At 62.3% G+C, this 57,671-nt stretch carries 50 protein-coding genes (2 of these 50 cut by a window edge); 41 read left to right on the top strand and 9 right to left on the bottom strand.

Going from position 1 to position 57,671, the window contains the following annotated elements:
* The 13 genes from RSO67_RS15655 to RSO67_RS15595 form a co-directional block, all read left to right on the top strand.
* On the top strand, positions 1-860 hold the 3' portion of the coding sequence (locus tag RSO67_RS15655) for a hypothetical protein (RefSeq protein WP_315839617.1). 394 nt of this gene lie to the left of the window's left edge; the window shows 860 of its 1,254 coding nt (coding positions 395-1,254); its start codon lies beyond the left edge, outside the window; it ends in the stop codon at positions 858-860.
* 103 nt (positions 861-963) lie between these two features.
* Positions 964-1,674 (top strand): Crp/Fnr family transcriptional regulator, encoded by a 711-nt coding sequence (locus RSO67_RS15650; RefSeq protein ID WP_315839616.1) that lies wholly within the window; start codon positions 964-966, stop codon positions 1,672-1,674.
* Between the two features lie 134 nt (positions 1,675-1,808).
* Entirely contained in the window at positions 1,809-3,440 is a 1,632-nt protein-coding gene (gene ccoN / locus RSO67_RS15645; protein ID WP_315844266.1) for a cytochrome-c oxidase, cbb3-type subunit I, read from the top strand.
* Between the two features lie 9 nt (positions 3,441-3,449).
* Complete coding sequence (gene ccoO / locus RSO67_RS15640; protein WP_315839614.1) at positions 3,450-4,184, top strand: cytochrome-c oxidase, cbb3-type subunit II; 735 nt, start codon at positions 3,450-3,452, stop codon at positions 4,182-4,184.
* A 12-nt stretch (positions 4,185-4,196) separates the two neighbouring features.
* The gene (locus RSO67_RS15635) at positions 4,197-4,361 is read left to right on the top strand and encodes a cbb3-type cytochrome oxidase subunit 3 (RefSeq protein ID WP_068729582.1); all 165 of its coding nucleotides are present in this window, start codon (positions 4,197-4,199) and stop codon (positions 4,359-4,361) included.
* Positions 4,362-4,368: 7 nt separating this feature from the next.
* Positions 4,369-5,244 carry a cytochrome-c oxidase, cbb3-type subunit III gene (gene ccoP, locus RSO67_RS15630; RefSeq protein ID WP_315839610.1) on the top strand — a complete coding sequence of 292 codons (876 nt, stop codon included), beginning with the start codon at positions 4,369-4,371 and terminating at the stop codon, positions 5,242-5,244.
* A 98-nt stretch (positions 5,245-5,342) separates the two neighbouring features.
* A complete protein-coding gene (gene ccoG, locus RSO67_RS15625; protein WP_315839608.1) occupies positions 5,343-6,791 on the top strand; it encodes a cytochrome c oxidase accessory protein CcoG in 1,449 nt (482 codons plus the stop codon).
* An 11-nt stretch (positions 6,792-6,802) separates the two neighbouring features.
* Positions 6,803-7,303, top strand: coding sequence for a FixH family protein (locus RSO67_RS15620; RefSeq protein WP_315839606.1), 501 nt, complete (start codon positions 6,803-6,805; stop codon positions 7,301-7,303).
* Positions 7,304-7,311: 8 nt separating this feature from the next.
* Positions 7,312-7,482: a cbb3-type cytochrome oxidase assembly protein CcoS gene (ccoS, locus tag RSO67_RS15615; protein WP_315839604.1), complete on the top strand. Its 171-nt coding sequence runs from the start codon at positions 7,312-7,314 to the stop codon at positions 7,480-7,482.
* Between the two features lie 203 nt (positions 7,483-7,685).
* The gene (locus tag RSO67_RS15610) at positions 7,686-9,269 is read left to right on the top strand and encodes a GMC family oxidoreductase (protein WP_315839602.1); all 1,584 of its coding nucleotides are present in this window, start codon (positions 7,686-7,688) and stop codon (positions 9,267-9,269) included.
* 43 nt (positions 9,270-9,312) lie between these two features.
* Positions 9,313-10,476, top strand: a complete 1,164-nt coding sequence (locus RSO67_RS15605; RefSeq protein ID WP_315839600.1) for a M20 family metallopeptidase — start codon at positions 9,313-9,315, stop codon at positions 10,474-10,476.
* A gap of 81 nt (positions 10,477-10,557) precedes the next feature.
* A complete protein-coding gene (locus tag RSO67_RS15600; protein ID WP_315839598.1) occupies positions 10,558-12,273 on the top strand; it encodes an FAD-binding protein in 1,716 nt (571 codons plus the stop codon).
* Positions 12,270-12,605 carry a 2Fe-2S iron-sulfur cluster-binding protein gene (locus RSO67_RS15595; RefSeq protein WP_315839596.1) on the top strand — a complete coding sequence of 112 codons (336 nt, stop codon included), beginning with the start codon at positions 12,270-12,272 and terminating at the stop codon, positions 12,603-12,605. The genes RSO67_RS15600 and RSO67_RS15595 overlap by 4 nt, the downstream gene beginning before the upstream one ends.
* 78 nt (positions 12,606-12,683) lie before the next feature.
* Here RSO67_RS15595 and RSO67_RS15590 read toward each other — a convergent pair whose 3' ends face one another.
* Positions 12,684-13,178: a MarR family winged helix-turn-helix transcriptional regulator gene (locus RSO67_RS15590; RefSeq protein ID WP_315839594.1), complete on the bottom strand. Its 495-nt coding sequence runs from the start codon at positions 13,176-13,178 to the stop codon at positions 12,684-12,686.
* Positions 13,179-13,343: 165 nt separating this feature from the next.
* Between RSO67_RS15590 and RSO67_RS15585 the strand changes: the two genes are divergently transcribed.
* The 11 genes from RSO67_RS15585 (at position 13,344) to RSO67_RS15535 (ending at position 25,605) form a co-directional block, all read left to right on the top strand.
* Entirely contained in the window at positions 13,344-14,621 is a 1,278-nt protein-coding gene (locus RSO67_RS15585) for an amidohydrolase/deacetylase family metallohydrolase (RefSeq protein ID WP_315839592.1), read from the top strand.
* A gap of 51 nt (positions 14,622-14,672) precedes the next feature.
* Positions 14,673-17,054, top strand: coding sequence for a xanthine dehydrogenase family protein molybdopterin-binding subunit (locus RSO67_RS15580; protein WP_315839591.1), 2,382 nt, complete (start codon positions 14,673-14,675; stop codon positions 17,052-17,054).
* Positions 17,051-17,884, top strand: a complete 834-nt coding sequence (locus tag RSO67_RS15575) for an FAD binding domain-containing protein (RefSeq protein WP_315839589.1) — start codon at positions 17,051-17,053, stop codon at positions 17,882-17,884. The genes RSO67_RS15580 and RSO67_RS15575 overlap by 4 nt, the downstream gene beginning before the upstream one ends.
* A complete protein-coding gene (locus RSO67_RS15570; protein WP_315839587.1) occupies positions 17,881-19,083 on the top strand; it encodes a xanthine dehydrogenase family Fe-S subunit in 1,203 nt (400 codons plus the stop codon). Before RSO67_RS15575 ends, RSO67_RS15570 begins: the two co-directional genes overlap by 4 nt.
* Positions 19,084-19,161: 78 nt before the next feature.
* Positions 19,162-20,316 (top strand): ABC transporter substrate-binding protein, encoded by a 1,155-nt coding sequence (locus RSO67_RS15565; RefSeq protein ID WP_315839585.1) that lies wholly within the window; start codon positions 19,162-19,164, stop codon positions 20,314-20,316.
* 171 nt (positions 20,317-20,487) lie between these two features.
* Positions 20,488-21,360, top strand: coding sequence for a branched-chain amino acid ABC transporter permease (locus RSO67_RS15560; RefSeq protein ID WP_170849610.1), 873 nt, complete (start codon positions 20,488-20,490; stop codon positions 21,358-21,360).
* On the top strand, positions 21,357-22,403 hold the full coding sequence (locus RSO67_RS15555; RefSeq protein ID WP_315839581.1) for a branched-chain amino acid ABC transporter permease: 1,047 nt from the start codon (positions 21,357-21,359) through the stop codon (positions 22,401-22,403). Before RSO67_RS15560 ends, RSO67_RS15555 begins: the two co-directional genes overlap by 4 nt.
* Complete coding sequence (locus tag RSO67_RS15550; protein WP_315839579.1) at positions 22,403-23,203, top strand: ABC transporter ATP-binding protein; 801 nt, start codon at positions 22,403-22,405, stop codon at positions 23,201-23,203. The genes RSO67_RS15555 and RSO67_RS15550 overlap by 1 nt, the downstream gene beginning before the upstream one ends.
* On the top strand, positions 23,196-23,900 hold the full coding sequence (locus tag RSO67_RS15545) for an ABC transporter ATP-binding protein (protein ID WP_315839577.1): 705 nt from the start codon (positions 23,196-23,198) through the stop codon (positions 23,898-23,900). Before RSO67_RS15550 ends, RSO67_RS15545 begins: the two co-directional genes overlap by 8 nt.
* Positions 23,872-24,234, top strand: coding sequence for a Rieske (2Fe-2S) protein (locus tag RSO67_RS15540; protein WP_315839575.1), 363 nt, complete (start codon positions 23,872-23,874; stop codon positions 24,232-24,234). The genes RSO67_RS15545 and RSO67_RS15540 overlap by 29 nt, the downstream gene beginning before the upstream one ends.
* A 228-nt stretch (positions 24,235-24,462) precedes the next feature.
* Positions 24,463-25,605: an alpha/beta hydrolase family protein gene (locus RSO67_RS15535; protein WP_315839573.1), complete on the top strand. Its 1,143-nt coding sequence runs from the start codon at positions 24,463-24,465 to the stop codon at positions 25,603-25,605.
* Positions 25,606-25,650: 45 nt separating this feature from the next.
* On the opposite strand, the gene RSO67_RS15530 is transcribed toward RSO67_RS15535, so the two are convergent.
* Positions 25,651-26,124: a MarR family winged helix-turn-helix transcriptional regulator gene (locus RSO67_RS15530; RefSeq protein WP_315839571.1), complete on the bottom strand. Its 474-nt coding sequence runs from the start codon at positions 26,122-26,124 to the stop codon at positions 25,651-25,653.
* Positions 26,125-26,542: 418 nt separating this feature from the next.
* On the opposite strand from RSO67_RS15530, the gene RSO67_RS15525 reads away from it, so the two are divergent.
* The 9 genes from RSO67_RS15525 (at position 26,543) to RSO67_RS15485 (ending at position 38,353) form a co-directional block, all read left to right on the top strand.
* Entirely contained in the window at positions 26,543-28,075 is a 1,533-nt protein-coding gene (locus RSO67_RS15525) for a porin (RefSeq protein WP_315839569.1), read from the top strand.
* Positions 28,076-28,270: 195 nt separating this feature from the next.
* Positions 28,271-30,268 carry a tetratricopeptide repeat protein gene (locus tag RSO67_RS15520; RefSeq protein WP_315839567.1) on the top strand — a complete coding sequence of 666 codons (1,998 nt, stop codon included), beginning with the start codon at positions 28,271-28,273 and terminating at the stop codon, positions 30,266-30,268.
* Positions 30,269-30,740: 472 nt separating this feature from the next.
* Entirely contained in the window at positions 30,741-30,947 is a 207-nt protein-coding gene (locus RSO67_RS15515; protein WP_068729538.1) for a hypothetical protein, read from the top strand.
* Positions 30,948-31,223: 276 nt separating this feature from the next.
* On the top strand, positions 31,224-32,123 hold the full coding sequence (locus RSO67_RS15510) for a LysR family transcriptional regulator (RefSeq protein WP_315839562.1): 900 nt from the start codon (positions 31,224-31,226) through the stop codon (positions 32,121-32,123).
* Between the two features lie 177 nt (positions 32,124-32,300).
* A complete protein-coding gene (locus RSO67_RS15505) occupies positions 32,301-32,792 on the top strand; it encodes a formate dehydrogenase subunit gamma (RefSeq protein WP_068729534.1) in 492 nt (163 codons plus the stop codon).
* The gene (locus RSO67_RS15500) at positions 32,789-34,360 is read left to right on the top strand and encodes an NADH-quinone oxidoreductase subunit NuoF (protein ID WP_315839560.1); all 1,572 of its coding nucleotides are present in this window, start codon (positions 32,789-32,791) and stop codon (positions 34,358-34,360) included. Before RSO67_RS15505 ends, RSO67_RS15500 begins: the two co-directional genes overlap by 4 nt.
* Positions 34,361-34,371: 11 nt before the next feature.
* A complete protein-coding gene (fdhF, locus tag RSO67_RS15495; RefSeq protein WP_315839558.1) occupies positions 34,372-37,281 on the top strand; it encodes a formate dehydrogenase subunit alpha in 2,910 nt (969 codons plus the stop codon).
* A 15-nt stretch (positions 37,282-37,296) separates the two neighbouring features.
* Positions 37,297-38,154, top strand: coding sequence for a formate dehydrogenase accessory sulfurtransferase FdhD (fdhD, locus tag RSO67_RS15490; RefSeq protein WP_315839556.1), 858 nt, complete (start codon positions 37,297-37,299; stop codon positions 38,152-38,154).
* Positions 38,126-38,353: a formate dehydrogenase subunit delta gene (locus tag RSO67_RS15485; protein WP_068729526.1), complete on the top strand. Its 228-nt coding sequence runs from the start codon at positions 38,126-38,128 to the stop codon at positions 38,351-38,353. Before fdhD ends, RSO67_RS15485 begins: the two co-directional genes overlap by 29 nt.
* Positions 38,354-38,522: 169 nt before the next feature.
* Here the strand turns inward: RSO67_RS15485 and RSO67_RS15480 are convergent, their stop codons facing one another.
* The gene (locus RSO67_RS15480) at positions 38,523-38,795 is read right to left on the bottom strand and encodes a BolA family protein (protein ID WP_315839553.1); all 273 of its coding nucleotides are present in this window, start codon (positions 38,793-38,795) and stop codon (positions 38,523-38,525) included.
* Positions 38,796-38,931: 136 nt separating this feature from the next.
* Between RSO67_RS15480 and RSO67_RS15475 the strand changes: the two genes are divergently transcribed.
* Together RSO67_RS15475 and RSO67_RS15470 are read left to right on the top strand one after the other, a co-directional pair.
* The gene (locus tag RSO67_RS15475; protein WP_315839551.1) at positions 38,932-39,585 is read left to right on the top strand and encodes a J domain-containing protein; all 654 of its coding nucleotides are present in this window, start codon (positions 38,932-38,934) and stop codon (positions 39,583-39,585) included.
* Positions 39,586-39,984: 399 nt separating this feature from the next.
* Complete coding sequence (locus RSO67_RS15470) at positions 39,985-41,490, top strand: murein L,D-transpeptidase family protein (RefSeq protein WP_315839550.1); 1,506 nt, start codon at positions 39,985-39,987, stop codon at positions 41,488-41,490.
* Between the two features lie 203 nt (positions 41,491-41,693).
* Here RSO67_RS15470 and secA read toward each other — a convergent pair whose 3' ends face one another.
* A complete protein-coding gene (gene secA, locus RSO67_RS15465) occupies positions 41,694-44,540 on the bottom strand; it encodes a preprotein translocase subunit SecA (protein ID WP_315839548.1) in 2,847 nt (948 codons plus the stop codon).
* 368 nt (positions 44,541-44,908) lie between these two features.
* On the opposite strand from secA, the gene RSO67_RS15460 reads away from it, so the two are divergent.
* The gene (locus tag RSO67_RS15460; protein WP_315839546.1) at positions 44,909-45,847 is read left to right on the top strand and encodes a peptidylprolyl isomerase; all 939 of its coding nucleotides are present in this window, start codon (positions 44,909-44,911) and stop codon (positions 45,845-45,847) included.
* A gap of 146 nt (positions 45,848-45,993) precedes the next feature.
* On the opposite strand, the gene RSO67_RS15455 is transcribed toward RSO67_RS15460, so the two are convergent.
* Positions 45,994-46,800, bottom strand: a complete 807-nt coding sequence (locus tag RSO67_RS15455; RefSeq protein ID WP_315839544.1) for an SDR family oxidoreductase — start codon at positions 46,798-46,800, stop codon at positions 45,994-45,996.
* A gap of 122 nt (positions 46,801-46,922) precedes the next feature.
* On the opposite strand from RSO67_RS15455, the gene RSO67_RS15450 reads away from it, so the two are divergent.
* On the top strand, positions 46,923-47,867 hold the full coding sequence (locus tag RSO67_RS15450) for a GlxA family transcriptional regulator (RefSeq protein WP_315839542.1): 945 nt from the start codon (positions 46,923-46,925) through the stop codon (positions 47,865-47,867).
* Positions 47,868-48,152: 285 nt separating this feature from the next.
* Here the strand turns inward: RSO67_RS15450 and RSO67_RS15445 are convergent, their stop codons facing one another.
* Entirely contained in the window at positions 48,153-49,115 is a 963-nt protein-coding gene (locus RSO67_RS15445) for an acetyl-CoA carboxylase carboxyltransferase subunit alpha (protein ID WP_093757526.1), read from the bottom strand.
* A 139-nt stretch (positions 49,116-49,254) separates the two neighbouring features.
* Positions 49,255-49,905, bottom strand: a complete 651-nt coding sequence (locus RSO67_RS15440) for a DedA family protein (RefSeq protein ID WP_315839538.1) — start codon at positions 49,903-49,905, stop codon at positions 49,255-49,257.
* A gap of 299 nt (positions 49,906-50,204) precedes the next feature.
* Here RSO67_RS15440 and cobS point away from each other — a divergent pair, with 299 nt between their 5' ends.
* Genes cobS through RSO67_RS15420 form a run of 4 tightly spaced genes read left to right on the top strand, consistent with a single transcriptional unit; the run spans position 50,205 to position 54,642 of the window.
* The gene (gene cobS / locus RSO67_RS15435; protein ID WP_068729504.1) at positions 50,205-51,212 is read left to right on the top strand and encodes a cobaltochelatase subunit CobS; all 1,008 of its coding nucleotides are present in this window, start codon (positions 50,205-50,207) and stop codon (positions 51,210-51,212) included.
* A 4-nt stretch (positions 51,213-51,216) separates the two neighbouring features.
* A complete protein-coding gene (locus RSO67_RS15430) occupies positions 51,217-51,627 on the top strand; it encodes a GNAT family N-acetyltransferase (RefSeq protein WP_315839533.1) in 411 nt (136 codons plus the stop codon).
* 9 nt (positions 51,628-51,636) lie between these two features.
* Complete coding sequence (gene cobT / locus RSO67_RS15425) at positions 51,637-53,538, top strand: cobaltochelatase subunit CobT (protein ID WP_315839531.1); 1,902 nt, start codon at positions 51,637-51,639, stop codon at positions 53,536-53,538.
* Between the two features lie 51 nt (positions 53,539-53,589).
* Positions 53,590-54,642, top strand: a complete 1,053-nt coding sequence (locus tag RSO67_RS15420) for an esterase-like activity of phytase family protein (RefSeq protein WP_315839529.1) — start codon at positions 53,590-53,592, stop codon at positions 54,640-54,642.
* A gap of 4 nt (positions 54,643-54,646) precedes the next feature.
* On the opposite strand, the gene RSO67_RS15415 is transcribed toward RSO67_RS15420, so the two are convergent.
* Both RSO67_RS15415 and RSO67_RS15410 read right to left on the bottom strand, forming a co-directional pair.
* The gene (locus tag RSO67_RS15415) at positions 54,647-57,376 is read right to left on the bottom strand and encodes an EAL domain-containing protein (RefSeq protein ID WP_315839527.1); all 2,730 of its coding nucleotides are present in this window, start codon (positions 57,374-57,376) and stop codon (positions 54,647-54,649) included.
* Positions 57,377-57,501: 125 nt separating this feature from the next.
* Positions 57,502-57,671, bottom strand: the final stretch of a protein-coding gene (locus RSO67_RS15410) for a sensor domain-containing diguanylate cyclase (protein WP_315839525.1). The gene runs 1,321 nt beyond the window's last position; 170 of the gene's 1,491 nt are visible here — the last part of the coding sequence; the start codon falls outside the window, past its right edge — the gene reads right to left on this strand; its stop codon occupies positions 57,502-57,504.

Here is a 57,671-nt window from a genome sequence, read left to right as displayed (position 1 = left end):
AGCTTGGATTGCCGCAGCCCGAGACGCGGATCGTCGCCGGCGCTGATGCGCTGCGCGCCGCGGTCCGCTTTCCCTGCGTCATCAAGACGACGATCGGCACCGCCAGCCGCGGCGTCTGGGTGGTGCGTGACGACGCCGACCTCGCGCTGGCAATGAGAGAGCTTGAGGCCGGCAACGGCTTTGCCGGCGAGGTGCTTGTGCAGGCCCGGGTCGCGGGCGCGACCGAGAAGGCGCAGGGCGTGTTCTGCCGCGGTGAGTTGGTCGGCTTTCACGCCACTCGGCAGATCATGGAGGGCGCCGGCGGCGGCGATGCCATCAAGCGCGGCGTGCGACGCGACCGCGTGCGTGACGATCTCGCGGCCATTGGTAGGCATCTCGCCTGGCACGGCGCGCTGTCGATCGACTTCATCATGCCGGACGATGACAGCGGGCCATTCTATATCGACTGCAATCCGCGGCTGGTGGAGCCGATGGCCGCCTGGCTCGCCGGCATCGACCTGGTCGATCTATTGCTGCGTATCTCGCTGGGCGAGACGCCAGAGGTCGCACCGGCAACGCGCGAGGGCGTGGTCACGCATCAGGCCATACAGGTACTGCTCGGTAGTGCGCAACGCGGCGGCAGCAGGCGCGGCCTGCTGCGCATCTGCCGCGATATCTGGTGCCGAGGCGGCGACTATGTCGGCAGTACGGAAGAACTCACGCCGGTGCGCATGGATTGGCTCAGCGCCGTGCCGTTGGTCATGACCGCGGTGTTGCTGCTGGTATCGCCGGGGCTGTCGCATGTGCTGGCGAAACGCGGCTGGGGCCAGCATCTGCTTGACGCCAGAACGGTTGCGACGATCGAAAGCGAGGCGTTCTGACTTCGAGGGCCGCACGGATTGATGTGTATCAATGTGGGCCGCGCGGATCCGGCTATCCCAAGGTGCCCCGCACCCCTGCGAGGCCAAAGAAACCGGGAAGCGCATGACAAAGCTGATGGCTGCATCGTCGTTCGCGGCGCCTTGTGCGAATGCGGCCACACAGCCGGGCGGCTTCCTGTCTCACCTTGGCGCGGCCGATCTGCGCCAGTTGATGGCCTTGGGCGAGCGGGTGCCCTACACCTCGCAGGATGTCCTGTTCACGCAGGGCGCACCGGCCGGCAAGTGCTTCAGCGTGGTCGAAGGCGTGGTCTGTCTTTACCGGACCGAACTCGATAATCGCCGCCAGATCACCGGTTTCGCGCTGCCCGGTGATATCCTCGAGATCGCCACGCAGGGGCGTCATGACGTGTCCGCCGCTGCCATCGGGCCAGCACTGGTCTGGGAAATCCCGCGCGAGAAATTCTCGCAATTCGCCAGTCACCGGCCCTATGTGCTGAACGAGATCGTCGCGCTGATGGCGGCCGAGATCGCCGACGCACATGACAAGATGTTCTCACTGGGCCGCCGTGCAGCGGAAGAGAAGCTTATCGTGTTCCTGACGTACTGGCGCGACCGGCTGGTACGGCTCGGCCGCGATGTCGATCCGCTGCCGGTGCCGATGAGCCGACGCGATATCGCCGACCATCTCGGCCTCACCGTCGAGACCGTGTGCCGCACGCTGGCCAAGCTCGAACGCCGCGGCACGATCGAGATTCTCCCGGGCCGCATCCGGCTGCTGGATACCGAATCCGTCGCGGCTCCCGCTCTGGCCTGACGACGCGCGCAGCCAGCAAGCGAGCTTCCCCCGAACTTTGATTTCAATCAATTCACTGAGCGCAGCGCCGTGATTGATGGGTGCGTGCTCGGGAAAGAATCATCATGACGAACCAGACTGACAGCGTGAAGTGGATGACGATTGGCGAGGCCGGTCTGACCGTGATCCTCGCAGCCACCGTATTTCTTTCCATCATCGCAGCGGCAAAAGCGGAAGATACGGCCTACGCCTTCCACATGACGCTGGCCGGCTTCGCCAGCCTGGCTGCCATATTCGTCATCCTCAACCGTTACTTCGAGCGTGGCGCATTGCCGCCGCAGGAAATCGACGGGCGGCCGAATTACAATTTCGGGCCGATCAAGTTCGCCGCGGTGGCCTCCGTGTTCTGGGGCATTGCCGGCTTCACCGTGGGCCTGCTGATCGCCTTGCAGCTCGCATGGCCCGATCTGAACTTCAATCTGCCCTGGACCTCGTTCGGCCGGCTGCGGCCGCTGCATACCTCGGCGGTGGTGTTCGCCTTCGGCGGCAACGTGCTGATCGCGACGTCGTTCTATGTGGTGCAGAAGACCTGCCGTACCCGTCTCGCCGGCGATCTTGCGCCGTGGTTCGTGGTGCTCGGCTATAATTTCTTCATCGTCATTGCCGGCACCGGCTATCTGCTCGGCGTCACGCAATCGAAGGAATATGCCGAACCGGAATGGTATGCCGATCTCTGGCTGACCATCGTCTGGGTGACCTATCTGCTGGTGTTCCTGATGACGCTCGTGAAGCGCAAGGAGCCGCATATCTTCGTCGCCAACTGGTTCTATCTCGCCTTCATCATCACCATCGCGGTGCTGCATCTCGGCAATAACCCGGCGCTGCCCGTCTCGGTCTTCGGCTCCAAGTCCTATGTCGCCTGGGCCGGCGTGCAGGATGCCATGTTCCAGTGGTGGTACGGCCACAATGCGGTGGGCTTCTTCCTCACCGCCGGCTTCCTCGCCATCATGTATTACTTCATCCCGAAACGCGCGGAGCGGCCGGTCTATTCCTATCGGCTCTCGATCGTGCATTTCTGGGCGATCATCTTCCTCTATATCTGGGCCGGTCCGCATCACCTGCACTATTCGGCGCTGCCCGACTGGACGCAGACGCTCGGCATGACCTTCTCGATCATGCTGTGGATGCCCTCCTGGGGTGGCATGATCAACGGCCTGATGACGCTGTCCGGCGCGTGGGACAAGCTGCGCACCGATCCGGTGCTCCGCATGCTGGTGGTGTCGGTGGCGTTCTACGGCATGGCGACCTTCGAAGGTCCGCTGATGTCCATCAAGGTCGTCAATTCGCTCAGCCACTATACCGACTGGACCATCGGTCACGTGCATTCCGGCGCGCTGGGCTGGGTCGGCTTCGTCTCCTTCGGCGCACTCTATTGCCTGGTGCCGTGGCTGTGGAATCGCAAAGGGCTCTACAGCCTGAAGCTGGTGGAGTGGCATTTCTGGATCGCGACGCTCGGCATCGTTCTCTACATCTCGGCGATGTGGGTGTCGGGCATCCTGCAGGGTCTGATGTGGCGCGCCTACACGTCGCTCGGCTTCCTCGAATATTCCTTCATCGAAAGCGTCGAGGCGATGCACCCGTTCTACATCATCCGCGCCGCGGGCGGCGGTCTGTTCCTGATCGGCGCGCTGATCATGGCCTGGAATTTGTGGATGACCGTGCGCGTCGGCGAGGCGGAAGAGGGCGTGCTATCGAGCCCCGGCGCCACGCTGCAGCCGGCTGAGTGAGGATCAATCATGTCTTTCTGGAGCCGGCACCAAATCTTCGAGAAGAACTCGATCGTCCTGATCGTGGGTATCATTCTCGTCATCGCCATTGGTGGCATCGTCGAGATCGCGCCGTTGTTCTATCTCAAGAGCACCATCGAGACGGTCGAGGGCATGCGGCCTTACACGCCGCTCGAACTCGCGGGGCGCAACGTCTATGTCCGCGAGGGCTGCTATCTCTGCCACTCGCAGATGGTGCGGCCGCTGCGCGACGAGGTCGAGCGCTACGGGCACTATTCGCTCGCGGCGGAGAGCATGTATGACCATCCGTTCCAGTGGGGTTCGAAGCGCACCGGGCCTGATCTTGCCCGTGTCGGCGCCAAGTATTCCGACGAATGGCACGTCACGCATCTGAGCAATCCGCGCGCCATCGTGCCGCAATCGGTGATGCCGTCCTACAAGTTCCTGGCGGAGACGTTTGTGAACACCGAGAACGTCGCCGATCATCTGCGCACCAACCGCGCTGTGGGTGTGCCCTACAGCGACGACCAGATCGCCCATGCGGTGGCGGACCTGAAGACCCAGGCCGATCCCGACAATGGCGATACCGACGCGCTGCTCAAGCGCTATCCGAAATCGGTCGCACGTAACTTCGACGGCAAGCCGGGTCTGCCCACCGAGATGGATGCACTGGTCGCCTATCTGCAGATGCTGGGCACGCTGGTCGATTTCAAACTCTACAACGAAAAAGCAAACCTCCGCTGAGGAGATGGAAGCATGCGCGCAATCCTGACCGTCGAGAACTTCGCGTCGAACCTCGTCCTCACATTCTGGACGCCGGTCTTCGTCGGAATCTTCATCGCAATTCTGACCTACGCCTTGTGGCCCCGCAACAAGGCGATGTTTGACGCGGCTGCGCGTCAGCCGTTGCGAGAGGATTGATCAGATCATGAGCGATCACGAAGGCGAATTCGACAAGGCTACCGGCAAGACCACCACAGGTCACTCCTGGGACGGCATCAAGGAGCTCAACACGCCGCTGCCGCGCTGGTGGGTGATGACTTTCTATCTCACCATCGTTTGGGCGATCGGCTATTGGGTCGTGTATCCGTCCTGGCCGCTGGTGCAGAGCTACGCGACGGGCGTCATGGGCTATTCGTCACGCGCGGATGTCGCCATCGATCTCGCCAATCTTGAGAAGATCCGCGGAGGCAAGATGGCGGCGCTCGGCGCTGCACCGCTCGCGGAAATCGAGAAGGATCCGGCGCTGCTGGCACTGGGGCGCGCCAGAGGCCGTGTGGTGTTCGGTGACAATTGCGCGCCGTGTCACGGCACTGGTGCGACCGGTGCCAAGGGCTTCCCCAACCTGAACGATGACGACTGGCTGTGGGGCGGCACACTGGAGCAGATCGAGAAGACCATCCAGTTCGGCGCGCGTTCCGCCCATGCGGAATCGCATGAAGGATCGATGCTGGCCTTCGGCCGCGACGGCATGTTGAAGAAGCCGGAGATCGAGACGGTTGCGAACTACGTGCGCTCACTGTCGGGATTGCCGACGGCCAAGGGTTACGACGCCAATGCCGGCCAGAAGCTGTTCGCCGACAACTGCGCCTCGTGTCACGGCGACGCCGGCAAGGGAAATCCCGACATGGGTGCGCCGAACCTGACCGACAATATCTGGCTCTACGGGGCGGATGAGGCGACCGTCGTCGAAACCATCACCAATGGCCGCAACGGCGTGATGCCGGCCTGGATCGGCCGTCTCGATCCAGCGACCATCAAGGCGCTGACGGTCTATGTTCACTCGCTGGGGGGTGGACAATAAGTCATAGCGCGCGCGGCCAATCCCGCGCGTGCGTTTGACGTACATCAATTGCATCGCACCGGCGAAGTCTAGGGTCATTCCAAAGACGAGAGTGCCCCATGAACAAGCCCGTTGCGCCAGAGGAATTCGACTACGGCCCGCTCTATGCGGCGCAGAAGAAGGTCTATCCGCAGAAGGTCTCCGGCAGGTATCGCAACGTCAAATGGGCGCTGATGGCGGTCTGCCTTGGCATTTATTATCTGCTGCCCTTCGTGCGTTGGAATCGCGGTCCCGGTGCCCCCGATCAGGCAGTGCTGGTCGATCTGCCGAACAGTCGCTTCTATTTCTTTTTCATCGAGCTATGGCCGCAGGAAGTGTATTTCTTCACCGGCCTGCTGATCCTTGCAGCCCTCGCGCTGTTTTTGATGAATGCCGTCGGTGGCCGCGTCTGGTGCGGCTATCTCTGTCCGCAGACAGTCTGGACTGACTTGTTCTTCGCTGTCGAGCGCCTGATTGAAGGCGACCGCCGCGAGCGGATGAAGAAGGAGGCCGAAGGGTTCACGCTGCAGCGTGTTGTCGAGCTGACGATGAAGCATTCGATCTGGCTTCTGATCGCGTGGTGGACCGGCGGCGCCTGGGTGCTCTATTTCAACGACGCGCCGACGCTGGTGAGGGAACTCGTCACCTTCCAGGCGCCGGCGCTGGCTTATATCTGGATCGCGATCCTGACGGCGACGACCTACACGCTGGCGGGCTGGATGCGCGAGCAGGTCTGTCTCTATATGTGCCCGTGGCCGCGCATCCAGGCGGCGCTGACCGACGAGTGGGCGCTCAATGTCACCTACAAGACCGATCGCGGCGAGCAGCGCACCTCGCTGAAGAAGGCGGCCGAGCTGCGCGCGCTCGGCCAGCCTGCAGGCGACTGCATCGACTGCTATCAGTGCGTCAACGTCTGCCCGGTCGGCATCGATATCCGCAACGGCCTGCAGATGGATTGCATCCAGTGCGGATTGTGTATCGACGCCTGCGACGGCGTGATGGAAAAGATCGGCCGACCGACCCGGCTGATCGGCTACGACACCGACATCAACATTGCCAGGCGCAAGGCGGGCAAGCCGGAGATTTATCGTATTATCCGGCCGCGTACGGTGGCCTATGTCGGCATGATTGTCGCTGTCGGTGCGGTGATGCTCTACGCGCTGCTGAACCGCTCGCTGCTCGACATCAACGTGCTGCACGATCGCAATCCGGTCGCCGTGCGCCTCAGCGACGGTTCGATCCGCAATGCCTATACGGTGCGGCTGCTCAACAAGCGCGGTGCCGGCCGCGTGGTTACGCTCGATGTCAACGGGCCGGCCAATGCCGCGGTGCATGTGGTGGGTATGGATGCGGTGTCATCGGGCCGGCCGGAGATCGTGCTGGGCCGCGACCAGACCACCGAGCTGCGCGTATTGGTGACAGCGCCCGCGGCAATCAATTCCGAGAAGTCGATCCCGCTTGTGATGCGCGTCACCGATTCAGCCCATGGCGACATGGCTTCGGCGACCGATCATTTCGTTGCACCGTGAAGGAGAACAGCATGAGCACCGCCGTTGCCGCACCTCGTCCGATCACCGGCCGGTTCGTCCTGATCTGCCTGGTTTTGTTTTTCGGCATGATCATCGGTGTCAATGTCGTCATGATAAAATTCGCGCTGGAGACGCTGCCGGGTGTCGAGGTGGATAGTCCCTATACAGCGAGCCTCGCTTACGGCAACGAGATCGAGGCTGCGCGCGGCCAGAGCAGCCGCGGCTGGAAAGTCGGCGCGCATGTCGAACGCGACGCTGCAGGTGATGCCGCCGTCCGCGTCGAAGCGCGCGACCGCAACGGAAACCCGATCACGGGACTGACCTTCACCGGACGACTCGAGCGGCCGGCGGATCGTCGTGCCGACCGGCCGGTTGAACTGGTCGGGGCCGGCGACGCGCTCTATCGCGGCAGGGTCGCCGAGCTGGCGCCGGGCCTCTGGGATCTGGTGCTCGAAGGTGAGGCCGGCGGACAGCGCATGTTCCTGTCGAAGAACCGTCTCGTGCTGAAATAGGTCCGACCATGCAGTCCCTCATCGTCCTCGTGCCGTTGGCACTCGCGCTCGGGCTGCTTGGCCTGTGGGCCTTTATGTGGTCGCTGAGATCAGGGCAATTCGACGATCTCGACGGCGCCGGCTGGCGCGCCATTCTTGATGACGATCCGCCTGTGAAGAAGCCCGGTGATCCCCTCTGAAGCGATTCTTTCCGTTCAATCCATCACCGCCACAACTTGTGGCCATATCTTTCCAACCGCCATGCTTTTGCCGCGCGTTGCCTCTGCAGCGCGCCTGCTGGCGTCTGCCGTGCACCGGGCGCATAATGGCGGGAACGGATTTTGCACGCGTTCGGCCGGTCAAGATCGGCGCAGGGCGCCGCAGCAGAGAGAAATGAAGCACTATGTATGATGTGATCGTCGTCGGCGGTGGATCTGCCGGCGCTGCCGTGGCTGCCAGGCTTTCCGAAAATCCCGCTACACGTGTGCTGCTGCTGGAGGCCGGCCTCGACTGGCGCGCGGCGGATGCGCCGTGGGAAGTCACCACGGCGAACCCGATCCCGATCATTCACCAGCGCGAATTCCAGGAAAAGTGGCAGTGGCCGCAGTTGCATTCGCGTCGCGTGGCCGGGCAGGATCAGCGCTTCTACTGGCGCGGCAGGGGTCTCGGTGGTTCCTCGATGATGAACGGCCAGATCGCGATCCGCGGTGTTGCCGACGCATTCGACGAATGGGCGTCGCTGGGTTGCACCGGCTGGTCGGCCAGGGAGATCATGCCGTTGTTCTCGGTGATCGAGGACGATCTCGACTTCGGCGACAGGCCCGGCCATGGTCGCGGCGGTCCGCTGCCGGTCTATCGTGCGCCGCCGGCGACATGGGGGCCGATCGACAAGGGCTTGCGCGATGCTGCGCTGGCCTCGGGCTATGCGTGGTGCGACGACGTCAACGGACCGGATGGCGAAGGCGTTGCCTGCTACCCGATCAACAGCCGCGATCTGCGCCGCATTTCCACCAATGAAGCCTATCTCGAACCGGCGCGCGGTCACGCCAATCTCGAAATTCGCGGTCATGCGCTGGTCGATCGCGTTGTGATCAAGGACGGTCAGGCGACCGGCGTGATCGTCCATATCGAGGGGCAGGGCACGCAGGAAATCAGCGCGCGCGAGATCGTGCTGTGCGGTGGCTCGATCCACAGCCCGGCGATCCTGCTGCGCTCGGGCGTGGGTCCGGCAGACGAGCTGAAGGACATGGGCATTGCCGTAGAATGCGATCTCCCCGTCGGCCAGAATTTCTTCGACCATCCGCTGTTCCGCACCACGATCAAGCTGCATGACGATGTCGCGCCGAAAGACAAGGACACTCGCCACACCAATTGCTGTGTGACCTATTCGTCGAGCCTCGCCGAGGGCGGCAAGCGCGACATGATCCTGATCGCGTTCAATCATCGTGGCATCGGCAATCCTGGTGCCATCGGTGCCGGTCTGTTCAACGCCTTCTCGCGCGGCACGCTGAAGCTCGCATCGACCGATGCGTCGATCGACCCGATCGTCGAGGAGAACATGCTGGCTGACCCCCGCGACATGCTGCGCATGGTCGATGCCGTGAAGCGGCTTGCGGTGATCACCACGCAGCCGGCGCTGGCGGGCATCGCTGACTGGATCCGCCTCACCGATACCGACATGACGCTGCCGCAGGCAGCGGCGCTGCCGACACGCGAGCTCGAAGCCGTGCTGCGCCGTGATACCGGCGACATCCAGCACGCTGCCGGCACCTGCCGCATGACCGGCTTCAAGGACGCGGGCGGCGTGGTCAATCCGGACGGTACCGTGAAGGGCCTCAAGGGCCTGCGCGTCGCCGATGCGTCGATCATGCCGTCGGATTGCCGCGCCAACACGCACTTCACCACCGTGGTGATCGGCGAAGCCATCGCGCGCATGATGATGCGCAAGTCGAATGTAGCGTCGCCCGCCGTGGCGATGGCGAAGTAAGAACGCGCAGCGCAAGCGCTCAAGAGTGACCGAAGGACAATTCATGTCGAACACCACCGAAACCCGGATCACCGAATGGCTGGCCTCGCAAAAGCAGCCGATGATCGACCTGCTGCGCGACGTCGTGAATATCGATTCCGGCTCCTTCGACAAGCAAGGCGTCGACGCCGTCGGTGCTCGTTTCGAGCAGCACTTCGCCGAGTATGGCATCGAAACCTGGCGCGAGCCCCATGACGTCTATGGCGACGCGGTGCATGGGCTGATCAGCAAGCCGGGCAGCAACGAGAAGCCGATTCTGCTGATGGGCCATCGCGATACCGTGTTTCCGAAAGGCGAAGTCGCCAAGCGTCCCTTCACGATCGAAGGCAATCTTGCCCATGGGCCGGGTGTGGCCGACATGAAGGCCGGCGTCGTCATCAATGTGTTCGTTGCTGCGGCGCTGAAGAAATTCGATGCGGCGCCATGCCCGATCAAGCTCTTGATCACCGGCGACGAGGAGATCGCATCGCGTTCGTCGCGGCCGATCATCGAGCGCGAGGGTCGTGCGGCACGCGCGGTCTATAATTCGGAGCCGGGGCGTCCGACCGGGAATATCACTACCGGCCGCAAGGGCGGCGTGTTCATGCGCTTCGAGGTGTTCGGCAAGGCTGCGCATTCCGGCAATAACTTTGCGGTGGGCATCAGCGCCATCGGCGAGCTCGCGCATAAGATCGTGCAGATTCATGCGCTGACGGACATGGACAAGGGCATCACGCTGAATGTCGGCTTGGTGTCGGGCGGCCAGTCGGTCAACACCACGGCGCCCCATGCGGAAGGCGAGATCGATTTCCGTTACATCGATCCGGCCGATCGTGCGACCATCATGGACGCGATTGAAACGATCATTGCGACGTCGACCGTGCCGGGCACAACGGCAAAGCTGCACATCAACGGCGAATTCCTGCCGCTGGTGCAGGACGCGGCCGCCAAGGCGATGTTCGGAGCCTATCAGGCTGCTGCTGTCGACTCGGGCCTCACCACGCTGACCGGCGAATTTGCAGGCGGCTGTGCGGATTCAGGTTTCACCGCCAGCGTTGGCACGCCGACATTGTGCGGGCTCGGCCCGGTCGGCGGCAATGTTCATACCGATCTGGAGTGGCTGGATATTGAGAGTATCGTTCCGCGTGCACAGACGCTGGCGCGGGCGATCCTGCGCACGGAGATGTGACGGCGGGGATATGGGTGGCATGGTTTTGGCACAGTGATGGTTGCTGACAAAGCTATCGTTTGAAGAGACACTCGCCTGACCATGACATCATCTTCTCCCGTGACCTCGGTTCCCATCCATCTCGAATCCGACGTTCTCGTCATCGGCGCGGGAGGTGCGGGCATGTATGCCGCGCTGGAAGCCGCCAAGAACGGCGCTTCTGTAATCCTTGCCGATCGCAGCCTGATTGGGCGCGGCGGCGCGACCGTCATGGCGCAGATGACGGTGGCGGCGGCGCTCGGCGAGCAGACGTCAGATCACTGGGAACATCACTTCGCCGATACGCTCGCGGCCGGCCGCGGGCTCTGTGATGAGCGCCTTGCTGCGTTGTTGTGTGAAGATGGTCCGCAGCGGCTGCGCGAGATGGATGCGTGGAAGGTCGGCTGGGCGCGCGAGGACGGCCATATCAAACAGGCGCAGGCGCCGGGCCATGATCGGCCGCGCTGCGCCTATGTGGATTTTCTCTCGACGGGCCCCGCGGTGTCGAGGACGCTGCGCACGCAACTGAATAATGCGAACGGCATTCGCCGCATCGGCGATCTCACTATCGTGGACATTGCTCTGCGTGACGGCGAAGCCTGCGGCGCGACGGCCCTGCATCTGCCGACCGGGCAGGCAGTGACGCTCGCGGCGAAGGCCGTGGTGATCGCGACAGGCGGGCTCACCGGTCTCTATCGGCGTAACAGTGCGTCGTCGAATATGGGCGGCGACGGTTATGCACTGGCACTCCGCGCCGGTGCCGAACTGATCGACATGGAATTCGTGCAGTTCTTCCCGATTGGCCATCTCGCGCCGCGCCTCGTTGGCATGGATCCGATCATGTGGGACCCGTTCCGCTACAAGCTCGGCGGCAAGCTGCTCAATTCAGAGATGCGCGAATTCGAAGAGGACTATGCAACGCGGGACAAGCGCAGCGACGGCACCTATGTGCTGACGCGTGATCTCGCCACCTATGCGATCACCAAGGAAGTCGAAGCGGGCCGCGGCAGCCCCGCCGGCGGCGCCTATCTGAGCTTCCAGCATGTGCCGGAAGCCGAAATCCGCAAGGCATTCGGGCCGGTGGTGGACCGCCTCGCCGAAAACGGCATCGATCTGGCGCAACGTCCGGTCGAGGTCGCGCCGATCGCGCATTATCATATGGGCGGCATCCGCGTGGACGAGATGATGCAGACCGGCGTGCCCGGACTGTTCGCTTGCGGTGAAGCGGTCGGCGGTGCCAATGGGGCCAATAGGCTGTCGGGCAATGCGATCACCGAGGCCTTTGTGTTCGGCGCGCGGGCAGGCCGCAGCGCCGCGGAGCGCGCAAATGCGTCGATGTGGTCAGCGGATGCGGCGAAGCCGGCAATCGATCTGTTGCGCAGTGCCAGCAAACGTGACGCGCCAAATCCTGCAGCGGTGATCGTAAAACTGCAGGCCGTGATGGCCGATGATGTCGGTCCGTTCCGCACCGATGCGAAATTGCGCTCGGCGATATCAGCCATCGCGCAATTGAAGGCCGATATCGGCGATACACCGTTCGCTTCAGCGGAAAACTTCGATCCCGTGCTGGCCGACTGGCTCGATCTACGCAACATGCTCGCTGTCGCGCAATCGGTTGCCGTACCGGCGCTGGCGCGTACCGAAAGCCGCGGCGCGCATCAGCGCGACGATCATCTGGGTCTCGACGATGCATGGAGCGTCAACCAAGTCGTGGCACTGTCGGGCAGCGACATGACCCTGCGCAAGGTCGTGCCCACCACCGGAAAGGCTGCCGCATGAAGGCGACACTCAGCATTCAGCGCGGTGCTCTCGGCGAAGTACCGCATCAGGACACGTTCGATATTCCCTTCGAGCACGGCCAGTCCATCCTCGACGGCCTGCGCGCGGTGCGCCGCAGCATGGATCCCTCGCTGGCGTTTCGCTTCTCCTGCATCAATGCCAATGCGTGCAAGGAATGCATGATGCTGATCGACGGCAAGGTCGATTACGCCTGCACCGTTCGGCTCAAAGAGGGAATGACGACGCTGGCGCCGCTGCCGAAAAAGGCGCTAATTCGCGATCTCGTCACCGAAATCGCACCGCCTGATGAACGGCTGATGCTGCGGTCCTGAATAATTGTCTGCCTGCGCGGCGGTCAGGCTGATTAATTTATAGTCGCTCTAATCTGGGAAGAAGCGCCTTGGCGACCTTCAATCCGATAGATCAGCGGCTCCGTCGCGGCTGCTGTTCGCTGCGACAATGCGCTGCATCATGGCAATAAACGCAGTCTGTTCCGTCTTGGTGAGGTTACCGAGCGTGGCGCGGTGCGCCTCGCGTGCGGCGGTCTCGATCTTGTCGAGCAGGGCTGCACCGGCCGGTGTGAGCCGGCAGACGCGGGCGCGGCGGTCGTCGTCGCTGACCGGGCGCTCGACCAGCCTGCGTGCTTCGAGTCGCTTCAGCGCGCCCGTGGTCGTCGTGCGATCCAGAGCAATATCAGCAGCTAAGCTGGTTTGATCGGCCGTTCCCCGCGCCGCCAATGCAGACAGCAGGCTATACTGGAGTGGCGTCATCTCGAAGGCACTGCAGGCTTCCTGGAACAGCGCAACATGGATCTGGTGTAGCCGTCTGATCAAAAACCCCGGTCGCTGGGCCAGCGGCCAGGGCTTGTGGATGGGCTTGTCACGGCGCGGCTTGGCCTGGGGCAACGCAGTCTCTCCTTGTGTCGGCTACGGCTCGTATGGTGCGAGCGCGTTGAAAAACTACCGCATCGCAATGTTTATGGCACGGACTTTGCTTTTGCAAAATACGAAGTATGCTTCGTATTTTGGTGAACCTCTAAAGAGGGCCCGCCAAAGCGTAAGGAGATCGCCATGTCTGTTACTGCCTCATTCGACCTGCTGTTGCGCGGTGGTCGCGTTATCGATCCCGCAGCCGGCATCGACGGCCTCAAGGATGTCGCCATTCGCAACGGCAAGATTGCCGCGGTGCAGTCCGATATTTTGCCGACCAGCGCGAAGGAAGTGGTGGATGTGACCGGCAAGCTGGTGCTGCCGGGCATGATCGATACCCATGCGCACGTCTATCAGTATGTCAGCGGTCGTTTCGGCATGCAGCCGGATATGGTCGGCGTGCAGTCCGGCGTCACTACGCTGATCGATCAGGGCGGCCCGTCCTGCATGACGCTGCCCGGCTTTCGTCACTTCATCGCCGAGCCCGCGAAATCGCGCGTCTATGCGTTTCTGTCGGCCTATCTCGTCGGCGGTCTCGAAGGGCATTTCTATCCCAACCTCTACAGCCCCGATGGTGTCGATATCGATGCGACCGTGAAGTCTGCCGTCGCCAATCGCGATCTCGTTCGCGGCATCAAGGCCCATGCGGAAATCGGCGGCTTCGCGCGGTGGGGCATTCGCGTGATGGAAATGGCGGCCGAAATCGGCAAGCGCGCTGAACTGCCGGTTTACGTGCATTTCGGCCAGCTCTGGGGTCTGCCGGAGTCAGGCAATAATGGCGAGGACGTCGATACGATTCTGGAGCGTGTGATCCCGCTGCTCAAGGAAGGCGATGTGCTCGCGCACCCGTTCACGCGGCATCCCGGCGGCTTCGTCAATCGCGAAGGCGAGGTGCATCCGGTGATCCAGGCGGCGATCGATCGTGGCCTGAAGATCGATGTGGGACATGGCAGCCACTTCTCCTATCGCCTCGCCAAGAAGGCGATTGCTGCCGGCATCGTGCCGAATACTCTCGGCGCCGACATCCATGGTTACAACACGGAGGTGCCTGCGCCTGCCGGCACGCCGGATGAGCACGAGGATGACGAGAACCATCCGTTCAAGGGCCAGGCCAAGTTCAGCCTGGTGCAGGCGATGAGTTCGATGATTTCGCTCGGCCTCACGCTAGAACAAGTGGTGCCGATGGTAACGTCGAACCCGGCCAAGATGATCGGCCTGTCCGACAAGATCGGCTCGCTCAAGGTCGGCATGGATGCCGATGTCTCGGTGCTCGTCGAAAAGCCCGGTCGTTACATCCTGCGCGACAACGAGAATACCGAGGTGATTTCGAACGGCCTGCTGCAGCCGGCCTTTTGCCTGCGCGCGGGCACCCGCTTCGATCCGATCGCTCCGATCCTTCCTCAGGCCGTTGCGGCCTGAGCTTTGCAAGCCAGCTCGCTAGTCAATCCGGAAGACGCCGGGAGTTCGTCGATGCGCAATGAGCGAGATTTCTCGCCCGCCGCCCCTGCCTCAAAGCAGGGCGTCGGCGCGCGCGTACCGCGCAAGGAGGACGATCGCCTCATGCGCGGGCGCGGACAATTCGTCGGCGATATCAGGCTGGCGGGACTGCAGGACGTGGCTTTTGTCCGCAGTCCGCTGGCGCATGCCCGAATCCGGGCGATCCACATTCCGGAACGCTATCGCGACGTGGTGTTCACGTCCGCCGATCTTGTCGGCATCAAGCCGATCCGCGCGATTACGGGGCTGGCCGGTTTCAAACCTTCGGACCAGCCCATTCTGGCGACCGATAAAATTCGTCAGGTCGGCGAACTCGTCGCCATGTGCGTCGCGCCGACGCGCGCCGAGGCCGAGGATATCGCAGCCTCCGTCACGCTCGATCTCGAAGAACTGCCCGCCGTCTACGACATGTTGAAGGCGCGCGAGCCCGGCTCGCCGCTGGTGCATGAACACTGGGGCGACAACGTCTTTCTCGAAAGCTTCTTCGAACTCGATATTGCCCAGGCTCTCGACGCGCCGATCAAGGTGACGCGCGAAATCTCGACCGCGCGGCAATGCATGTCGCCGCTCGAAGGTCGGGGTGTCGTCGCCACGTTCGATCATCGTCTCGATCAGCTCACGCTCTATACGGGCAGTCAGATGCCGCACATTGTGCGCAACGGTCTGTCTGACTGCCTTGAGATGGATCAAGGACAGATCAGAATCGTCTCGCCGGATGTCGGCGGCGGTTTTGGCCACAAGGGCATCTTGCTGCCGGAGGAAGTCTGCCTGTCATGGCTCACCATGAAGCGCGGCTTCCCGGTGCGCTGGATCGAGGATCGTCGCGAGCATCTCGTGGCGAGTTCGAACTGCCGCGAGCATCACTACAAGATCACCGTCTATGCCGATCGCGACGGCACGCTGCGCGGAATCGATTGTGAAGCCACGGTCGATTCCGGGGCCTATTCGTCCTATCCGTTCTCGGCCTGCCTCGAAGCGGCGCAGGTGGTCAGCATCCTGCCTGGCCCCTATCAGATGCCGGCCTATCGCTGCCGCACCTATTCGGTGGCCACCAACAAATGTCCGATCCTGCCCTATCGTGGCGTCGCCCGCACCGGCGTGTGTTTCGCGCTGGAGCTGATGCTCGATCTTGTCGCGGCGGAAGCAGGACTTGAGCCGGGCGACGTCCGGCTGCGCAATCTGGTGCGGCCGGAGCAGATGCCGTTCGACAACATCACCAAGAAGCATTTCGACAGTGGCGACTATCCCGAGGCGTTGCGCCGTGCGGTGGCGCAGATCGATATCGATGGCATCCGTGCGCGTCAGCGCAAGGGTGAAGCCGACGGACGGCTGATCGGTGTCGGTCTCTCGATCTATTGCGAACAGGCGGCGCATGGCACCTCGGTCTATTCCGGCTGGGGCATTCCCATGGTGCCCGGCCATGAACAGGCCACCGCGCGACTGACGCCGGATGGCGGACTCGAACTCAAGGTCGGCGTGCATTCGCACGGTCAGGGCCTCGAGACGACGCTGTCGCAGGTCGCCTTCGAAATGCTGGGCGTCGATGTCGCCAAGATCCGTGTCGTCCATGGCGATACGGCGATGACGCCTTATTCGACCGGCACCTGGGGCTCGCGCTGTATGGTGATGGCCGGCGGTGCTGTAGCGACGGCGTGTCACGAACTCGGCGAGCGCGCCAAGAAGATCGGCGCCAAGCTGCTGCAGGTCGATGAAGCCAATGTCGTCCTGGTCGATGGCGAAATTCGCGGGCCGAACGGCAGCGTGACGCTGAAGGAAATAGCGCACACCTGGTATCGCCGCCCGCAGGATCTGCCGGGCGATGTCGATCCCGGCGGGCTTGAAGCGACCTCCGGTTACAAGCCGCAGCGTGACAGCGGTACGTTCAGCTACGCCGCGCATGCGGTCACCGTCGCCGTCGATCCTGATTTGGGTGATGTGGAAATTCTCGATTACGTCATCGTCGAAGACGGCGGCGTGCTGGTCAATCCGATGATCGTCGATGGCCAGATCTATGGCGGCCTCGCGCAGGGCATCGGCACGGCGCTCTATGAGGAAATGCCATTCGATCGCGCCGGTCAGCCGCTCAATACGACATTGGCCGATTATCTGCTGCCCGGGCCGACCGAAGTGCCGATGCCGTGGCTCGATCACATGGAAACGCCGTCGCCTTACACCAAGTTCGGGGTCAAGGGCATCGGCGAAGGCGGGGCCATCGCCCCGCCGGCGGCCATCGGCAATGCCGTGAACGATGCGTTGCGCGGTCTCGGTGTCGAGATGCTGCAGTCGCCGATCACGCCGCGCCGCGTGCTCGAAGGCATTCTCGCCGCGCGCGATGCGAAGAGGACCGCCGCATGAAGCCGGCACCTTTCGCCTATGAGCGTCCGCGCGACGTGGCCTCGGCCTTAGCCGCAATGGCTGGCGATGGCGTGATCAAGATCATGGCCGGAGGCCAGTCGCTCGGACCGATGCTGAACCTGCGTCTGGTCGCGCCTGACACCATCGTCGACATCACCGGGCTTGCCGAATTGAAGCATGTGGAAGTCACCGGCGGTGAGCTGGTGATCGGCGCCTGCGTGACCCATGCCGATATCGAGGACGGCCGCATTCCCGACGTGACGCGCGGCGCGATGCAGCGCGTGGCTGGTGCCATCGCCTATCGCGCGGTGCGTAACCGCGGCACCGTCGGCGGATCGCTCAGCCATGCCGATCCCTCCGCCGACTGGGTATCCACTTTCGCCGCACTTGGCGCGACGCTGTCGCTGCGTAGTGCAAGCGGAGCGCGGCGTGTTGCGATGAAGGATTTCGTGCTGGGTGCGCTGGAAAGCGTGCTGCAACCCGGCGAGATGCTGGAAGCCGTGCGCGTGCCGGCGATGTCTCGCTCCGCGCGCTGGGGTTATGTGAAGAGTTGCCGCAAGACAGGTGAATTCGCCCATGCCATTGGTGCTGTGCTGATCGATCCCGAGGCAGGCAGCGCGCGTGTCGTCATCGGCGCGGTCGAGGCCGCTCCCATCATCGTTGAGAATACCAACGAGATGTTCGGTGGGCGTATCACCAGCGATTTCAAGACGTGCTTCGATGCGCGCGTCGCCGACGCCCTGCTGTCGAAGGCCGGCATGAGCGATGCCGCGGACCGGCACATCCATGTCACCATTCTGCGCCGCGCTGTTGCGGAGGCCGCGGCATGAACTCGGTCGAACTCACCGTCAACACCCGCGCCGTGAAGAGGGACGTCGAGCCGCGCACCAGCCTTGCCGACATGATGCGCGATACGCTGGATCTCACCGGTACACATCTCGGCTGTGAACATGGCGTGTGCGGCGCCTGCACCATCCTGGTCGATGGCGTGCCGACGCGCTCCTGCATCACTTATGCGGTGGCCTGCGATGGCGCTGATGTCACCACGATCGAAGGCCTCGACGACGACGAGATCACTGGCGAGTTGCGCGCCGCCTTCACCCGCGAACACGCGCTGCAGTGCGGCTACTGCACGCCGGGCATGCTGGTCTCGGCACGCGATCTGGTGAAGCGCCTGCCGGATGCCGATGAGAAGCAGATCCGTATCGGCATGTCAGGCAATCTCTGCCGTTGCACTGGATATGTCGGCATCGTCCGCGCCGTGCAATCGGTGATATCAGAACGCCGCGCGCGCGATATCGCGCCGGAGCCGGATGCTGGCCGCAAGGTGCTAGGGCCAGCTGGGTCCGGGCACAAAGCCTGTGTCAGCTCCCAGAAGCTGATGTCCGCGCGGCCTGCTGTATCCGAACCGGCTGCCGCCGTGGCACCGCTGGACATTCCAGACTTCACGCCATCGACCACGCTGGAGCAACAGTTCACCGTCGCGCATCCACCCGCGAAAGTGTTCGCACTGTTCGATGACATCGCGGCCGTCGCCTTGTGCCTGCCGGGCGCCACGCTGGTCGGCACGCCCAGACCCGAGCGGGTCGAAGGCGCGATCCGCGTCAAGATCGGGCCAATCTCCGCCAATTTCAACGGTGCCGCCCGCGTCGAGCGCGACGAGGCCAATCTCTCCGGTCGCATTCTTGGCGTCGGCAACGACCAGCGCAGCCGCTCCACGACACAGGGTGAAATCCGTTATCGGCTGGTGCCGCATGAGAACGGCGCGGCAACGCGTGTCGAGCTGTCCATCGGCTACAGCCTTACCGGCATGCTGGCGCAGGTTGGTCGCAGCGGGTTGGTGCGCGATCTCGCGGGCCGGCTGGTCGCGGAATTCGCCGGCAATCTCGATCGCCGCCTGTCAGGCGATGTGACATCGGCGCCGTCAGCGGCAGCCGATTTGAATGGTGTTTCGCTGATCCTTGGTCTCCTGCGTGAGCGCGCGACGTATGTCGTTCGCCGCCTCACCGGGCGCGGAGGATCGGCGTGAAGATCGACGTTCGCGCGGACATGCGAGCGGCGGGGTTTGGACTGCGCAAGTTTCATCAGCGTAACACTGGAGGACCACATGATACGGACCATCAAAGCCGCCTCGGCGACCGCCCTGGCCATTGCTTTCCTGAGCAGCGCCGCCACTGCGCAAACCATTAAGATCGGCGTCAATGAGCCGCTGACCGGCGCCTTCGCCGCATCGGGCACCTATGTCGTCAACGGCGCCAAGATTGCCGCCGATGAAATCAATGCCAAGGGTGGCCTGCTCGGCAAGAAGATCGAGCTCGTCATAGAGGACAACAAGAGCAACCCGACCGAAGCCGCAGCCGTCGCCGAGAAGCTGATCACCCGCGACAAGACCCCGGTGATGCTCGGCGCCTGGGGTTCGAGCCTTACCCTCGCTGTGATGCCGAAGCTGGTCGAATACGAAACCGCGATGGTGGTCGAGACCTCGTCGGCCAGCAAGATCACCACCTCGGGCAATCCTTACGTATTCCGTATCTCGCCGCCGTCCTTTGTCGAGGCGGCTGCGTTCAAGAACATCGTCGACAAGCTGGCGCTGAAGAAAGTCGACTTCCTCGTGATCAACAATGACTGGGGCCGCGGCACCGCCGAGGACTTTAGCAAGATGATGAAGGAGAAGGGCATCACCATCGGTCTGGTCGAGACCATGGATCAGTCAGCGCAGGACATGAGCGCGCAGCTCGCCAAGATCAAGGCAACGGACTCCGAGACCGTGATCATCACCGCCGCGGTCGACCAGCTCACGCTGATCTTCAAGCAGGCCGCAGCACTCGGCCTGAAGAAGCGCATCATCACCACGGGTGGTTCGCAGAACCCCGACCAGATCATCGCGCAGGCCGGTGCCGCCGCGAACGACACCATGCATCTGACGACGTTCCTGCCGTGGATGCCGGAAAAGACGCCGAACCCGGAAGCCACGACCTACTTCATTAATGAGTGGAAGAAGCGCGGCTTCGATTTCGCCGGCTGCACCGAGAGCTTCCGTGGCTATGACGGCATCCGCACCATCGCGGCAGCCATCGAGAAGGCCGGCAAAGCCGAGCCCGCGGCGATCAAGGACGCGCTCTGGAAGATCGACGTTAAGGGCCTGAACGGCGACATCGTCTTCAAGAAGTCGGGCCCGGCGGGTTCGGAGAGCGGCCAGAGCTTCCCGAACGTCTATCTGGTCGAGATTTCGGGCGGCAAGATCGTGATGAAGGATCTCTGATCCTCTTCTCCCTCTCCCCGCTTGCGGGGAGAGGGGCGGGGCGAGGGGGAGCTTCCACAAGCTCGGAGCAAGTGGATAGCCCCCTCACCCGCCCGGCTTCGCTGCGCTTCGCCGAACGACCTCTCCCCGCAAGCGGAGAGAGGTTAGTCAACCACTGAGATGGGATTACCCGTGGACCAGCTCCTGCAACACCTCGTCAATATGCTCGTGCTCGGCGGCACCTATGCGCTGCTTGGCATCGGGCTGACGCTGATCTTCGGCATCATGAACGTGGTGAACTTCACCCACGGCATCCTCTACACGTTCGGCGCCTATATGATGTTCATTGTCGTGCATCAGCTCGGTCTGAATTTCTTTGTCGCGCTGCCGGTGGCGATCGTCGCGGGCTGGCTGCTAGGCGCCGTGATTGAGATCACGCTGCTGCGGCCGCTGCGCGGCGCCGATATCGACACCACCATGCTGGTGATGATCGGCGCCTGGATCGCGATGCAGTCCGGCGCGCTGTGGATCTGGGGTGGCGTCGCCAAGTCGATCGACAATCCGTTTCCCGATGCACCGCTGGTGATCGGACCCGTGTCCGTGTCGTGGCTTCGACTGTTCGTGCTGTTCGCAGCGGCGCTGCTGATCGTGCTGGCTTACTCACTGATCAATCTCACGAAACTCGGTAAGGCGATGCGCGCGACCTTCCAGGATTCCGATACCGCCGCACTGATGGGTGTCAATGTCAGCCTGATCTACACCTCGACATTTGCCATCGGATCGAGCCTTGCTGCCGCCGCCGGTGCCTTGCTCGGTCCGGTCTATGTCGTGTTCCCGCAGATGGGCGATCTCGCTGCGGTGAAGGCCTTCGCCATCGTCATCCTTGGCGGCCTCGGCAATATCACCGGTGCTGTGATCGGCGGTTTCATTCTCGCTTTGGCGGAAGAACTCGGCGCCGGTTACGTGTCATCGGGCTATCGCGATGCCATGGGCTTCCTGATCATCATCATGGTGCTGATCTTCAAGCCGACAGGATTGTTCGCACGGGCGGAGCGCGTCGGATGAAACAGATCGTCACGCTCCTCTGTCTTGCCTTTTTCGCTTCCGTGCCGATGTGGCTGACGGATCCGTATCTGCTCAATGCGCTGATCACGACCGGCATCTTCATCATCGGCGCCATGAGCCTCAATTTGCTGCTCGGCTTCACCGGGCAGCTCAGTCTTGGCCATATCGCCTTCTTCGGCATCGGCGCCTATGTCAGCGCGCTGACCTCGCTGGGCTTCGATGTGCCGATCTCCGGTGATTTCCATATCGTCCACGTGCCGTGGCCGCCGATTGCTGGCTTCTTTCTGGCGATCCTCATCTCGGGCTTCTGCGGCTATCTGGTCGGACGCCTGTCCTTCAGCGTGCGCGGCGCCTATTTTGTGATCGTCACGATCTCGTTCGCCGAAGTTGTCAGGCTGGTGGCGCTGAACTGGGTCGAGCTGACGCAAGGCCCGCTGGCGCTGACCAATATTCCGTCCATCACCATAGGTCTGCCGGGGCTTGGTTATCTCGTGCTGAAGACCAAGTTTCACAATTATTATCTTGTGCTCGCAGTCGCCGCGATATCGTACTTCCTGATCTCGCGTCTCGTTCACTCCCACTACGGCCGCGCCATGCGCGGGCTGATGGAGAACGAGACGCTCGCGGTTGCCGTTGGCATCGATGTCACGAAGACGCTGACCTTGGCCGCCGTGATCTCTGCCGGTATCGCCGGCGCGGCGGGAAGCCTTTACGCGCATTACATCCGCATCATCGATCCCGACGTCTTCGCTTTCATCTCGACGGTCACCATGGTGATCATGGTGGTGTCAGGCGGCAAGGGATCGCTGGCCGGGCCCGTCGTCGGCGGCGTCATCTTCGGCCTGCTGCCGGTGTTCCTGCGGCCGATCATGCCGCCGGAGGCACAGTGGATCACCTATGGCGTGGTGCTGATCGTCATCCTGTTCGTCATGCCTCGCGGCATCGTGCCGTCGCTTGCCGCGAAACTCGGCTTGGCCCGTGCCGGCGGAACCAGACGGGCGTCCAGCGCCGTTTCCGAGCGCACCGCGGAGGAGCATGCGTGATGGCCGAGACAGTACTCAGCATCGAACACGTCGCCGTCCATTTCGGCGGCCTCGTCGCGATCTCGGACATGAACTTCCATGTCAACAAAGGTGAGATCGTCAGCCTGATCGGGCCGAACGGCGCCGGTAAGACCACGGCCTTCAACGTCATGACCGGCTTCCTCACGCCGACCAAGGGCGCGGTGAAATATTGCGGTGCGGACCTCAAGGGCAAGAAACCGCATGAAATCGCGGATCTCGGCCTGATCCGCACCTTTCAGCGCACCAGCGTGTTTCCCAACGACACGGTCTACGACAATGTGCTGATGGGTCTACATCGTCAGGGTAAAGTTGGTCTCGCCGAAGCTATTCTCGGCCTGCCGCGCGCCCGCGCATCCGAGAAGGCGCAGCGCGCTCGGGCGGCCGAATTGGTGCGCTGGATCGGCCTCGAAGCCCGTGCCAACGATCTCGCCGGCTCGCTGTCCTACGGCGAGCAGCGTCTCGTCGGTGTCGCGCTGGCGCTCGCCGCGCAGCCGAAGATGCTGCTGCTCGACGAGCCTGTGTCGGGCATGAACGCGTCGGAGACGCACACATTCGTGCAGCTGATCCGCAATATCCGGGATCGTGGCGTCACGATCCTCTTGGTCGAGCACGACATGCCGATGGTGATGAGCGTGTCGGATCGCATCGTCGTGCTGAATTACGGCCGCATCATCGCTGAGGGGCCGCCCGACGAAATCCGCAAGAATCCCGCAGTGATCGAAGCCTATCTCGGTCAGAGCGCGAAGGATGTGGTCAAGGAGGTTGCAGTCCATGCTTGAGATCCGTGACATGGTTTGCGCCTATGGCCAGATCTCGGCCCTCAAGGGCATTTCGCTTTCGGTCAAGGCTGGCCAGCTCGTGGCGCTAATTGGCGCCAATGGCGCCGGCAAGAGCACGACGCTGCGGGCGATTTCCGGCCTCGTGCCGTCGCGCTCCGGCAGCCTGCATTTCGACGGCGAGGACATCACCGGCATCGGCGCGCAGCGGGTGCTCACCAAAGGCATCGCGCATTGCCCGGAAGGACGTCGCGTTTTTCCGCATATGACGGTGGCCGAAAATCTCGACATGGGCGCCTATCTGCGCTCGGACACGAGCGAAGTCGCAGTGGACCGCGATCGCATTTATGGCGAGTTCCCGCGCCTCGCCGAGCGACGCAAGCAGGCGGCTGGCACGCTGTCCGGCGGCGAGCAGCAGATGCTGGCCATCGGCCGTGCATTGATGTCGCGCCCGCGCCTTGTGATGTTCGATGAACCCTCGCTCGGTCTCGCGCCCAACATCGTCGAGCGCACCTTTGCGATCATCCGCGCGATCCGCGATGCCGGCACGACTGTTTTGCTCGTTGAGCAGAATGCCTTTGCGGCGCTCGATATGTGCGATCATGCCTATCTGCTGGAGTCTGGGCATGTCGTGCTGTCCGGCGCGGGAGCGGAGCTGATCGAGAACGAGCATGTCCGACGGGCCTATCTTGGCGGATGACGGAGATCCCGCCCGATGGGTCGCGGTCTGTTCGCGCGAGCGCCTGACCGAACAGACAATCGTCTGCGTCAACGTGGCTGGCCTCGGTGTTCTCATCGTGCAGGATGGTGAGACGATCTATGCCTGCGAGCGCGCCTGTCCGCATGAGCAGGCCGATCTCAGCCTTGGCCGCATTGCCGATGGCCGGCTGCACTGTCCGCGTCATCTCGCCTGGTTTGATCTGGCAGACGGCAGCATGTCGCCGGGCTGGCCGAGCAGGGGTTTGCGACGCTATCCGGTGCGTGAGAGCGATGCGCAAATCTGGGTCGACGCTGCAGCCATCGTCCCGAAGTAACAAGCGTCGCGCGAGTTACGCGGCATCGGGCCTGGATGCAGCATTCGTTGGCGCTGCAGCATTCAATTGGTGCAGTTGCGGTATAATAATCATGCTTGCCCCCTCGTAAAGCGCGGATAATACTGCTGAAAAGTCGGACTCCCGAGTGTGTCTGGCCATTACAAAAATGGGCGCAAGACCCATGCTTCTCGTCGATCTTTCAAGCGATCTCCGTCAAGGGCTAGGGATGTGACCATTATCGATTTCGGCAGGGCCATCCCGTCGTCGCAAGCACGTGGCTGGCAGCAATGGCCTGGCCATGAAGACTTTTCGCTGCAGTTCCTGCGCGTGCTGCGCGCGGCGCAGGAAGGCGGAAGTACCGTTTCGGAATGTTTCCTGGCGGCGGAGCGCATCAATCCGCGCGATGACGAGAGCTGGTACCGCGAATGGCATAGCGCGGCTGATATCAACCGTGAGCGCGCCGCGGAGGCGCTGGCCAGCGGCCGCATCCCGACGGCGCTGAGCAACTGGCTGCGCGCAGCCAACTACTATCGCACCGCTCAGGTCATGCTCGCTTGCAGCGATCCGCGGCAAGGCGCCGCCATTGCCCTGATGCAGGATTGCGCCCGACTTTATGTGCAGCATGCAACGCCTGCCGGCGAGGTCGTCGAGATCCCATGGCGGGACGGTGTGTTGCAGGGATACTTCGTTCCTGCGCCGTGCGCGACGCGGCCGCTGCCGGTCGTTCTCTGCGTCGTCGGACAGGGCCACTACAAGGAAGAGCATTTGCACAGGGTGCCCAGCTACGCGCTGGACCGCGGTCTCTCGCTATTGCTCGTCGATTTGCCCGGTCAATCCTATAGCCAGGAGATGATCGGGTCGCATTGTCGGTATGAGGTCGAAACGGCGATCAGCGGCTGGGTCGATTTCCTGGCCGACCGCAGCGATATCGATCAGGAGCGAATTGCGATCTTCGGAGATGGCCTGGGAGCTGCCTTTGCGACGCGCGGCGCCAATCTCGACGACCGCTTTGCAGCCGCTGTTTGCGATGCCGGAATCTGGGAGCTTCACGAGCGCGCATTTATTGCCAGCCGCATTTCAGGCCGGGCTGGTCTGGGCTGTCCGAGTGAAATCGAGGGCTTCAACAGCAGTAGTGTCGCCGCCAATATCAAATGCCCGGTCCTGGTTGCGATGGGCGAGCGCGACTGGCTCGATGTCGATCACGTCACGGAATGTTGCCGCGTCATGAAACAAAACGGCCTCGACATTGAACTGAAGATCTTCCGCGCGTCGGAGACGGTGGCGCCGCCCGCCCAGATCGATATTCCGACAGTGGGCAACGAGTTCATTTTCGACTGGATTGTCGATCGTTTGAGCTCAAGGACGAAGTAGTCGGACGCGGCGCGGTCGATTGACCCGCCGCTCATCCGGCGATGGTCAGCTCTCGACTTCCAGCATCAGTGTCGCTTTTTCGAGGCGATTCTTGAGCCGGGACATGTGCTGCGCGATCTCCTTCAAGGCCTGCTCGTCGAAATCGCTAAGAATGAAATCCCCGAGCGACTCCCTGCGAGTCGATAGCGCCGAGATCTTCTTGCTGGCCTTGTCGGACAGCGACATCAGCACGACGCGGGCATCCTCGCGGGACGCGACGCGCCGCATGAACCCATTCTTCTCGAGCATCTTGGATTGGGTGGTGACGAAGGAGGGGTCGACATGGAGCATGGCTGAGACGTCCTTGACCGGTACGCCGTTGCCGCGATCAAGGTCGCTGACCGCCATCAGGATCATCCATTGCGGTCCGCTGATGCCGAGCTCCTTGGCCCAGAACTGGCGGATTCCCTCAAGGTGAACGTTGATCGAAGCGATGTCCCAGATGAACTGTCGGATGACTTCCTGATTCTGGCCGGTCACCCAAATAGAAAGCTCATTTTCGTTCCAGCCCGCAGATCCCCCACGCATAGTTGCTGTCGCCCCGCCGGCCATTCCCACCGTCTCACAGATTTCAGATTTCTATAATTGTATCAGTGAATTGTGACGCGCAAACCACGATTTCGTGTGTTGCCGGGAAACCACACTGCATCGCGATAAAGTTACCTGAGTTCATAAAGTATTTTGCTTCTAAGAATTGCGCAGGCATTCTCAGTTCCGGCGATGGGGAAACCCTCAATCGTCCCGTTGAAGTAGTTCGCTTGAGTGCCTCGCGTTATGCGGGTGTTTCCGAAAGCGCGAAGTGCTCTAGCGGTTAGTTTGGGGACTTGGGGGACTAAATCTTCGGGCGTTCCGCCTGGCAGATCCGGAACCTTCCCTTTTGGACAACTTGGAGGTTAACATGACAACGATTAAGGGCCTTATTCTCGGCTCGGCGGCAGGTTTGCTCGCCATCGGCGGAGCTCAGGCAGCCGATCTTCCGGTGAAGGCCAAGGCAGTTGAATACGTGAAGATCTGCTCGCTCTACGGCGCAGGCTTCTACTACATTCCGGGCACCGATACCTGCATCAAGATCGGCGGCGCGATCCGTTTGGACGTTGCGTTCAACGGCAGCACCTACGACGTTCCGTTCTGGCAGGGTGGTGCCGGCGGCAACAACCTCTGGACCAAGAACTACTTCTCGACCCGTGAACGCGTCAACTTGACGACGGACACCCGCACCGCGACCGAATACGGCGTGGTTCGTACCTACGCGAACATTCAGTTCGACTTCCTCCAGGATCGTGAATCGATCGCTGGTGGTTACACCGAAGTCGACTACGCGTTCATCCAGTTCGCCGGCTTCACCTTCGGTAAGGCCGTCTCGCAGTTCGATCCCCAGTGGGCACTCGCCAAGCCGTATATCTCGTCGGGCTTCAACGCTGGTTCGAACAACGCGACCGGTATCCCGCAGTTGGCCTACACCGCCTCCTTCGGTAACGGCGTGTCGGGCACGATCTCGATCGAAAACGCCTCGCCCTACCGCAACGCCGGTCTCTGGAACACCAACACGTTCATCGTCGGCCCAGGCGCGAGCACCTTCCCGGGTACGTTCTACGGCACGAACTCGAACACCTTCGTGGGCAACGCCTACGGCGGCAACCACATTCCTGATATCGTCGGCAACATCCGCCTCGATCAGGCTTGGGGCACCCTGCACTTCGGCGCTGCAATGCATGCGATCACCCCGGGCCTTTACTCGGGTGCGAACGAGCAGCTCGGTCACGCTGACGACAGCTACGGCTTCGCAGTTACCGGTGCGGTCGAATTCAAGAACCTGCCCACCGGCGCAGGCGACAGCTTGAAGATCGAAGCGTCATACGGCAAGGGCGCAGCCAAGTATGTCTTCGGTGGCACGACCGACACCTCGGGTGGCGGCCGCTACGCGAAGGTTGATGGTAACAGCCTCGGCTTCGGCTACGTGCTCGATGGCGTTTACGCCACCAACGGCCAGATCATCCAGAGCTCCGCTTGGGAAGTTAGCGCTTTCTACGAGCATTACTGGAACCCGGCTTGGCGCACGTCGCTGTTCGGTAACTACAGCCATATCTCCTATGGCTCTGGCAACGACCTGATGATGGCCGCCTTCACCGGCGTCAGCACCGGTGGCCCGGGCTTCAGCTCGTCGGCGGCTGCTGCCGCTCGTGCTGGCACCTTCGCCGGCACGGGTAACTTCGACCTGGGTCTCGCCCAGATCGGCACCCGTACCGCCTGGACCCCGGTTCAGAACCTGACCCTGTCGGCTCAGTTCACCTACAGCCGCCTCGATCAGAACCTGAACGGCACCTATACCACCATTGGTACTGGCATGTCGGGCAAGCCGGCCGGTACGGTCTTCAACACCGCCGACCAGAACCTCTACAACGGTTCGGTGCAGATCCTGCGCTCCTTCTAATTCTGATCGTCTCACGACGACCAGTCTTTGAAACAAAGACCCCCGGCAGGAAACTGCCGGGGGTTTTTGGTTTTGTGGAGCCGCGCCCAACTTCGTCCGCTCGACTAGGCGTTCTCGACGTCGCGGAGGCGGGCGTCTATACCGGCGGGGTTGCCACCGGCCAGGCAAGCCGCACAGCCCGAAGTCCGCAGGATCATGGCGTCTCAAGCTGAACTGTTTCAAAGCGCATTCGCAGCCTTCCAGCAGGGCCGTCTCCAGGAGGCCGAGCGCGGGTTCAGCAAGTTCTTGCGCAAGGATCCGAAACATTTCCCGGCACTGAATATTCTCGCCATCGTGCTGGTCGCGCTGAAGCGCCATGCGGAAGCCGAGCCGCATCTGAAAGCGGCCCTACGCATCAATGCGACATCGGATGCCACATTCTATAACTACGGTCTGGTGCTGAAGGCGCTGAACCGGCCGGATGAGGCGCTGCAGCACTTCACCGAAGCGCTGGCGCTCAATCCCGGTAATGCCGAAACGCTGAATAGCCGTGGCACGGTTCTGAATGATCTGCGCGACTACCCCGCCGCGCTGGCGGACTTCGATCGCGCACTGGCGCTCAATCCGCGCTACGCCGCAGCCTTTTCCAACAAGGGCAAGTCACTCGCGGAGTTGAAGCGTTATGACGAGGCCCTCGCGGCTTGCGAGTCGGCGCTCGCCTTGCAATCCGATCTCGCGGAAGCGTGGTTTGGCCGCGGCTACATCTTTGGCCAGATGCGGATGCCGGCTCGAGCAGTGGAGTCCTACGGGCGCGCGCGCCAGCTCAATCCGGACATGCCACTGCTGAAGGGCAACCTGCTGCATCAGAAGATGCTGGTCTGCGACTGGCGTGACGTGAATGCGCTGATTGCGGAGATCGAGGCCGATCTCATAGCCGGCAAGCTGGCCGCCGAGCCGTTCGGTTGGCAAGGCGTCGCCACATCGGAGCGCAGCCTGCAGCGCTGCGCCGAACTGACCAACGCCTCGCGTTTTCCCACGCAAGATTCACCGCTGCGTGCCTCCTCGACCGGGCCGGATGCAAAAATTCGCATCGGCTATCTCTCCGGCGAATTTCGACAGCAGGCGACCTCGCTGCTGCTGGTCGGTGTGCTGGAGCAGCACGACAAAAGCGCATTCGAGATTTTCGCCATCGATAACGGGTATGACGATGGCAGCGACATCAGGCGACGCATCGCTGCCGCCGTGGATGGGATCGTCGATATCTCCACACTGAGCGATCCGCAGGCGGTGGACACCATTCGTGCGCAGCGCATCGACATCCTCGTCAATCTCAACGGCTATTTCGGCGAGCAGCGCACCGGCGTATTCGCGCGCAGGGCTGCGCCGGTGCAGGTCAATTATCTCGGCTTTCCCGGCACGCTCGGCGCGGGCTTCATGGACTACATCCTCGCGGATCAACATGTGCTGCCGCCCGAGCACCGGCAGTTCTATAGCGAGAAAGTCGCGTGGTTGCCGAATTGCTATCAGGCCAATGATGATCGCCGGGAGATATCGACGCGTGCATTCACGCGTGCCGAGGTCGGCTTGCCTGCGCAGGGCTTCGTGTTCTGTTGCTTCAACAATGCCTACAAGATTATGCCCGACGTCTTCGATAGCTGGATGCGGATCCTCTCAGCCGTTGACGGTAGCGTTCTCTGGCTGCTGGAGGACAGCGCTGCAGCTACGGCGAATCTACGCCGCGAAGCGGAATTGCGGGGCGTCGACCCCGCGCGTCTGGTCTTTGCCGCGCGTATGTCGCCGGCCGAGCACCTGGCACGACATCGTTGTGCGGATCTGTTTCTCGATACGTTGCCGTACAACGCGCATACCACAGCGAGCGACGCATTATGGGCTGGATTGCCTTTGCTGACGTGTCGCGGAGAAACCTTTGCAGGGCGCGTCGCCGCGAGTCTTCTGCAGAATCTGGGTGTGCCGGAGTTGATTGTGGCGAAGCGAGATGACTATGAGCGTATGGCGATCGAACTGGCGGAAAATCCCGAGCGGTTGTCGTCGATCCGGGAGAAGTTATCGGCCAATCGTCTGAATATGCCGGCCTTCGACACCCGGCGTCTGGCGCGTGATATCGAAACGGCATTTCGCAAGATGGTCGAGCGGGCCCGGGCAGGGCTGGCGCCGGCCCACATAACGTTTCCCGCTAACGATAGCGGCCAATAATATATTTGATTGAGCAAATCAGGTATTGCGCTCAACATTCTGGCTCATGTAATATTTTCGTGCGCAGCCGGCAAATTTTTGACGGCCCTAAGTCTTCAAGGAGACTCGCGCACTCTGCTGTAAATCTCCGAAACCACCGGCAATGCCCTGCCGGTGGTTTTTCGGCTTTTGGGGGCACAATTTCGAGTGGCCCGGCCGGTATTCCATGATTATTGCTAACGCGGAAAGGGCGCGGGAACTGTGTCATGAAGGCACGCCCTTGAATCAGTCCAACCCCCTCTGAAAACGACAGAATTGCTGCTGACCGGATCGGCAGCATGAGATGGAATTGGTCGCAGAGGCGTCCAAATTATGACCTGTTGCCCATCGTTGCATATCAGGACTGACGAGCTATCTGACCGAAATTGCTAGAGATTTCTTGCTTTTTGAGCAAGTTGTGGCTAAAAGCCGCTCATCGTGGAGAGTATGAATAATGGCGCATAACTACGCAATTAATGAGGACGTTCACCACCAGCTGCAGGGGCCGCAGGGCCGTTCCACTATCAAGGAACGCAGCATCTACACCATCACCTCTCGCCTTCCGATCGAAGCCGACGGTCGCCCGCGTTACCGGATTAAGAGCAAGTCCGAGAACATCGAGCGTGTCGTGACCGAAGAGCAGATCAGCCGCCTGGGTTGATCTCGGATCAGCCTTCTTGCTGATCGTACTTGCCGTTTGCTGTCGTCGCCGGGGCCTTGGACCCCGCGACGAAGCAGACCGCCCAAAGACCCCAACCAGATTCTATCTTGAAGCGGGAAGCTTGGCTGGGGCTGATCTCTGCTCGTCCCGTTGCGATGGTTGCGGCAAGGCGGCTTCGCACCATATGCTTTGCCCCGAGGGCGGACACCGAAGGCCACACACGCGATCGTCGCGCCGCACCTCGGCAAAAATGATGTGGTCGGAGCGGGGCGTCCCTTGATCGAAAAACTTGAACTGCTGTTGTCGCTGGCGAAGGAACGGCATTTCGGCCGTGCCGCGGAAGCTTGCGGCGTGACGCAGCCCACCATGTCCACCAGCCTCAAGCAGCTCGAGGACATGCTCGGCGTGATGCTGGTGCAGCGCGGCTCGCGCTTCCAGGGTTTCACGCCGGAAGGCGAACGCGCGCTCGATTGGGCACGCCGCATCGTCGGCGATGCTCGTGCGATGAAGCAGGAAATCAACGGCCTCAAGGACAGTCTGTCCGGCGAGATCCGCATCGCCGCAATTCCCACGGTGCTCGGCATGGTCGCCTCGCTGACGACGCCGTTTCGTGCGCGGCATCCTGATGTGCGGTTTCGCATCGTGTCCTGCACCTCCACAGCCGTGCTCGGTCTGCTTGAAAATCTCGAAGTCGATGCGGGCCTGACCTACATCGAGAATGAACCGCTCGGCAAAGTGCGTTCGATCCCGCTTTATAAAGAAAGCTACCGGCTGCTGACCTCGCCAGACAGCATGTTCGGTGATCGCAAGAGTATCACCTGGTCCGAAGTCGGCCAGGTGCCACTGTGCCTGCTGACCCCCGACATGCAGAATCGACGCATCATTGATCGTGCCCTGAAGTCGGTCGGCGCCGAGGCGATGCCGATGCTGACGTCGAATTCGATTATCGTGCTCTATACCCATGTGAAGACCGGCCGCTGGGCCAGCGTGATGCCGGCCAAGCTGGCGGAGACGCTGGGCCTGACCGCCACTGACTCGGTGCGCATGATCCCGATCGTCGATCCCGTGGTGAATTATGGCGTCGGCCTCGTGGTGCCTCAGCGCGATCCCATGACCCCGCTGGTGGCGACTCTGGTCCAGATCGCCCGGGAGGTTGCGCCGTCGCTGGAGGCGTAAGACCTTCGTTTCGGGCGCTGTAATTGCTGCGTTGCAACCAAGCTAACCATTTCAAATTCATCGATTTCGCCGGGTGTCGATACCGTTTCCGTATCGCAGCATGAGACAGCTTTATTGATCTTTGGATCGATTCCAATTTTGATTGGTTTCCAGTCATAAGATCAATCGAGTACCGGGATGAACGCAGCCTACGAGCCCAATGCTTATGAGTCTTGGAGTGCCGACCGAGGCACCGAGATCATCGAGAGCCTGTCCCATGTGGAAGGCGGCGTGATCGTGATCCTGCATGCGATGCAGGAAGCCTTCGGTTATGTGCCGGAGCCGGCGATCCCGATGATCGCGCTGGCGCGTAACCTGTCGCGCGCCGAGGTCCATGGCGTGTTCACTTTCTATCACGACTTCCGCCACGAGCCGGCTGGCAAGCACGTGCTGAAAATCTGCCGCGCGGAAGCCTGCCAAGCGGCTGGCGGCGACGCACTGGCGGCACGCGCGGAAGCGAAATTGGGTGTAAAGTTTGGAAACACGACGGCGGATCAGCGCGTTACATTGGAGCCGATCTATTGCCTCGGGCTCTGCGCCACAGCACCATCGGCGATGCTGGATGGCCGTCTGGTTGGCCGCCTCGATGAGAAGCGCATCGATGCGCTGGTCGCGGAGGCACAGCGATGACATCGTCTGATAAAACTCTGAAGATCTACATTCCGCGCGACGCTGCTGCCGTTTCGGTCGGCGCCGATGAACTTGTCTCTGCCTTCGAGGCCCAGGCCGCGACGCGCAAGCTCGCAATCGAGATCATTCGCCCCGGTTCGCGCGGATTGCTGTGGCTGGAACCGATGATCGAAGTCGCGACGCCGCAAGGTCGCGTCGCCTTCGGACCGGTCGAAGAGAAAGATGTTGCTTCGGTGCTCGATGCGATGGTCGCAAACGGCCCGCATGCGCTGCGTCTTGGTGTCGCGGAGGAGATTCCGTGGCTCAAGAAGCAGACACGTCTGACCTTTGTGCGCTGCGGCGTCGTCGATCCCCGTTCGGTCGAGGATTACATCGCGCATGGCGGCTACAAGGGCCTCGTGCGCGCGCTGACGCTGGATAGCGCCGGCATCATTGCCGACGTCACCACTTCCGGCCTGCGTGGCCGCGGCGGCGCCGGCTTCCCGACCGGTATCAAGTGGAAGACGGTGGCCGATACCAAAGCCGATCGCAAATTCATCGTCTGCAATGCGGACGAGGGCGACAGCGGCACCTTCGCCGACCGCATGATCATGGAAGGCGATCCCTTTGTGGTGATCGAGGGCATGACCATTGCCGGCATCGCGGTGGGCGCCACAAAAGGTTACATCTATATCCGTTCGGAATATCCGCATGCCGTCGAGGCGATGAATGCGGGTATCGCCGCCGCCAAGCGCGCCGGTTATCTCGGCGACAAGATCCGCGGCTCGGCGCACGCATTCGATCTCGAAGTCCGCGTCGGCGCCGGCGCCTATGTCTGCGGCGAGGAGACCTCGCTGCTGGAGAGTCTCGAAGGCCGTCGCGGCATCGTCCGCGCCAAGCCGCCGCTGCCGGCCCATAAAGGCCTGTTCGGCAAGCCAACCGTCATCAACAACGTTCTCTCGTTTGCGGCGATCCCGTTCATCCTCGACAACGGCGCCAAGGCCTATGCGGATTACGGCATGGGCCGCTCGCGCGGCACGATGCCGATCCAGCTCGCTGGTAACGTCAAGTTCGGCGGGTTGTTCGAAGTCGCTTTCGGCATCACGCTGGGTGAGCTCGTCGATGATATCGGCGGCGGCACCTTCACCGGCAAGCCCGTTCGCGCGGTGCAGGTCGGCGGCCCGCTCGGTGCCTACTTCCCGCGCGAATTGTTCGACACGCCGTTCGACTATGAGGCCTTCGCCAAGCGCGACGGCCTGATCGGCCATGGCGGCATCGTCGTGTTCGACGATACGGTTGACATGTCGAAGCAGGCGCGTTTCGCGATGGAATTCTGCGCCATCGAATCCTGCGGCAAGTGCACGCCGTGCCGCATCGGCTCCACCCGCGGCGTCGAGACCATCGACAAGATCCGCCGCGGCGAACGCGTCGCCGAGAACATCGCCGTGCTGCAGGATCTCTCCAACACCATGAAGTTCGGCTCGCTCTGCGCGCTGGGCGGCTTCACGCCGTATCCAGTGATGAGCGCATTGAAACATTTCCCTGATGATTTCGGCCCGGCGCCATCGCGCCTTCAGGCCGCAGAGTAAAGGAGCAACACATGTCGCTCGTTCACGAAATCGATTTTGGTACGCCGCGCTCGAAGTCCGAAAAGATGGTCACGCTGACCATCGACGGGCAGAGCGTCTCGGTGCCCGAGGGCACCTCAATCATGCGCGCCGCCATGGAGATGGGCACGCAGATTCCGAAACTCTGCGCCACCGACATGGTGGATGCCTTCGGTTCCTGCCGCCTCTGTCTCGTCGAGATCGAAGGCCGCGCCGGCACGCCGGCCTCCTGCACCACGCCGGCCATGGACGGCCTCGTGGTTCATACCCAGAACGCGCGGCTCGCGGCGCTGCGCAAGGGTGTGATGGAGCTCTATATCTCCGACCATCCGCTCGACTGTCTCACCTGCGCCGCCAACGGCGATTGCGAATTGCAGGACATGGCCGGTGCGGTCGGCCTGCGCGACGTGCGCTACGGTTATGACGGCGAGAACCATGTGTTCGCCAAGTCCGGCCCGAAGCACACCCACAATTCGCCGGAAGCCTGCGAAAACGATCACTGGATGGCGAAGGATGAGTCCAATCCGTACTTCACCTACGACCCCTCCAAGTGCATCGTCTGCTCGCGCTGCGTCCGCGCCTGCGAAGAAGTTCAGGGCACTTTCGCACTGACGATCTCCGGCCGCGGTTTCGAGAGCCGCGTTTCGCCGGGCATGAGCGAGAGCTTCCTGGGTTCGGAATGCGTCTCCTGCGGCGCCTGCGTGCAGGCCTGTCCGACCGCGACGCTGACCGAGAAGGCCGTGATCGAGATCGGCCAGCCTGAGCACTCCGCTGTGACCACCTGCGCCTATTGCGGCGTCGGCTGTACCTTCAAGGCGGAAATGCGCGGCGAGGAGCTGGTGCGCATGGTGCCGTACAAGGACGGCAAGGCCAATCGCGGCCATTCCTGCGTCAAGGGCCGTTTCGCCTGGGGCTATGCGAACCACAAGGAGCGCATCCTCAATCCGATGATCCGCGAGAAGATCACCGATCCATGGCAGGAAGTGTCATGGGATGAGGCCTTCAATTTCGCGGCCAAGAAGTTCAAGGGCATTCAGGCCAAATACGGCAAGGACTCGATCGGCGGCATCACCTCGTCACGCTGCACCAATGAAGAAGTCTTCGTCGTGCAAAAGCTGATCCGTGCCGGCTTCGGCAACAACAATGTCGATACTTGCGCGCGCGTCTGCCATTCGCCGACCGGCTACGGCCTGTCCTCGACCTTCGGCACCTCGGCCGGCACGCAGGATTTTGACTCGGTGGAAGACACCGACGTCGTGATGATCATTGGTGCGAACCCGACCGATGGCCATCCGGTGTTTGCGTCGCGCCTGAAGAAGCGTTTGCGCGCCGGCGCCAAGCTGATCGTGGTCGATCCGCGCCAAACCGATATCGTCCGCTCGGCCCATATCGAGGCACAGCACCATCTGCCCCTGATGCCCGGCACCAATGTCGCCGTGCTCACCGCGCTGGCGCATGTCATCGTCACCGAAGGCCTCGCCGACGAGACTTTCATCCGCGAGCGCTGTGACTGGAGCGAGTTCGAAGACTGGGCGGCCTTTGTCGCGCAGCCGAACCACAGCCCCGAAGCCACCGCCATCATGACCGGCGTCGATCCGAAGGAGCTACGCGCCGCGGCCCGTTTGTTCGCCACCGGTGGCAACGGTGCGATCTATTACGGTCTCGGCGTCACCGAGCACAGCCAGGGTTCGACCACCGTGATCGCGATCGCCAACCTCGCGATGGCGACTGGCAATATCGGCCGTCCGGGCGTCGGCGTGAATCCGCTGCGCGGCCAGAACAACGTGCAGGGTTCCTGCGACATGGGCTCGTTCCCGCACGAGCTGCCTGGCTATCGCCACATCTCGGGCGATGCGGTGCGTGAGCAGTTCGAGGCGATGTGGAACGTCAAGCTCAACAGCGAGCCGGGCCTGCGCATTCCTAACATGTTCGATGCCGCCACCGAAGGCACGTTCATGGGCCTCTACGTGCAGGGCGAAGACATCCTGCAGTCCGACCCCAACACTAAGCATGTGGTTGCCGCGCTGTCGGCGATGGAATGTGTCATTGTCCACGACCTGTTCCTGAACGAGACCGCGAACTACGCCCACGTATTCTTCCCGGGCTCCACCTTCCTGGAGAAGAACGGCACTTTCACCAATGCCGAACGTCGCATTCAGCGCGTCCGCAAGGTGATGTCGCCGAAAAATGGTCTTGAGGACTGGGAAGTGACCTTGGGATTCGCCAAGGCACTCGGCTATGAGATGAAATATAACCACCCTTCGGAGATCATGGATGAAATCGCAGCGCTGACGCCGACTTTCGCTGGTGTCTCCTATGCGAAGCTCGAGGAAGTTGGTTCGGTGCAGTGGCCGTGTAACGAGAAGCAGCCTCTGGGCACGCCCATCATGCATATGGACGGCTTCGTACGCGGCAAGGGCAAGTTCATGCTCACCGAATACATCGCCACCGACGAGCGTACCGGGCCGCGCTTCCCGCTGCTGCTCACCACCGGCCGTATTCTCAGTCAGTACAATGTCGGCGCGCAGACACGGCGCACCGAGAATGTGGTCTGGCATGAAGAGGATCGTCTGGAGCTGCATCCGCATGACGCCGAGCTGCGTGGCATCCGCGACGGCGACTGGGTGAAGCTGCAGAGCCGCGCCGGCGAGACGACGCTGCGGGCGCTGATCACCGAGCGCGTGGCGCCGGGCGTGGTCTATACGACCTTCCATCACCCGACCACGCAGGCCAACGTCATCACCACCGAGTTCTCGGACTGGGCCACCAATTGCCCGGAATACAAGGTGACGGCGGTGCAGATCTCGCCCTCGAACGGTCCGTCCGAGTGGCAGAAGGAATATGACGAGCAGGCCCGCCAGTCGCGCCGGATCGCCATGCCTGTCGTGGAAGCCGCGGAGTAGGTCTGTAGACCAGACATGCACGAGCCGGTTCGCTCAGCCCCCCGCAAGATCTGGCGCCAGTCCGGCGTCAGCGAGGGGCTGCGCGCGGTGCCGGAAGAGACCGCGCTGGCGATCACCTATAATGGCGGCACCTATGCCGTCATGATGGGGACGCCGCAGGACTATCGCGACTTCGCCTATGGCTTCAGCCTGAGCGAAGGCGTGGTCACCTCGATCGACGAGATCGAGAGTTTCGAGGCCGTTGAATTCGACGATGGCGTTGAGCTGCGGATGTGGCTCGCAGGCGAGAAGGCCGAGAGCATCAGCGCACGGCGCCGGCAGATCGCCGGGCCGACGGGCTGCGGGTTGTGTGGCATCGACTCGATCTCGGAAGCCGTTAAGCCGGCGGCCATCGTCGCGCCCGGCGGCATGTTCTCCTTCGACCAGATCATGGCGGCGATGGAGACGCTGTCGCCGCTGCAGAAGGTCAACATCCAGACCCGCGCCGTGCACGCCGCGGCGTTCTGGACGCCGGCCGACGGCATCGTCGCGTTGCGTGAGGATGTCGGCCGTCACAATGCGCTCGACAAACTGGCCGGCGCGCTGGCGCAGGCCAAGGTTGATGCAGGGCAGGGCATGGTGCTGCTCACCAGCCGCGTCTCTGTCGAGATGGTGCAGAAGACCGCCGCCATCGGCGCGCCGCTCATGGTGTCGGTCTCGGCACCCACCGCGCTGGCCATCCGCATGGCGAAAGCCGCAGGCATTACGTTGGCCGCGATCGCGCGCAGCGACGGGTTCGAAGTTTTCACACATCAGCACCGCGTGCGTCAGCACGGCGTCACCGCGGATGCATCAGGGCAAGAGCATGGACACCCACACATCGACGTCGCCTGACCGGCTGATCTATATGGCCAACCAGATCGGCGACTTCTTCAACAGCCAGGGCCACGATCACGCCGTGGCCGGCATTGCCGAGCACATCAAGAAGTTCTGGGATCCGCGCATGCGGAAGAAGATCTTCGAACATCTGGATGCGGGCGGCGCCGGGCTGAAGCCGAACGTCCTCGAGGCGATCGCGTCGCTGAAGAAGTAGGACCAACCCACGCGTCATTCTGGGGCGTGGGCGCGTCTTCACGCACGCGAACCCGGAAGCTGGACATGGCTTGGCGCTGTTGGAGACTCCCCGTGCTGAGATTCCGGGTTCGCGGTAGCCGAGTGGCGCTCGCGCCCCGGAATGACGGCGTTGAGGACTATGGCAAAGCCTAGCCCGCTTCTTTCGGCGTCTGCGGTTTCAGCGCCAGCGCATGTACCGTTCCCGCGAGTTCCGCCGTCAGCAGTTCGTTGATCATGCGATGGCGGTCGATCCGGCTCTTCCCTTCGAAGGCCTCCGACACAATATTCACCCTGAAGTGGGTTTCACCCTCCGGGCGGTGGCCCATGTGACCGGCATGCAGATGCGATTCATCGGTCACGTCGAGGCTGAGGGGCGCGAAAGCCTCTGTCAGCTTCTTTGTGATGTTATCTTTCATGGTCATGATGGCCGGCTTAGCGGTTCGCCCCGCTCATGGTCAATCACGATGTGGCGACCATCTTGGTGCGGCGCAGGCGCCGAATGAGGTAATCCGAATGTCAAGACTTGAAGCTTTTTGCATTGCGTTGTCATAGTCAGCCATGCCCATCGACTCATCCAAATTCTTCGACAGCATCCGTATCAAGCCGAACAAGCTGAGCGCGAAGCAGCAGGCCGCTGCGCGCGAGGAAGCTATTATGTGCGAATGGCCCGAGTGCAAGAACAAGGGTCCGCACCGCGCCCCCAAGGGCCGCGCGCAGGACAAGGAATACTGGCACTTCTGCCTGAACCACGTCCGCGAATACAATCAGGGCTACAACTTCTTCCAGGGCATGGCCCCGGACGCGGTCGCCAAGTACCAGAAAGACGCGCTGACCGGCCATCGTCCGACCTGGAAGATGGGTGCCAACGGCTCTCCGGACAAAGCTAAGGCGCAGCCCGACCTCGACGGCGCGATCGATCCCTTCGCCATGTTCAACGAGATGAACGGTATGGGCATGGGCCGCGGCCGGGCCCGCAAGCCGCAGCAGCCGATCAAGGAAGAGACCCGCAAGATCTTCAATGCCGAGCGCAAGGCGCTGCAGGTCATGGGTCTCGGCCCCAGTGCCACGCTCGACGACGTCAAGGCGCAGTACAAGGCGCTAGTGAAGCAGCATCACCCCGACGCCAATGGCGGCGACCGCTCCACCGAGGACCGGTTGATCGAAATCATCAAGGCTTACAACTACTTGAAGACCGTGGTCCGGGGCTCGTAAGGCACTCCGAGATCGTCCACGCGATTGCCAATGTTCGTCATGCCCGGCCAGCACGGAGCAAGCTTCGCTGGATGTGTCGGGCATCCACGTCTTTGGCGGCGAGTGAACAAAGACGTGGGTGGCCGGAACAAGCCCGGCCATGAAAGTCGAGAGTGCTGCCAAACTATTAAGCATAACCCACCACCGCCTGCTTAATTCGCCTTCCCGCCAGATACCGCCGCAATTCCGCCCGGCCTGAGATCTTCAATCTCTGTTGACCATCGCCGGAACGGAACCTGTTGCTCACGGCCAGTTGCCTTGCGAGCAAGGGGCCTTAAGGCTAATATTTGCGTACGAATAAGGGCTCATTTGTCTTTATTCCTTGGGGTGTCGACGTCCTGTCGGCTGCGGAGCTTGGCTTTGAAACATCGCTCGCTTGTTCGCGCGCTGCTGACGTCGGTCGTACTTGCGACAGGCGTGGTGCTGGCCGGCTGCAACGGCGAAGACATGTCGCTCGCCAGCAACGCGAAGGCCAACCAGCCCGTTCCGCCCAAGCTCGTCGCCGAGATGACTGAAAAGGACATGGACCTGCAGTCGCCGATGCTGGTCCGTGTGTTCAAGCAGGAAGCCGAACTCGAAGTCTGGAAGCAGAATCGCTCCGGCCAGTTCGCGCTGCTGAAGACCTATCCGATCTGCCGCTGGTCCGGCGATCTCGGTCCGAAGGTCAAGGAAGGCGATCGTCAGGCACCGGAAGGTTTTTATTCGATCACGCCGGCGCAGATGAATCCGCGCTCGTCCTACTATCTCTCGTTCAATACCGGTTTCCCCAACGCCTTCGACAAGTCGCTGGGACGCACCGGTTCGCAGTTGATGGTGCATGGCGATTGCTCGTCGCGCGGCTGTTTTGCCATGACCGACGAACAGATCGCCGAGATCTATTCGCTGGGTCGTGAATCCTTCTTCGGCGGGCAGCGTTCGTTCCAGTTCGCCGCGTTTCCGTTCAAGATGACGCCGGTCAACATGGCTAAGCATCGCAACAACCCGAACATGCCGTTCTGGAAGATGATCAAGCAGGGCTATGATCATTTCGAAGTGACGCGGCAGGAGCCGAAGGTCGAGTTCTGCGAGAACAAGTATGTGTTCGATCCGGCCGCGCCTGCAGGATCCACCAAGCCGCTGGTGTTCAATGCCTCGGCCAAGTGCCCGGTCTACCAGATCCCGTCCGAGATCGCCGATGCCGTCAGTGCCAAGCAGGCACAGGATGATGCGAAGATTGCCGAACTGGTTGCCAAGGGCACGCCGGTCGCACAGCGCCGTCCCGATATCGACGGCGGCATGAATCGCGTCTTTGCTTCTAAGCTGCCCGATGGCGCCACCGGCCTGTCGGATCCGGAGCCGCCGGGCGTGCAGACCGCTGCCTATTCGCGCGCGCCGGGCACCATTCCGCCGCACGTCAATCCGCCGAAGGCTACCGCTGCAGCGACAACCTCCTATTCGGCGTCGCTGTTCGCAGCATCGGAAGAACCCGTCGTCGCCGTGCCCTCCACGCGTGTTGCGTCGGCCTCGTCGGATGGTGGCTTCTTCAGCAATCTCGCCAAGAAGGTCGGTATCGGCGGCTCGGAAACGACCGCGACCGCAACTACGGCGCCAGCCGTTCCCGTGCCGACACCGGCCGCGAAGCCGAAGGCCGTCGCCAGCAAGGCTGGTCCATCGCCTGCTCCTGCGACGCCTGCTTCTGTAGCTGCAGCGAAGCCGGCCGCTGCACCCGCACCGCTCGTCGCCACCGCGCGCCCGCCGCTTAAGCCGACGCTGTCGGCCGAACCATCCGCTCCGGCTTCCGGCGGCGGCACCGGCGCGGTGCTGTCTGGCGCAGCTCCGGTGGTCTCGGCGAATTCCTTTTCGGACCGCTTCTCGGCGATGCGCTAGGCGCGCGTCGCTCTCCCTGCAGACATATCGTCACGTGTGATTGGCGCCGTGGTCGCTGACGCGTTTGACGATACTCACCAGTCGCACGCCATCGAGCTCCTGCAGTCGCAGTGCTTGGCTGTGTGGAACCAACAGCTCAAAGAAAAATCCCTCCCGAACGGGGAGGGATTTCAGAGGGCTTCGCGATTTACCCGGTGGTCGCCTCACGCATACCGCCCGTGACAGTGCTTGAACTTCTTGCCGGAGCCGCAGGGGCAATCCTCGTTGCGGCCGACCTTGCCCCAGGTGTCCTGGTTGTTCGGATCGCGGGCGACGGCGGGCTGCTGCTGGCCCATCGGTGCCAACGCCGCATTGGCGAAGGCCATTTCGTCCTCGCCGGTGTTGTAGTCGAGCTTGTGGGCTTCCATGACAGGCAGTTCGGGCTGCACGTCCGGCGGCACGATCTCGACGCGCATCAATTGCGCGGTGACGGCCTCGCGCAGATTGGAGATCATGGCCTCGAACAGGTTGAAGGCTTCCGCCTTGTATTCCTGCAGCGGATCGCGCTGGCCATAGCCGCGCAGGCCGATGACCTGACGCAGGTGATCTAGCATCACCAGATGCTCGCGCCACAGATGATCCAGCGTCTGCAGCAGGATCGTCTTCTCGACGTAGCGCATCACGTCGGGGCCCCACTGGGCGACCTTCGCGGCCATATGCTCGTCGGCCTTCTGCTCGATACGGTTGAGCAGCTCCTCGTCGGCAATGCCTTCTTCCTTGGCCCATTCGTCCACCGGAAGATCGAGGTCGAGCACGCGTTTGAGCTCTTCCTTCAGGCCGGCCACGTCCCACTGCTCGGCATACTGGTTCTCCGGCACGTGTTTGGTAACGAGGTCCTCGACGAAGGCGCGGCGCATATCATTGACGGTCTCGGCGACGCTGTCGTTCTGCATCAGATCGACGCGCTGCTCGAAGATAACCTTGCGCTGGTCGTTCTGCACGTCGTCATATTTGAGCAGGTTCTTGCGGATGTCGAAGTTGCGCGCTTCGACCTTCTGCTGGGCCTTCTCGAGCGCCTTGTTGATCCACGGGTGGATGATCGCTTCGCCTTCCTTCAGGCCGAGGCGCGTCAGCATCGTATCGAGACGATCCGAGCCGAAGATGCGCATCAGGTCGTCTTCCAGCGACAGGAAGAACTTTGAGCGGCCGGGGTCACCCTGACGGCCGGAGCGGCCGCGGAGCTGGTTGTCGATGCGGCGTGACTCATGGCGCTCGGAGCCCATGATGTAGAGGCCGCCGGGCTTCTCGACGGTCTTGGCCGGCTTGCTGCCCTTGGCCGGCTCGATCTCGACCACTTCCTTGGCGCTCAGCACGATCTCGCGGAAACGTTCGATCTCGGCCTTGATCTCGGCGATTTTGGCGGCCTTCTCGGCCTCGTCGGCGATCTCGGCCGTCTCGATCTGCGCGCGCATCTCGACCGAGCCGCCGAGTTTGATGTCGGTGCCGCGGCCGGCCATGTTGGTGGCGATGGTGATGGCGCCGGGGACGCCGGCTTCGGCGACGATATAGGCCTCCTGCTCGTGGAAGCGCGCATTCAGCACCGCGAACAGTTTCGCCGGCTTGCCGGAACGCGCGGCCGCGTAGAGCTTGTCCATCGCCTTCGGCTTGGTGAAGTCGATCAGCTTGTAGCCGTTCTTGAGCAGATACTCGCCAAGGACTTCCGATTTTTCGATCGACGCGGTGCCGACCAGCACCGGCTGCATCCGCGCATTGGCGCGCTCGATCTCGGCGAGGATGGCGGCGTGCTTCTCGTCCTGGGTGCGATAGACCTCGTCGTCCTCGTCCATGCGGCCGATGCCGACATTGGTGGGCACTTCGACGACTTCGAGCTTGTAGATGTCGAACAGTTCGTCCGCTTCGGTCAGCGCCGTGCCGGTCATGCCGGCCAGCTTCTTGTACATGCGGAAGTAGTTCTGGAACGTGATCGAGGCCAGCGTCTGGTTTTCCGGCTGGACGGTGACGTGTTCCTTGGCTTCCAGTGCCTGGTGCAGGCCCTCCGAATAACGGCGGCCCTGCATCATGCGGCCGGTGAACTCGTCGATGATGATCACTTCGTCGTCGCGGACGATGTAGTCCTTGTCGCGGTTGAACAGCGAGTGGGCGCGCAGCGCCTGATTGATGTGATGCACGACGGAGACGTTCTCGACGTCATACAGCGTCTCGCCCTTGAGCTGGCCGGCATCGCGCAGCAGCGTTTCGATCTTCTCCATGCCGGCTTCGGTCAGCGTCACGGTGCGCTGCTTCTCGTCGACCTCGAAGTCGATGACCTTTTCAAGCTTGGGCAGGAAGGTGTCGATGGTGTTGTAGAATTCCGAGCGATCGTCGAGCGGGCCGGAAATGATCAATGGCGTGCGCGCTTCGTCGATCAGGATGGAATCGACTTCGTCGACGATGGCATAGAAGTGCTTGCGCTGGACCATGTCCTCCAGCCGGTACTTCATGTTGTCGCGCAGATAATCGAAGCCGTATTCGTTGTTGGTGCCGTAGGTGATGTCGCAGGCATATGCCGCCTGGCGCTCGGCATCGTCGAGGCCGTGAACGATCACGCCGGTGGTGAGGCCCAGGAACGAGTAGATCTGACCCATCCAGCCGCTGTCGCGCTTGGCGAGGTAGTCGTTGACGGTCACGACATGCACGCCCTGGCCGGCGAGCGCGTTCAGATAGACGGCGAGGGTGGCGACCAGCGTCTTGCCTTCGCCGGTCTTCATCTCGGCGATGTCGCCCTCATGCAGCACCATGCCGCCGATCAGCTGCACGTCGAAGTGACGCTGGCCGAGGGTGCGCTTGGCGGCTTCGCGGACGGTGGCGAAAGCGGGAACGAGGAGATCGTCGAGAGTCTTGCCGGCCTCTAACTGTGCCTTGAACTCGGCGGTACGCGCTTTGAGCGCATCGTCCGACAGCGCTGCGACCTCAGGTTCCAGCGCGTTGATCGCGGCAACACGCGATTGATATCCCTTGACGCGGCGGTCGTTGGCAGAGCCGAAGAACTTGCGGGCGAGCGCGCCGATCATCACGAAATCCTGTCTTTAGCAATGCGGCCCGAAGGCCGTGGAATGGTGCAGCGGTCGCCCAGCCTCGTCATATCCAAAGTCTGTGGCGGATTGCTGTCTGGACCCCGGTGCGGAGCGCCAAAAAAGCAAGACCCCGGGAGATGAGTGGGAGCAGGGCAATCAGGGGTTCAATGACCACGGCGCGGCCGAAATCGCGCCTTCGCCACCGGCCCGGTCGGGGAGAGATATGGCCCGTATGGGGGGTTGTCAACGGCGCGAACCTCTCAAGGATTTCATCATTTTGACAGAGTTTTCGCGTTGCCAAGACGGTACGTTTGGGAGAGTGTCCGCCGTCCCCAACAGGCTCTTATCCGAGATAAGGATTTTCCATGACCTTCGTATCGCCCGCTCTTAAGCCGGGCCTGCGCCCGGGCCGCACCCTGGCTGCCCTGACTGGCGCCGTTGCGGTGGCCTTCCTCACCAGTTTCCCGGTTTACGCGCAGGACGCCAATCCGGTCCTCGCCAAGGTCAACGGCCAGGAAATCCGTCAGAGCGACGTCACCATTGCCGAGGAAGAACTCGGTCCGAGCCTTGCCCAGATGGATCCTGCGACCCGGAAGGACAATGTGCTGTCGTTCCTGATCGACATGAAGATCGTCGCCAAGGCGGCCGAGGACAAGAAGATCGCCGATCGTGAGGACTTCAAGTCCAAGCTGGCCTTCGCCCGTAACCGTCTGCTGATGGACAACCTCCTGGCCGTCGAGGGCAAGGAAGCCCTGACCGACGACAACATGAAGAAGGTCTATGAGGACGCGGCCAAGCAGATCACCGGCGAAGCCGAAGTCCATGCCCGCCACATCCTGGTGGAGAGCGAGGCCGAGGCCAAGACGGTCGCCGACGAGCTGAAGAAGGGCGCCGATTTCGCCGAACTCGCCAAGAAGAAGTCGAAGGATCCGGGCGCGGCTGATGGCGGCGATCTGGGTTTCTTCACCAAGGACCAGATGGTGCCGGAATTCTCCGCCGTCGCCTTCGCGCTGGAGCCGGGCAAGATCTCGGACCCCGTGAAGTCGCAGTTCGGCTGGCACATCATCAAGGTCGAGGAAAAGCGCAACCGCAAGGCGCCGGAATTCGAGCAGGTGAAGCCGCAGATCGAGCAGTATGTGGTGCGCAAGGCGCAGGCTGACTACGTCACCAAGCTGCGCGAAGGTGCCAAGGTTGAGCGGCTGGATCAGGCTGCTGCGAAGCCCACGGACGCTGCTCCGGCAGCCCCGGCCGCCAAGGACGCGCCGAAGCCGGCCGACAGCAAGATGGCCCCGGCCAAGAAGTAATTCTGGACCCGAAAAGCCCGCCCTCTGTCGAGAGGGCGGGCTTTTTGCTGCCTGTAACACATACGCCGTCATGCCGGGACAAGCCCGGGCATGACGGAGTTTTAGTTGCCGGGCTTGGCAGATAGTCCCCGGCCGGGCCGTAACGCTTATGCTGGCACTTTCACCCGATAGCGCGGCGCCGGCTTCGAATGACCAAACTTCGCCGATAGCGTGCGGCGATCCGCCTCAAAACTGGTCCAATCGTCGCCGTTCTGCAGCCCCGGAATGGTGACGCGTTCGCCCTGATCGAGGCCAGCCAGCGCCGCATCAACCATGTCGTTCACATGCATGACGATGGCCTGGTCCATATTCTGGTGCGGGAAGCCCGCGATATCCCAGAACTCCGTCGCCGTTGCACCCGGTAACACCGCCTGTACGTGGACTCCCTTATCGACCAGTTCATGCACCAGCGAGTGGCTGAAACTGAGCACATAGGCCTTGCTCGCTCCGTAGACGCCATTGAGCATCTCCGCGGCAATGCCGACGATCGACGAGATGTTGATGATCGTGCCTTTGTTGCGCGCAACGAAGCCGGGCACGGCGGCATAAGTCAGTCGCGTCAGCGCGGTGACGTTCAGCGTGATCATGTCTTCCATTTTGTCGACATCGGCATTGAGCAACGGCGCCACTGCGCCGAATCCGGCATTGTTGACCAACATCGTGATGCTCGCATCGTCGCGCAGCACAGCTTCGACCTTGGCGAGATCGGCCTTTTGGCCGAGATCGGCGGCGAGCGTGCGGACCGATCGTCCCGTCTCACCGGACAGCCGTTTGGCGAGTGCCGTGAGCTTGTCCTGATTGCGCGCCACCAGAATGAGGTCGTAGCCGCGCTTGGCCAGCCGGTCCGCATAGACGGCGCCAATGCCCGTCGAAGCGCCGGTAATCAGTGCCGTGCCCTGATGTGAAACAGTCATTGTCGTTCTCCTGAATGCTCTCGGCCGCTCGGGCCGTGTCAGGAAACCTAGTCTTGCGCGGCCATGTCTTAAATGTCATATAAACGGCGTTTTAGGACGTTTTCGCCTCCGGGAGCCAGCACATGCAGCGCATCGGTTTGGTCGTATCGCCCGGCTGTTCGCCGATCAGCTTCGCTGCATTGTCAGTATTCGAGCTGGCCAACGTGTTCGCTGATACGCCGCCCTATGACCTGCGCATTCTGTCGGAGACGGGCGGTGCGGTCGGCATGTCGCTGGGCATGTGCGTGACCACTGAGGCGTTCGCTGACGGCGCTTACGATACGCTGATCGTCGGCGGCGGACTCACGGTCGAGACGTCGCCTCCCGGATTGGTCGACTTCATGCGAGAGGCGCCGGAACGGGCGCGTCGGGTTGCCGCGATTTGCGTCGGGGCCTTCGTGCTTGCCGAAGCGGGTGTGCTCGATGGCCGGCGCGCGACAACGCATTGGGCCTATGCCCGCGACATGCAGAGACAGTATCCGAAAGTGAAGGTCGAGGAGGATCGCATCTTCATCTGCGACGACACCGTCTGGACATCTGCTGGCATGACAGCGGGCATCGATCTTGCGCTCGCTCTGGTCGAAGCCGATCTCGGAGCTGACGTGGCGCGCAACATCGCGCGTAAAATGGTGATGTATCACCGTCGCGCGGGCGGTCAGTCGCAGTTCTCGGCGTTGCTGGAATTGTCGCCAAAATCGGATCGCATCCAGAATGCAATCGCCTTTGCCCGGGACAACCTGCAGAAGCCGCTGACTGTGAATGATCTCGCCGATGCGGCCAGTCTCAGCCCGCGCCAGTTTAGCCGCGCCTTTCATGCGGAGACCGGTCAATCACCCGCAAAGGCGATCGAGCACCTGCGATTGGAGGCCGCGCGGCTGATGATGGAGCAGAGCCGGCATCCCATCGACACCGTCGCGCAGCAGACGGGGTTTGCCGATCGTGACCGCATGCGCCGCGCATTTCTGCGTGCCTATGGCCAGCCGCCGCAGGTCATTCGTCGCAATGCACGGTCGCAGATGGACGCGTGAGCAGAGAAGCTCTTCGCTTCCCCTCTCCCCCAGCGCGGCAAAGCCGCGCGCCGCGGGAGAGGGTGCCTGAGCGTAGCGAAGGCGGGAGAGGGCCCTTTCCAAAAGCTCTGTCCTTCCGGTTCGCACCACCCCCTCTCCCGTCTCGAACGCACTGTCGTGCGTTCGATCCACCCTCTCCCACCTTCGCAGCTGCGCCGCGCGGGGGAGAGGGGGTCAGAGCTCCGCCGCAAACAAAAAAGCCCGACTTCTTGATGAAGACGGGCTTTGTTTGTCTGCTGACGGGCTTCACCCGATCTTGCGGCCGATATCCAGAAACTTCTGCCGGCGCTGCTGACGAATAGTCGCCGCGTCCATGCCGCGCATGTCGTTGAAAGCCTGCGCGATGGCGTCACCGGTGATGGCAATCATGGCGGCGGGGTCGCGGTGTGCGCCGCCTGGCGGCTCTTTCAGGATGGAATCGATCACGCCGAAACGCAGCAGATCCTGCGCGGTGATCTTCATATTGGTCGCGGCTTCCTGCGCCTTGGATGAGTCGCGCCACAGGATCGACGATGCCGCTTCCGGCGAGATCACGCTGTAGATGGCGTGTTCCAGCATCAGCACCTTGTTGGCGGTGGCAATGGCGATGGCGCCGCCCGAGCCGCCTTCGCCGATGATCACAGCGACATTGGCAACGCCAAGGCCGAGGCAGGCATCGGTGGAGCGTGCGATGGCTTCAGCCTGGCCGCGCTCTTCCGCGCCGATGCCGGGATAGGCGCCGGCGGTATCGACCAGCGACAGCACGGGAATGTTGAAACGGTCGGCCATCTCCATCAGGCGAACTGCCTTGCGGTAGCCTTCGGGGCGGGCCATGCCGAAATTATGCTTGAGGCGGCTCTCGGTGGTGTTTCCCTTTTCCTGGCCGAGCACGCAGACGCTCTCGCCGCGGAAACGGCCGAAGCCGGCCACCAGCGCTTCATCCTCGCCGAACTTGCGGTCGCCGGCGAGCGGCGTGAATTCGGTGATCAGCGCTTCCACGTAATTCATGCAATGCGGGCGCTGCGGATGCCGTGCGACCTGAGTCTTCTGCCACGGCGTCAGGTTCGCATAGAGCTCGTGCAGCGCGGCGACGGCCTTGTCCTCGATGCGCACGATCTCTTCGCCGATGTCGCTGCCGCTGGCGGCCAGCGTGCGCAATTCATCGATCTTGGAATCCAGCTCGGCAACGGGCTTTTCAAAGTCGAGATAGCTGCGCATGGGTTCGGACATTCACTGGATATGGGAAGGACGGACGGCGGGCGAAACTGCCGGTGCAGGCTTTTCAAGTCAATCGGGGCTGCAAGTCAAGCCGCGAAGGTGTCATTTACTTTGAAAAATCAAAGAGATATTTCAACATTCAAGCGCCTTTTTATGACGTTTCCATTGCTGTGTTGCGCTTGCGGCGATGCCACCACCAGATGGTGGTGCTGGCCAGCACGGCCGCCACGATCACCGCCTGAATCCAGTAGTGTTTGGCCTGACCTTCGAGGCCGGCGATGCCGCCATAGCGGTCCAGGACCGACACTGCGAGCACGCCGGGTAGCACATGCGCCGGCGCCCAGAGCAATGCTGCGGGGATGTTCACGGCATAGAATTTCGCCGGCGCCGTCCCCAGAGCGCCGGCCGTGACTGGTACGAAAGCGCGGATCGGCGGCACGAAGCGGCCGAGAAAGACGGCCAGCGTCCCGAAGCGGTGGAAGAAGGCCTCGCTCTGCGCCACGACGCCCGGATAATTCGATAGCGGCCACGCATCAAGCAGTTGTCTCTGCCGGATATGCCCGATCCAGAATGCGCCACCGTCGCCAAGCACGGCGCCCGCCACGGCGGCCACCAGCACCGCCACCAGATCGAGATCGCCTGCCGGAATCAGGGCGCTCAGCGCCAGAATGACCGTGGTGCCTGGGATGAATGTTCCGAGCACCGGCACGGCTTCCAGCAAGGCAGCGAGGAAAATAGTGAGGTAGCCCAGCCAGGCATGCGCGGCGACAAAATGGGTCAGGGAATCGATGAAGGACGTCACGAAATTCCGATCCGGCGTGGGATGCCTCAGCCAACTGTGACAGCATATATGATTGAAATGGCCGGCCGCGCCGTTCGATCCCCAAATACCGCTGCAAATTGATCGACCTGGAGCATCGGCTGATTCGCAGGGCAGACTTCCAAAAATTGCCGTTAGAACCTATCTCGATGATAACATTCGGGAACTTTGATGAAGAGCTGGGCTTTGTCCAGCCGCGGCTCTCTGATACGTTCCACAAAGCACCCCATCCGCAGCCATTACTAGACTGGTTTCGGGATATCCGGGACCACGGAGGATTGATGACCGCCGCCTCGACCAAACTGCAAGAAAAGACCGACGCGTTGATTGGCATTCCCGACAAGATGGTGTCGGTGCGCAAATTGTTCGGCATCGATTCCGACCTCGAAGTGCCTGCCTTCTCCGAATCCGATCCGCATGTGCCGGACACCGATCCCGATTACCGGTTCGATCGCGCCACCACGCTCGCCATTCTCGCCGGCTTCTCGCGCAACCGCCGCGTGATGGTCACGGGCTTCCACGGCACCGGCAAATCGACCCATATCGAACAGGTCGCCGCGCGCCTCAACTGGCCCTGCGTGCGCGTCAACCTCGACAGCCACATCAGCCGTATCGACCTCGTCGGCAAGGACTCCATCGTGGTCCGGGACGGCAAGCAGGTCACCGAATTCCGTGACGGGATTCTGCCCTGGGCGTTGCAGCACAATGTCGCGCTGGTGTTCGACGAATACGACGCCGGCCGCCCGGACGTGATGTTCGTCATTCAGCGCGTGCTGGAAGTCTCCGGCCGCCTGACGCTGCTCGACCAGAACAAGGTGATCAAGCCGCATCCGGCGTTTCGCCTGTTCGCGACCGCGAACACCATCGGTCTCGGTGACACGTCGGGTCTCTATCACGGCACGCAGCAGATCAACCAGGGCCAGATGGATCGCTGGTCGATCGTCACCACACTGAACTATCTGGCGCATGACGAGGAAGTCGAGATCGTGCTGGCGAAGGCCAAGCACTATCAGAACCCCGAGGGCCGCGACATCGTCAACAAGATGGTGCGCCTCGCGGATCTCACGCGTAACGCCTTCGCCAATGGCGATCTGTCGACGGTGATGAGCCCGCGTACGGTGATCACCTGGGCCGAGAATGCCGACATCTTCAACGATATCGGCTTCGCCTTCCGCGTGACCTTCCTGAACAAGTGCGACGAACTCGAGCGTCCGCTGGTCGCCGAATTCTATCAGCGCTGCTTCAATGCAGAGCTGGCGGAAAGCTCGGTCAACGTGGCGCTGAGCTGATGTGATGGCGCAGGTCACCGTGGAGCGCACGATTGGAGCAACCAAGCGCGCGGTTCAAGGTGGCCTGTTTCGCTACAATGTCGAGAAGATGGGGAAGCAGAAGCACAAGAGCTTCGCCATCTCTTTGCGCGACAAGAAAGAGGTCGTCGGCGGCATTGTTGGCGAAGTCTGGATGACCGTGCTGTTCATCCAGCTCTTCTGGATCGATCAGCAGTTTCGCGGCAAGGGTCATGGCAAGGCGCTGATCGAAGCGATCGAGGATCAAGCGCGAAACTTCGGCGCGGTGCGTGCCTATGTTGATACGATGAGTTTTCAGGCGCCAGACTTCTACCGCGCCTGTGACTATGAAGCTTTAGGCACCATTGATGGTTATCCAGGCGGCGTGACGCGTCACTGGTTTACCAAGGCGCTGTAGGGACTGGCGATGAGCACGACGACGACCAACAAATTCCGCCCCGGCTCCAAGGAAGCGCCGACCGAGCCGTTCAAGCGCGCGGTGACGTCGTGTTTGCGCGCGATCGCCAAAGCTCCGGAGCTTGAAGTGACCTTCGCGGCGGAACGGCCGGGTCTCTCACCGGGCAAAGCCCGTCTTCCTGAACCCGCGCGAAAAATGAGCAAGCGCGACGCCGCCATCGTGCGCGGTCACGCGGATTCGATCGCGCTCAAACTCGCCTGTCACGATCCCAAGGTTCATCGCAAGCTGATGCCGGGCAATCCGCAGGCGCGCGGCGTGTTCGAAGCCGTCGAACAGGCCCGCGTGGAGGCGCTCGGGTCGCGCCGCATGGCCGGCGTGGCGAAGAACCTCACGGCGATGCTCGACGATCATTTCCATCGCGGCAAGTTCGACGAAATCACCGACCGCGCCGATGCGCCGCTGGCCGATGCCCTGGCGATGCTGGTGCGCGAGCGCCTGACCGGCATGGCGCCGCCGACCGCCGCGAAGAAGATGGTCGACCTCTGGCGGCCGGTCCTCGAAGACAAGATCAGCGATCGCCTCGACCAGCTCGATCGGTTCGCGGAGAACCAGGCCAAGTTCGGCGATGCCGTGCATGACCTGTTGTCGGCGCTGGAGCTCGGCGACGACCGCAATGCCGAGCCGGATGACGAAGAGAGCGAGGACGACGAGCGCCAGGGCGAGAACGATCAGGCCGGCGCCGAAGGCTCGCCGGAGAGCGACGCCTCGCAGGAAATGAGCGCCGATCAGGCGCAGCAGTCGTCCGACGAAATGTCTGACAGTTCAATGGAGAGCGCGCAGGCGTCTGCATCGGACACGTTCGACGAAGACGGCGAGATGGGCGACGACGAGACGCCCGGCGAAGCCACGCGTCCGAATTCGCGCGGCGCGAACGAGCCGCGCGGTCCCGAATATCACGCCTTCGCGCCGAAATTCGACGAGGTCATCGCGGCCGAAGACCTCTGCGATCACGACGAGCTCGAACGACTGCGCTCCTATCTCGACAAGCAGCTCGCACATCTGCAGGGCGTGGTTGCGCGCCTGGCCAATCGGCTTCAACGTAAACTCATGGCGCAGCAGAACCGCGCCTGGGACTTCGACCTCGAAGAAGGCATCCTCGATCCCGCGCGCCTGTCGCGCGTGGTAACCGACCCGCATCATCCGCTGTCCTTCATGCATGAGAAGGAAGCGACGTTCCGCGATACGGTGGTGACGCTGCTGCTGGATAATTCCGGCTCCATGCGCGGTCGCCCGATCACGGTCGCTGCGACCTGCGCCGACATTCTCGCGCGCACGCTGGAGCGCTGCGGCGTCAAGGTCGAGATTCTCGGCTTCACGACGCGCGCCTGGAAGGGTGGGCAGTCGCGTGAGGCGTGGCTCGGCGCCGGCAAGCCGGCCAATCCCGGCCGCCTCAACGATCTGCGCCACATCATCTACAAGTCGGCGGATGCACCGTGGCGTCGGGCGCGCAAAAACTTGGGTCTGATGATGCGCGAAGGTCTGCTCAAGGAGAACATCGACGGCGAGGCGCTCGACTGGGCGCACAAGCGCCTGCTCGGCCGCCCCGAACAGCGCAAGATACTGATGATGATCTCCGACGGCGCGCCGGTGGACGACAGCACGTTGTCGGTCAATCCCGGCAACTATCTGGAGCGGCATCTGCGCCACATCATCGAGGAGATCGAGACCCGCTCGCCGGTCGAACTGATCGCCATCGGCATCGGCCACGACGTGACGCGCTACTATCGCCGCGCCGTGACCATCGTCGACGCCGAAGAACTCGGCGGCGCCATCACCGAAAAGCTGGCGGAATTGTTCAGCGAAACGGCAGGGCCGGCACCGACCCATGGTCGGCGACGCAAGACGCATTAGGCTTTACAGGATGGGTTTTGCTTTGCTCTACCCATCCTCTAGGGCCATCGCTTGACCGCTCATCTCACCCGTCGTCACTTTCTTGCAGTCGCGGCTTCAGCAGCCGCGCTGCCGTCGCTTGCCCGTGCGCAGCCCGTGCTGGTGCCGGCAACGCCATTGGCCCGTGCGCCGGTGTCGATCGAGGTGGAAGCGCGGCCGATTCCGGCTTTCGATACGCGTGATCGCGCGCATACAAGGTTCGGGTCGCTGCAATATCGCAGCGGATTGGTCCTGACGTCGCGCTACAAGGATTTTGGCGGCATCTCCGGTCTTCGTCTGGATGACAAGGGCGAGGGGTTCATCGCCATCAGCGACAAGGGCAACTGGTTCACCGGCAAGATCGCCTATAGCGGCGAGGCCATGGTCGGCATTGTCGATGTCGAGGCGGCGCCGATGCTGGGCGCTGACGGCAGGCCGATTACCGCGCGCGGCTGGTACGATACCGAGTCGATCGCGGTGGACGGCCCGACGGTCTATATCGGCCTCGAACGCGTGCATCAGATCCTGAAATTCGACTTCGGCCGCGATGGCGTGCGCGCCCGGGGCGAGCCGATCCCGCAGCCGCCGGGCATGCGCAAGCTGCCCAGCAACGGCAGTCTCGAAGCGCTGGTGATGGTGCGCAAGGACCGGTTCAAGACCTCGCCGCTGGCCGGCATGCTGCTGGCGATTTCGGAGCGCGGGCTCGACAGCGCCGGCAACATCTCGGCCTGGATCATCGGCGGCAAGGCGCCGGCGACTTTCTCGGTTCGCCGCACCAAAAATTACGACATCAGCGATGCGGCGCTGCTGCCCTCCGGCGATCTGCTGCTGCTGGAACGCAAGTTCTCGCTGTTCGGCGACACCGGCGTCCGCATCCGCCGCATTCCCCTCGCATCGATCGTGCCGGACGCCGTCATCGACGGTCCCACCATCTTCGATGCGGATCTCGGCTATGAGATCGACAATTTCGAAGGGCTCGATGTCCATGTCACGCCGGAGGGCGACACGGTGCTGACGCTGATCTCGGACGACAATTTCTCGATGCTGCAGCGAACCCTGCTGATGCAGTTCACGCTGCTCGAATAAGCGGTTACGCCGCAACCTCGGCCTTGTTGGCCTGATGCGCGATCAGCAAGTCGCGCAGTTCGCTTGCGGGTCTGGCGGCGCTGAACAGATAGCCCTGCATCTCGGTGCAGCCGAGCGCGCGCAGCAGCTCCTTCTGCCGGAGCGTCTCGACGCCTTCGGCCGTCGTCGTCATGTTGCGCGAACTCGCGATGTTGACTACGGCCTGCACGATCGAGGACGACCCCTGTGCATCGGCGATATCGGTCACGAAGCAGCGGTCGATCTTGATCTTGTCGAACGGGAAGCGCTGCAGATAACTCAGGCTGGAATAGCCGGTGCCGAAATCGTCCAGCGCAATGCGCACGCCGATCTCGCGCAGTCCGTGCAGGATTTCCAGTGCGGTCTCGTCGTCGCGGATCAGCACGGCCTCGGTGATTTCGAGCTCCAGCCGCCGTGCCGGCAGGCCGGACGCGGCGAGGGCGGAGGTGACCTTCAGGGCGAGCGACGCGCAGCGGAACTGGACCGGCGAGACATTGACCGCCACCCGGACGTCGTCGGGCCAGCTGGCAGCCTCGGCGCAGGCGGTGTTCATCACCCATTCGCCGAGCTCATTGATGATGCCGATATCTTCGGCGACCGGAATGAATTCGGCCGGCGAGATCATGCCGCGTTCGGGATGACGCCAGCGCAGCAGGGCCTCGCAGCCCACGATGGTGTCGTCGCGCAGCGTCAGCAGCGGCTGATAATAGACTTCGAAGCCGCCTTTGGCGAAGCCGCCATCGCCGGCCGCGTGACGCAGTTCAAGCTCCAGCGAGCGACGGGCCTGCACCCGCGCATCCATTTCGGGCTCGAAGAAGCGGAAAGTACGGCGGCCGTCGGCCTTGGCGCCATACATCGCAAGGTCGGCGTTCTTCAGCAGCGTATCGAGGTCCGCGCCGTCGCGCGGCGCCAGCGCGATGCCGATCGACGCGTCGGTGAGCAGGCTGTGGCCGAGACAATCGAATGGCTGGCGGATCGCATTATAGATGCGGCCGACAAGATCTGTGATGTCGGAATGGCTCTCGACGCCCGTCTGCACGATGGCGAATTCGTCGCCGCCGAGTCGCGCCACCACGTCGGAGCTGCGCACGCAGCCGCGCAGCCGCAGCGCAATGCCCTTGAGCAGTTCGTCGCCGACGGGATGACCGAGCGAGTCGTTGATGCCCTTGAATTCGTCGATGTCGATATAGAGCACCGCGCATTGCGCGCCGCGCGCGACGCGCTTCAATTCGCGTTCGAGCTCGTTGCGGAACAGCGTGCGGTTCGGCAGGTCGGTCAGCGCATCGTAATGCGCCAGATGCGCTATCTTCTCCTCGGCATTGCGCCGCTCGGTGATGTCTTCATGGGTCGCTACCCAGCCGCCATCGGCCACCGGCCGCGACGAGATCTGGATGGTGCGGCCATCGGCGGTCTGCATGATCTGGATGTGCGACCGCCCGACGTCGCGCAACACTTCGGCCACATAGGCGTCAACGCTGCCAGCGAATGAGCCCGTGTCCTTGCGATGCGCGATCACGTCACGGAACGGACGGCCGGCTGTGATGACGTCGCGCGACAGCCCGTACATGTCGAGATAGCGCTGGTTGCACACCACCACGCGCGCCTGCGCGTCGAACAGCAGCAGGCCTTGCGTCATGTTGTTGATGGCGGTGTCGAGGCGGTTCTTCTCCAGCGTCATCTGCAACTGTGCGGCACGGTTCTGCCGCTGGATGTGACGGATCATCAGATAAAGCAGGCCTGCCAGGATCAGGGCCGACAGTGTCGCGAGGGTCACGAGAAATTTGGTCTGGTCGCGCCAGTTGGCCAGTGTGCCCTCGACCGTCGTGGTTGCGACCAGCGCGACCGGAAAGTTTTGCAGCAGGCGGATCGAGCCGAGGCGATCGATATTGTCGATGGGGCTGACGGTGCGGATGGTTGCGGGCGCGTCGCTGAAGCGCAGATGCTGCAGCAGCGGGCCGCTATTGAAAACCTTGCCGATCGACGAGGGCGTCTGCGGGTAGCGCGCCAGCAACGTGCCATTGCGGTGGAACATTGCGATGGTCCCGTTCTCGCCGAGCGAGACGGAGGCAAAGAATTTTTCGAATTGCTGCGGTTCGACGCTACGCGTCACGATGCCGAAGAATTCGCCCTTAGGCCCTGTAATGCGACGTGCGAACAGCGTCTTCCACCGGCCGGTGATGCGGCTCAGGACGGGCTGCACGATCTCTTCGTCCTGGGTGAAGGTCTGCGATTTGAGTTTCTGGAAATATTCGCGGTCGGCCAGCACCAGATCCGGCCCGGGCCAGGCTCCTGTCCAGTTGACCAGACGGCCTTCGGCATCGAGAACGGTGATGTCGTTGACGAATTCATCATCCACCTTCGACTTCAGCATCATGTGGGACTCGTAGCTCGACATGCTGCTGGCAAAGCTGTGGACCGACATCACGCCATTGGCGAGAAGATGAGCCGTGAGGCTCTTCTGGATGCGCTGCAGATCCTGGAACTGCTGATCGAAATGCCGGCTGAGCAGCAGCACGGTGTTTTCAAGTTCGCGGTTGGAATTGTCGATCGTGCGCTGACGGAAATTGTTCACGGTCATCGCCGTGCCGGCGGCAATGGTGATGATCAGCACGGCGCCAACGAGCACGAGCCACCGCACCGGCGCGCGGCGCGTCGTCGAGCGCCCATCGCCATGCTCGGCGGAGCCCGGCGCTGAAACGCGCACGTCGTTCGTCATTCGCCTCCCCAGCAGCCGCATGAATTCCTACCCCTCGTGCATAGGAATACCCGGGCAAGGGTGGAAGACGCGTTAGGAAGTCAGGTGAACCGCGGGTTAATTACAACCGTACAAATGGTATCTGCTTACGCCGCAAGGCTTTTCTGTTGCGGTGCGACCGGCCATGTCTGGTTGCGACCGTGCGCTTTTGCGGCATAGAGCGCACTGTCGGCATTGCTGATCAGGTCGTTCGACGTGGTCAGCGATGACGGCACGAGACACGCAGCACCGACGCTGATCGTCGTCGTGGTCATGC

The organism is Tardiphaga sp. 709 (assembly GCF_032401055.1).
Classification (GTDB): domain Bacteria; phylum Pseudomonadota; class Alphaproteobacteria; order Rhizobiales; family Xanthobacteraceae; genus Tardiphaga.
This window is presented reverse-complemented; position numbering and strand designations above follow the sequence as displayed.

Excerpts from the sequence above, each read along its gene's own strand:
- ccoP (WP_315839610.1), top strand. The coding sequence starts at position 4,369 with ATGAGCGATCACGAAGGCGAATTCGACAAGGCTACCGGCAAGACCACC.
- RSO67_RS15520 (WP_315839567.1), top strand. The coding sequence starts at position 28,271 with ATGGCGTCTCAAGCTGAACTGTTTCAAAGCGCATTCGCAGCCTTCCAG.
- RSO67_RS15545 (WP_315839577.1), top strand. The coding sequence starts at position 23,196 with ATGCTTGAGATCCGTGACATGGTTTGCGCCTATGGCCAGATCTCGGCC.
- RSO67_RS15570 (WP_315839587.1), top strand. The coding sequence starts at position 17,881 with ATGAACTCGGTCGAACTCACCGTCAACACCCGCGCCGTGAAGAGGGAC.
- RSO67_RS15515 (WP_068729538.1), top strand. The coding sequence starts at position 30,741 with ATGGCGCATAACTACGCAATTAATGAGGACGTTCACCACCAGCTGCAG.
- ccoO (WP_315839614.1), top strand. The coding sequence starts at position 3,450 with ATGTCTTTCTGGAGCCGGCACCAAATCTTCGAGAAGAACTCGATCGTC.
- RSO67_RS15480 (WP_315839553.1), bottom strand. The coding sequence starts at position 38,795 with ATGACCATGAAAGATAACATCACAAAGAAGCTGACAGAGGCTTTCGCG.
- RSO67_RS15620 (WP_315839606.1), top strand. The coding sequence starts at position 6,803 with ATGAGCACCGCCGTTGCCGCACCTCGTCCGATCACCGGCCGGTTCGTC.
- RSO67_RS15430 (WP_315839533.1), top strand. The coding sequence starts at position 51,217 with ATGGCGCAGGTCACCGTGGAGCGCACGATTGGAGCAACCAAGCGCGCG.
- RSO67_RS15505 (WP_068729534.1), top strand. The coding sequence starts at position 32,301 with ATGAACGCAGCCTACGAGCCCAATGCTTATGAGTCTTGGAGTGCCGAC.
- RSO67_RS15460 (WP_315839546.1), top strand. The coding sequence starts at position 44,909 with ATGACCTTCGTATCGCCCGCTCTTAAGCCGGGCCTGCGCCCGGGCCGC.
- RSO67_RS15540 (WP_315839575.1), top strand. The coding sequence starts at position 23,872 with ATGTCCGACGGGCCTATCTTGGCGGATGACGGAGATCCCGCCCGATGG.
- RSO67_RS15525 (WP_315839569.1), top strand. The coding sequence starts at position 26,543 with ATGACAACGATTAAGGGCCTTATTCTCGGCTCGGCGGCAGGTTTGCTC.
- RSO67_RS15500 (WP_315839560.1), top strand. The coding sequence starts at position 32,789 with ATGACATCGTCTGATAAAACTCTGAAGATCTACATTCCGCGCGACGCT.
- RSO67_RS15565 (WP_315839585.1), top strand. The coding sequence starts at position 19,162 with ATGATACGGACCATCAAAGCCGCCTCGGCGACCGCCCTGGCCATTGCT.
- RSO67_RS15635 (WP_068729582.1), top strand. The coding sequence starts at position 4,197 with ATGCGCGCAATCCTGACCGTCGAGAACTTCGCGTCGAACCTCGTCCTC.
- fdhD (WP_315839556.1), top strand. The coding sequence starts at position 37,297 with ATGCACGAGCCGGTTCGCTCAGCCCCCCGCAAGATCTGGCGCCAGTCC.
- ccoN (WP_315844266.1), top strand. The coding sequence starts at position 1,809 with ATGACGATTGGCGAGGCCGGTCTGACCGTGATCCTCGCAGCCACCGTA.
- RSO67_RS15485 (WP_068729526.1), top strand. The coding sequence starts at position 38,126 with ATGGACACCCACACATCGACGTCGCCTGACCGGCTGATCTATATGGCC.
- ccoG (WP_315839608.1), top strand. The coding sequence starts at position 5,343 with ATGAACAAGCCCGTTGCGCCAGAGGAATTCGACTACGGCCCGCTCTAT.
- RSO67_RS15595 (WP_315839596.1), top strand. The coding sequence starts at position 12,270 with ATGAAGGCGACACTCAGCATTCAGCGCGGTGCTCTCGGCGAAGTACCG.
- RSO67_RS15580 (WP_315839591.1), top strand. The coding sequence starts at position 14,673 with ATGCGCAATGAGCGAGATTTCTCGCCCGCCGCCCCTGCCTCAAAGCAG.
- RSO67_RS15455 (WP_315839544.1), bottom strand. The coding sequence starts at position 46,800 with ATGACTGTTTCACATCAGGGCACGGCACTGATTACCGGCGCTTCGACG.
- RSO67_RS15575 (WP_315839589.1), top strand. The coding sequence starts at position 17,051 with ATGAAGCCGGCACCTTTCGCCTATGAGCGTCCGCGCGACGTGGCCTCG.
- RSO67_RS15475 (WP_315839551.1), top strand. The coding sequence starts at position 38,932 with ATGCCCATCGACTCATCCAAATTCTTCGACAGCATCCGTATCAAGCCG.
- RSO67_RS15650 (WP_315839616.1), top strand. The coding sequence starts at position 964 with ATGACAAAGCTGATGGCTGCATCGTCGTTCGCGGCGCCTTGTGCGAAT.
- RSO67_RS15450 (WP_315839542.1), top strand. The coding sequence starts at position 46,923 with ATGCAGCGCATCGGTTTGGTCGTATCGCCCGGCTGTTCGCCGATCAGC.
- cobS (WP_068729504.1), top strand. The coding sequence starts at position 50,205 with ATGACCGCCGCCTCGACCAAACTGCAAGAAAAGACCGACGCGTTGATT.
- secA (WP_315839548.1), bottom strand. The coding sequence starts at position 44,540 with ATGATCGGCGCGCTCGCCCGCAAGTTCTTCGGCTCTGCCAACGACCGC.
- RSO67_RS15555 (WP_315839581.1), top strand. The coding sequence starts at position 21,357 with ATGAAACAGATCGTCACGCTCCTCTGTCTTGCCTTTTTCGCTTCCGTG.
- RSO67_RS15585 (WP_315839592.1), top strand. The coding sequence starts at position 13,344 with ATGTCTGTTACTGCCTCATTCGACCTGCTGTTGCGCGGTGGTCGCGTT.
- RSO67_RS15445 (WP_093757526.1), bottom strand. The coding sequence starts at position 49,115 with ATGTCCGAACCCATGCGCAGCTATCTCGACTTTGAAAAGCCCGTTGCC.
- cobT (WP_315839531.1), top strand. The coding sequence starts at position 51,637 with ATGAGCACGACGACGACCAACAAATTCCGCCCCGGCTCCAAGGAAGCG.
- RSO67_RS15605 (WP_315839600.1), top strand. The coding sequence starts at position 9,313 with ATGTCGAACACCACCGAAACCCGGATCACCGAATGGCTGGCCTCGCAA.
- fdhF (WP_315839558.1), top strand. The coding sequence starts at position 34,372 with ATGTCGCTCGTTCACGAAATCGATTTTGGTACGCCGCGCTCGAAGTCC.
- ccoS (WP_315839604.1), top strand. The coding sequence starts at position 7,312 with ATGCAGTCCCTCATCGTCCTCGTGCCGTTGGCACTCGCGCTCGGGCTG.
- RSO67_RS15550 (WP_315839579.1), top strand. The coding sequence starts at position 22,403 with ATGGCCGAGACAGTACTCAGCATCGAACACGTCGCCGTCCATTTCGGC.
- RSO67_RS15600 (WP_315839598.1), top strand. The coding sequence starts at position 10,558 with ATGACATCATCTTCTCCCGTGACCTCGGTTCCCATCCATCTCGAATCC.
- RSO67_RS15415 (WP_315839527.1), bottom strand. The coding sequence starts at position 57,376 with ATGACGAACGACGTGCGCGTTTCAGCGCCGGGCTCCGCCGAGCATGGC.
- RSO67_RS15610 (WP_315839602.1), top strand. The coding sequence starts at position 7,686 with ATGTATGATGTGATCGTCGTCGGCGGTGGATCTGCCGGCGCTGCCGTG.